We start from the raw sequence: 56,844 nt of genomic DNA on the forward strand, positions 1-56,844 counted from the left end.
CAGCGCCTCTTCCACCGCGATCTCGTCGAACGGGTTCATCGACATCTTGACGTTCGCCAACTCGACGCCAGACCCGTCCGTCTTCACCCGGATCTTCACGTTGTAGTCAACAACCCGCTTCACGGGCACCAGGATTTTCATAGGTTTCGACCTCCATAAGCCTGTTCCCGAAAAGCAGCGGGACTGCGTGGACCGAGATAAGCGTTAAGACCTCCAACAAAGACAAATCAGCACAAGCTTTCGCCCATCTAACGAGGGAGAAGCTCGTCGCATCCTTGCTTGTCATCTCAATCGTCCGGCGAATTTGCCTAAGGCTTTGAAGCCTCTTTCCGGACGACAGGCAAATTGAAAAACATCTGGTAGTCGTGGCGTTGCAGCGAGTCAACGGCGTCGCCGCGCGCGCGGCAATCCGCCCCGGCGCGACGGTTCGCCGAGAGGGCCGACGCGCGTCAACGGTTCTGGCCTGGCTTCCAGAGAACGTCGCCGGCGCCGTCATGATTGGCGACGCGCGCGGCGACGAAGAGGAAATCGGAAAGACGGTTGATGAATTGCCGCGCGGGGGCGCTGACCTCCTCGCCGGAGTCGGCAAGGGCGACCATGCGGCGCTCGGCCCGACGGGAAATGGCGCGAGCGAGATGGAGCGCGGCGGCGGCGGGAGAGCCGCCCGGCAGGACGAAGGAGCGCAGGGGAGTCAGCCTCGCGTTGAGGACGTCGATCTCCTGTTCGAGCCGGGTCACCTGCGCCATGACGATGCGCAAAGGCTCATAGCCAAGCGGCTGATCGGAAGGCGGCGTGGCGAGATCGGCGCCGAGATCGAACATGTCATTCTGGATACGCTCCAGCATGGCGTCGAGTTCTGGCATGGCCGCAGTGGATAGGCGCGCGAGGCCGATGGCCGAATTGGTCTCGTCGACGTCGCCATAGGCTTCCACGCGCGCGTCGTGCTTGGCGCGCCTTTCACCGCTGGCAAGGCCGGTCGAGCCGTCGTCGCCCGTCCTGGTGTAGATCTTGTTGAGTTTGACCATGGTTATAAATTCACTCGAACGGGTTTATCGGCGCAGGAACAAGACGGTCATGATCACGACGATCGCGACGAATTGCAGCCCGACGCGCCAGCGCATGAGTTTTTGCGACAGATTCGGGCTGCCGCCGCGCAGCATGTTGGCCAATCCCAATAAAAGTACAAGCGCCAGGGCGGCCAGCGCTGCGCCGGTCAGGATATTGGAAAAATTGCCCATGATTCGAAATTCCTGCCTTTACGTCGCTGGCGATCAGTCGGGCTTGATCAGGCGCTCGAGATAATCGAGCTCCTCGCGGGCGCGGCTCGGGTCGGAGAGCCTGCGCCGCAATTCCTCGAGCACCTTGCGGGCCTTTTGCGCGGCGGTCGCGTCAATATTGTTCTGCTTGTTCGCGCGGCCGAAACGCCCCTCGCCATTCTGGCCCTTGAGTCCCTGGCCGTTTTTCTCGCCCGCCTGTTCCTGGTCGTCCGAGGGCCCGTTTTCGCCGCCCTGCTGCGCGATTTCGGCGGCGCCCTTGCGCAGGCCTTCCAGCGCGCGGCCTTGCGCGTCGAGCGCCGACTCATTGTCGCCCTGCTTGAGCGCCTGCTCCGCCTGTTTCATGCCTTCTTCGGCTTCGGCCAAGCCTTCGGATTTCTTGCCGGCGCCGCCTTCCGCGCGCTTCCTGAGCGAATTCAGCTTCTTTTCGAGCTCGCCCTGCCGCTGGCCCAGTTCGCCTTGCTCCGGCTGGCCGCCCTCTTCGCGGGACGTAGCGCCGCGCTGTCCCTGACGCTTGCCCTTGCCGGCGCCAGGCGACTGGGCCGCGCGATCCTGCGGGCTACCGCCCTGAGCATCCTGCGAGTCTTGCTCGCCGGGCTGCTGGTCGGCGCGCTTTTCATTGCCGCGGTCCTGCGAAAAAGTATCGTCGCGCAATTTCTGCTGTTCGCGCATCAGGTTGTCGATGTCGCGCATCGTCCGGCGATTTTGCGCGGCCTGATTCGAGCGTTCCGACTGCTCGGCGGTTTTGAGGTTTTCCAGCATGTCACGCATGCGGTCGAGCAGCTCCATCGCGGCGTCCTTGTCGCCGTCCTTGGCCGCCTCAGCCAGCTGATCGAGCATGGATTTGAGATCCTTGGGCGTGATCGACTGCCCTTCGCCGGTTTCGCTTTCCGATCCCTTGTCGTTCTTGGCGGCCTTGTCCTTTGCCGCCTTGTCCTGCAGGGCGTTCAGATATTGGTCGAGCGCCTTTTTCATCTGCTCGGTCAGTTTGGCGATTTCCTCGGGCGAGGCGCCGCGCTTGAGGGCTTCGCGCAAGGCCTGTTCCGCCGCGCGAAGGTCGCGCTCGGCCTGCGAGCTATCGCCATCCTCGATGCGCAAGGCCATTTCCCAGAGAAAATCGACGACCGCGACGAGTTCGGCGTCGTTGCGGGCGTGGCGCAGGGAATCGTGGACGAAGCGGAGCCCCAGATAGATGCTCGAGTCCGGGGTAAAGACGTCCGGCGCGATCATCAGCGCGCCGATCGCCGCGAGCACTCTGTCCCGCTGCGCTGCATCGAGGGCGAGGATGCGCCGCTGCTCGGTCAGCGCGAGCGCGAGAGGGTTCTTGAAAACCTTGCCCGGCAGAACGTAATTCCGAAGGATCGCCTGGCCTTCGCCGCCGCCCTCATCATGGACGGAGAGCACAAGATCGACCGGCGCGCCGGCATAGGGGCTGTCGCTCCAGTCGAGCGTCGTCCTGCCTTCGCCAAGGCCGCCCGGACCCGCCGGCAGGTCGAGCGATCCGCTCGGCGGCGGAACCAGGGCGCGGGCGTTGCGCGCCGACTCTCCCGAGGGTTTTGCGGCGACCTGAGCATCCCGCGCGCCATAATCATCCTCGATCCGATAGGAAAGGACGAAGGTGCCGCGCAGATTGGTCTGAGGCGGAGCGAGCGCCGTGATTTGGGGCGGAAGATCGGGGATGGCGCGAAGCGTGAATTTGCCGATCTCGCTTGCGCCTCGGCCAATCGTCAGGCTCCCGTCGCCGCGCAGGGCGAAGCGCCGCTCCTTCGCTGCGGAGCCGGCGCCATTGGCGGCCGGCGCGGCTTCGATCGCGACTTCGATCGCGCCTTGGGTCGTAACCCGAAGATCGGTCGCGTTGGCGGCGCGAACGACGATTGTCGAGCCAATCGGCGCGGAAATGGGGCCGGGCGCCTCTCCCGCATTTTGCAGCGAAAGGACAATCGGCGGCTTGCCCGTATAGCCGGGCGGGTCAATCCAGGCGTCGACGCGCGACGGCGCGCCGTCGGCGGCCCGCCAGCGCCAATCGAAGGCGGCGGCGACGCGGGCGTATTTTTCCGGTCCGGCAAGCAGGCCTGTGGCGCAGAGAGCCAGCACGGCCAGCGCGCCGAGCGCTTTGCGGTCGATTGTCCAGAGCTTTGGCGAGGGGACGATGGGCTGGAGCCGGGCGGCCAGCTGTTCCGCGCGCCGCTGATGCAGGCGCCAGAGGCCTTGCGTCCTCGGATCGCCGCTATTGGCGAGCGCATCCGCCAAGGCTGCGGCCGGGGCGTCGCTGTCGCCAGCGTCCAGCGCGTCGCGGGCCTGACCGGCGCTGGGCCAGGAAAAATCGCGCAAACGCGTAAGCGCGGTCACCAGCGCGCCGATGAAGGCGGCGACGCCGAGAATGCGAAGAAAAGTCGGCGCGCCGAGCCAGACCCCAGTCCAGCTCAAGGCGACGAAAAAGCCGACGACGATCCCCGCCGGAGCAAGAGCGCGCGCAAGCCGCTCCACAACGAGCGCGCCTTGCGCCAGGAAGGTTAGCCGGCGCGGTCGCGTCTTTCGCCATTCCGATAGGCGGAAGCGGACAGAATTTCGCCAACCCGTTGGATCTTGCGTCACCCTGTCGCGCCTCGCTTTCGAACGGATTATTTCGCGCCGATCAGAGGCTTCATGTCAACCACGGCGGAATTTTGTCGAGGCCAATCAAGGAGTCGTAATCGCCGCGCGGCCGGATGACCGCGTACTTGTCTCCGTCGACCAGCACTTCAGGGATCAGCAGCCGGGAATTATAGGTTCCGGCCTGCACCGCGCCATAGGCGCCGGCGGACATCACGGCCAACAGGTCGCCCGGCTGCGGCTCGGGCAAGTCGCGATTGCGGGCAAGGAAATCCCCGGTCTCGCAAACGGGGCCGACGAGATCGGCCTTGATCGTAGCGGCGCCTTCGCGCGGCGCGACGACTGGAAAGATATCGTGATGGGCTTCGTAGAGCGTCGGACGGACGAGATCGTTCATCGCCGCGTCCACGATGATGAAATTCTTCGCCGCGCCATGTTTGACATAGATGACGCTAGTCACCAGCACCCCGGCGTTGCCGACGATCAGGCGCCCCGGCTCGAACACCAACTTGGCCCCAAGCGGCTTGATGTGGCGGCGAACGATCTCGGCATAGAGCTCGGGCCGGTAGCTTTCGGGATTTTCGCGTTCGGAATAGGGAATCCCCAGCCCCCCGCCGAGATCGACATGGGCGATATCATGCCCGTCGGCGCGCAGCGCGCGCACGAAATCCGCGAGCAGCGCGAAGGCGTTGTCGAAAGGCGCGAGATCGGTGATTTGCGAGCCGATATGCATGTCAACGCCAGCGATCCTTGTCCCCGGCAGGCGCCTCGCGCGGGCGTAAACCTCGCGGGCGACCGAAATCGGAACGCCAAACTTGTTCTCGGACTTGCCGGTAGAAATCTTGGCGTGTGTCTTGGCGTCGACGTCCGGATTGACGCGGATCGAGATCGTGGCGATCTGGCCCCGCGCCGAGGCGATCTGCGAGATGCGCTCCAGTTCGGGCTCGGATTCGACGTTGAAACAGAAAATGCCATAGTCGAGCGCCAGCGCGATTTCGCGGTCAGTCTTCCCGACGCCGGAAAAGGTGACGCGCTCGCCAGGGACTCCCGCCGCCTGGGCGCGCCGCAGTTCGCCTTCCGAAACGACGTCCATGCCCGCGCCGAGCTTCGCCAGCAGGGTCAGCACGGCCTGGTTGGAGTTGGCCTTCATCGCATAGCAGACGAGCGCGTCGAGATCGCTCAGCGCCTGTGAAAAAACCTCGAAATGGCGGCGGATCGTGGCGGCGCTGTAACAATAAAAAGGGGTTTCGACGTTTTTCGCCAATTCCGGCAAAGCGACGCCCTCGGCATGCAGCACGCCGTCCTTATAGTCGAAAAAATGCATGCCGGACCTTAAAGCAGGAAGTCGAAGGGCGTCGGCGTCTTGCGCGCGCCGGCCTTGAGCGAGTTGTCGTCCATCCCTTTTGGCAATTTTTGGTGCGAATTGGCCGTCGGGCTCTGGTCGGCCGGCGAAGGCGGGGCCTCCTCCGCCTTCTTTTCCACGGCGGGGTCAAGCGGAATCGGCGGGCCGCGCCGCCCGCAGCCGTCGAGCAGCAGAGCGCCGGAAAGAGCCGCCGCGCACAGCGCCGCCTTGATAAGAACGTGACGAGTCAAAAGCCGGACTCCCGAATGATCCCGCGAACGGCGCGGACTATAGAAGAAAAGCCAGAAATGCGCGTCAACAAAGGCGCAGCCTCAGGCTGATTTTTCGTCAGCGAGGCGGCGGGTCCACGCCTGCGCCTGTTTGCGCACATTGTCCGGCGCCGTTCCGCCGAGGCTCAGGCGGCTGCGCACCGAGTTCTCGACGCCGAGAACCTCGAAAACGGCGCCTGTGATCGCCGGTTCGACCGATTGCAGCTGTTTGAGCGTCAGCTGCTCCAGTTCGATTCCGGCTTCGGCGGCGATCCCGACGATCCGTCCCGTGACGTGATGGGCCTGGCGGAAGGGCATGCCGAGCGTGCGCACCAGCCAGTCCGCCAGATCGGTCGCGGTGGCGTAGCCGGAGCCCGCCGCCGCCTTCATGCGATCGACGCGCGGCGTCAGGTCGCGGACCATGCCGGCCATGGCGGCAATGCAGAGCGACAGGGATTGCAGCGAATCGAAGCAACCTTCCTTGTCTTCCTGCATGTCCTTGGAATAGGCCAGCGGCAGGCCCTTCATGACAATCAGGAGGCCGGCGAGATCGCCGATGATCCGGCCGGACTTGCCGCGCACCAGCTCGGCGGCGTCGGGATTGCGCTTCTGCGGCATGATCGACGAGCCGGTGGTGAATTTGTCCGAAAGCGCGATGAAGCCGAATTGCGGCGTCGTCCACAGCACGATTTCTTCCGCGAATCGCGACAGATGGGTCGCGCCGATGGCGGCGGCGGACAGGGTTTCGAGCACGAAATCGCGGTCGGAGACGCTGTCGAGCGAATTGGCGGTGGGGCGGTCGAAGCCCAGCGCGCGGGCCGTGGCCTCGCGGTCGATTGGGAAAGACGTGCCGGCGAGGGCCGCCGCGCCGAGCGGACATTCGTTCAGCCGCGCGCGGGCGTCGCGGAAGCGGCCGCGGTCGCGGGAAATCATCTCGACATAGGCGAGGCAATGATGGCCGAAGGTGACGGGCTGCGCGGATTGCAGATGGGTGAAGCCCGGCATGACCGCATCGGCGTAGTTTCCGGCCTTTTCAACCAGCGCGAGCTGGAGGTCGCGCAGCTGGCCGTCGAGATCGTCGATGGTGTCGCGGACCCAGAGCTTGAAGTCCAGCGCCACCTGGTCGTTACGCGAGCGCGCGGTATGGAGACGTCCGGCCACGGGGCCGATCAGCTCGGCGAGGCGCGACTCGACATTCATGTGAATGTCTTCCAGCGCGCGGGAGAAGGTGAACTTGCCGCTCTCGATTTCGGCGGCGACCTCGTCTAAACCCTTGGCGATGGCGTCGGAATCGGCTTGCGAGACGATTCCGCTCTTCGCCAGCATGGCGACATGCGCCTTGGAGCCGGCGATGTCCTGCCGGGCCAGGCGATAATCGAAGCCGATGGAGGCGTTGATCTCCTCCATGATCTCATCGGGGCCGCTGGTAAAACGGCCGCCCCACATCTGATTGCTCATGACCGCTCCGCAGCGAGGTCCCTGATGAATGACGAGCAAGAGGCGCCGCCGCCGGTCGACCCCGCGCAGATGCGCGCCATCGCCCGCAGGCTCATCCTGCCGCATGTGTTCCTTGTCGCCGCGATGCTGGCGGCGGCTGTCCTATACGTGAAGAACATGGGCGGGGGCAAGGAAGCCCCGACGGGCGCGGGCGAATGCGCGGCCTCGGCGGCGCTGGCGACGAAACTCGCGCCCCTCGCCAAGGGCGATATCGCGGCGCTGGCGATCCGCGCCCAGCCGCGTCCCATGCAGAATTTCAGTTTTCTGCAGGACGGCGCGCCGACAGAGGTCGCCTCTTTCAAGGGCCGGACCATCCTCCTGAACCTATGGGCGACATGGTGTGTGCCCTGCCGGGAGGAAATGCCGGCGCTCGATCGGCTGCAGGGCGAGGCGGGGAATGATCGCTTCAGCGTCGTCGCGGTGAATATCGACACCGCGCGACTGGAGCGGCCCAAGGCCTTCCTGCAGGAAACCGGCGTGAAGAATCTGACCTTCTATGCCGATTCGAGCGGCAAGGCGTTTCAGGGCCTGCAACAGAGCGGCAAGCTTGTCGGGCTTCCGACGACATTCCTCATCGGTCCCGACGGCTGCGAGATTGGCGCGCTGGCCGGTCCAGCCAAATGGGATGGCGCCGACGCCCTGGCTTTGATCAAGGCGGCGGCGCAGCAATGAAGGCGTTCAGGCCTTGCGCGGGTCCTTGACCGGGACGCCGGCGGATTTGAACTGGTCGATCAGTTCGCCGGACTCGAACATTTCGCGGATGATGTCGCAGCCGCCGACGAATTCGCCCTTGACGTAAAGCTGGGGAATCGTCGGCCAATTGGCGTATTGCTTGACGCCTTCGCGGATTTCGCCGTCTTCCAGCACGTTCACGCCCTTGTAGGGCACTTCCAGAAAGCCGAGGATCTTCGCGACCTGGCCCGAAAAGCCGCATTGCGGAAAGTTCGGCGTGCCCTTCATGAAGAGCACGACGTCATTTTCGGCCACTTCCTGCTTGATGCGGTCGATGGCGGTGGAAATTATTGCGTCCGACATGGCGTGTTCCTTTCAAACGGAGGTCAAGGCTCCGCGATGGAACATAATTAAGCCTCGCGCGCGCTGGCTTCAAGCCGTTTCGGGCGCCATCGTCTCCAGCGCGAGGGCGTGAAGCACGCCGCCGACCTGGCCGCCGAGCGCCGAATAGACCAGCTGATGCTGGCGCACGCGGCTCAAGCCGCGAAAAGCTTCCGAAATCACCTGAGCGCGGTAATGATCGCCGTCGCCGGCGAGATCTGTGATGATCACCTCGGCGTCGGGCATGGCGACCTTGATCAGGCGTTCGATTTCATTGGCTTCCATTGGCATGGCAAATCCTCAAAGGTTCAGGCGGGTTTCCCGCCGGCCATATAGGCCGGCATCCAGTTCTCGTGCGCCTCAAGCAATTCCCGCACCAGCACAGGCGAAGCTCCGCCGAGCGCCAGGACGTCGCCGCCGGTCTCGCCGATGACCGCGACGGGGACGCCCGCCTTCGCGGCCAGGGCCAGGATTTCATCCGCGCGGCCGTCCGGCGCCGTCAGCAGGTAGCGGCCCTGATCCTCGCCGAACCAAACGGCCGCAATATCCGCGCCCGGCGCGGCGACTTTAGCGCCAAGGCCGCGCGCCATGGCCATCTCGGCGAGTGCGACGGCGAGGCCGCCGTCGGAAAGGTCATGCGCCGCGCTGACGAGGCCGCCGACGATCAGCTCGCGGACGAAATCGCCATGGGCTTTTTCCTTCGCAAGATCGACCGGCGGCGGGGCGCCTTCCTCACGGCCGAGAATCTCGCGCAAATAAATCGACTGCCCCAGCCAGCCTTCGGTTTCGCCGACGAGGAGGATTTTCTCGCCCGGCGCGCGAAAGGCGAGGCCGACGCTCTTGGTCACGTCCGCGACAAGGCCAACACCGCCAATCGACGGGGTCGGCAGGATGCCCTTGCCCTGCGTCTCATTATAAAGCGAAACATTGCCCGAAACGATCGGGAAATCGAGCGCGCGGCAGGCCTCGCCAATGCCCTGGAGGCAGGCGACGAACTGGCCCATGATCTCCGGCTTTTCCGGATTGCCGAAATTGAGATTGTCAGTCAGCGCCAGCGGTTTGCCGCCCACGGCGGTGATATTGCGCCAGGCTTCCGCGACGGCCTGCTTCCCGCCTTCGACAGGATCGGCGAAGCAATAGCGCGGCGTGACGTCGGCGGTGAGCGCGAGACCCCTGGGTCCATTCTCGACCCGCACCACGGCGGCGTCGCCGCCGGGGCCCTGGACGCTGTTGCCCAGAATGAGATGATCATATTGCTCCCAGATCCAGCGCTTGGAGGCGAGATCGGGGGCGGCGACGAGCTTTTTCAGCGCGGCGTCGATGGAGAACGGCGCGGGGAGCGTCGCAGAATCGAGCTTTTGCGGCTTTGGGGTCGGGACTGAGGGACGGTCATAAAGCGGCGCCTCATCGCCGAGCTGCTTGATCGGCAGGTCGGCCTTGATCTCGCCGCCGTGCTTGACGACGAAGCGCAAAGTGTCGGTGGTCTTGCCGATGACGGCGAAATCCAGCCCCCATTTGCGGAAAATCGCCTCGGCTTCCTCTTCCCTGGCCGGATCGAGCACCATGAGCATGCGCTCCTGGCTTTCCGAGAGCATCATTTCATAGGCGCTCATGCCCGGCTCGCGGCAGGGCACCTTGTCGAGATCGAGTTCGATGCCGAGATTGCCCTTGGCCCCCATTTCGACGGCGGACGAGGTCAGTCCGGCGGCGCCCATGTCCTGAATGGCGACGACGCAGCCCTTGGCCATGATTTCGAGACAGGCTTCGAGCAAAAGTTTTTCCGAGAAGGGATCGCCGACCTGCACTGTGGGGCGTTTCTCCTCGGATTTCTCGTCGAATTCCGCCGAGGCCATGGTGGCGCCATGGATGCCGTCGCGGCCGGTCTTCGAGCCGAGATAGACGATAGGGCGCCCGACGCCCGTCGCCGCCGCGTAAAAAATCTCGTCGGTGCGCACGAGGCCGACCGCCATGGCGTTGACGAGGATGTTGCCGTCATAGCTGGAATGGAAAGCGGTGGAGCCGCCGACCGTCGGCACGCCGAAACTATTGCCATAACCACCGATGCCGGCGACCACGCCCGACACCAGATGTCGGGTCAGCGGATGTTCGACAGAACCAAACCGCAGCAGATTGAGGCAGGCGATGGGTCTTGCCCCCATGGTGAAAACGTCGCGAAGAATGCCGCCGACCCCGGTGGTCGCGCCTTGATAGGGCTCGATATAAGAGGGGTGGTTGTGGCTCTCCATCTTGAAGGCGCAGGCGAGGCCGTCGCCGATATCGATGACGCCCGCGTTCTCGCCCGGCCCCTGGATGACCCAGGGGGCCGAGGTCGGAAGCTTCTTCAGGTGCAGCCGCGACGATTTATAGGAGCAATGCTCATTCCACATCGCCGAGAAAATGCCCAGTTCGGTGAAAGTCGGCTCGCGTCCGATCAGCTTCAGAATACGTTGATATTCATCCGGCTTGAGGCCGTGCTGGGCGACCAGGTCGGGCGTGATCGCCGGTTCATGGGATTTCGTCTGAGCGGTCAAGGAATCCGGCCTTGTCAAAAAAGGCGCCGATTGGTCGCGGAGGAGCCGCGAAATGCGCAGGGCGTTGGTAAATCCTCGCGCGGGTCTTGGCAAGAACGCCGGCAAGGCGCGGGTTTGTATCAATTATGTCACAGCTTACCGCAGATGCTCTATTGCGCTGCAATATCTTGATCCAGATCAAGCGCAAATCCGCATGTTGGGCACAGTTTCAGCCAGCGCCCGGTACGCCGCGAAGGGGTTCTGTGGCCTAAGTTTTCTTAAACACTGGAATGCCTCCCATGAAAAACAATTTTCGCATCGCCTTCGCGGCCGCTCTGCTGAGCACCGTGGCCGCCCCGGTCTTCGCCGCCGATCTGCCCTCGACCAAGTCCGCTCCGGTCTATGCGCCGATCGCCGACTCGTTCGACCCCTTCCTGATCCGCGTCCGCGCCCTCGGCGTCCTGCCCAACGCCAGCGGCACGACCCTGGCGGGCGCTCCGCTCTATAACGCCTCGCTGTCGAACAATGTCGTTCCGGAAGTCGACCTGACCTATTTCTTCACCAAGAACATCGCAGTCGAAGTGATCGCCGGCATGGCGCACACCACGCTGACCGGGTCGCTGACGCCGCTAGGCGTGAAGTACAACGCCGCCAACACAACGTTGCTGCCGCCTACCGCGACCTTGCAATATCACTTCGCTCTCGGCCAGTTCGACCCCTATCTCGGCGTCGGCGCCAATTATACCTGGTTCCTGCAGACCAATTCGCCGCTGACCCGCAGCCTGGGCGCCGGCGACGCCATCAACATCAAGCCCTCCGCCGGCCTCGCGCTTCAGGCGGGTTTCGACTACTACCTGACCAAGCATTGGGCGCTCAACGCCGACGCCAAATATCTGTTCCTGGAAACCACGGGCAACACCCCGTTTGGCCCGAACACGCTGCATCTGTCCGCCAACACCTGGCTGATCGGCGTCGGTCTCGGCTATCGCTTTGGCGCCGCCGACCTGTTCGGCGCCCCGGTTGTCGCCAAATACTGATTTATTCGCACACTCGCGAAAATGCGAAAGCCCGGTCGTCAGACCGGGCTTTTTGCTGTGTCGATCAAATTCGCTAGATCGAAATGAATTCCGGGCTTGGAATTTGGACAGGGAAACTTGGAATTTGGACAGGGAAATCTGGATCTGGAAATGGGCGCCGACGTCGGTCGCCGCCTTTCCGTTCAAGCCGCGCGCAAAAGGCTCTCGAACAGGCCGCGCCCATCGATGCCTCCGACCAGCGGGTCGATCAGATTTTCCGGATGCGGCATCATGCCGAGCACGTTGAACTTTTCCGAATAGATTCCGGCAATGTCATTGGTCGAGCCATTGGGATTGGCCGCGCCGCCAACCTTGCCCGAGGCGTCGCAATAGCGGAAAGCGACGCGGCCTTCGCCTTCGAGCCGGGCGATCGTTTCCTCATGGGCCTCGTAATTGCCCTCGCCATGGGCGATGGCGACGTCGATCGCCTGATGCAGGGCATAGGCGCGCGTGAAGGCGGTGTCGTTGCGCTCTACCCGCAGATGCTGGCGCTTGCAGATGAAGCGCAGGTCGCGGTTCCGCATCAAGACGCCCGGCAGCAGGCCACTTTCGCAGAGAATCTGGAAGCCATTGCAGATGCCGAGCACGAGCCCGCCGCGCGCCGCATGGCTCCGAACGGCGTCCATGATGTGGGCGCGGCCCGCTATGGCGCCGCAGCGCAGATAATCGCCATAGCTGAAGCCGCCGGGCAGGACGACGAGATCGGTCCCGGCGGGGAGATCGTGATCGGCGTGCCAGACGATGCTGGTTTCGGCCCCGGCCTGACGCAGGGCGCGCGCGGCGTCGCCCTCGCGATTGGACCCCGGGAACAGCACGATCGCCGCTTTCATGGCGTTCTCGCTTTCATGATATTGGGAGGTTCAAGCCGCGACGGCTCAGAGCAATTCGAGGCGGTAGTTTTCGACGACCGTATTCGCGAGCAATTTCTCGCTGGCGGCGGCCAGCGCCGCCTTGGCCGCTTCGGGATCGGCCGCATCGATCTCGATGTCGAACACCTTGCCCTGGCGGACCGAGGCGATGCCCTCGACGCCCAGCGAATGCAGGGCGCCCTCGATGGCCTTGCCCTGCGGATCGAGCACGCCGGTTTTCAAGGTCACGGTGACGCGCGCTTTCATGGGAGGGACTTTCCTTTTCGCCATTGCTCTTTTTGCGGGGCGGCCCTGCCGCCCCGGCGATTTACTGCACCAGTTTCGGGCCGCCGGAATGCGGCTTTTCGTTTTCCTGCATGATGCCGAGCCGGCGAGCGACTTCGGAATAGGCTTCGACCAGACCGCCGAGATCGCGGCGGAAACGGTCCTTGTCCAGCTTGTCATTGGACTTGATGTCCCACAACCTGCACGAGTCCGGCGAAATCTCGTCGGCGACGACGATGCGCATCATGTCGCCTTCCCACAGTCGCCCGCATTCCATCTTGAAATCGACCAGACGGATGCCGACGCCCAGGAACAGGCCGGTAAGGAAATCATTGACGCGAATGGCCAAAGCCATGATGTCGTCGATTTCCTGCGGCGTGGCCCAGCCAAAGGCGGTGATATGCTCTTCCGACACCATCGGATCGTTGAGCGCATCGTTCTTGTAATAGAACTCGATGATCGAGCGCGGCAGCTGCGAGCCTTCGTCGATCCCGAGGCGGGTCGAGAGCGAGCCGGCGGCGACATTGCGCACAACCACTTCCAGCGGAATGATCTCGACCTCGCGGATCAACTGCTCGCGCATGTTGAGCCGGCGAATGAAATGGGTCGGTACGCCGATATCGTTCAGATTCTGGAAGATATATTCAGAAATCCGGTTGTTGAGGACGCCCTTGCCGTCGATCACTTCATGCTTCTTGGCATTGAAGGCGGTGGCGTCGTCCTTGAAATGTTGAATCAAAGTGCCAGGCTCCGGGCCCTCATAGAGCACCTTGGCCTTGCCTTCGTAAATGCGACGGCGGCGGTTCATGGGAAACAACCGATCTTTAAGATGATCCATGGATGCCGCGGCTCCTCCGGGCCTCCTGCGACGGCGGCCAGGTCTCGCAACGGCGACCTTCGCCTGATGGCTCGAGTCGCCCGGATACGAAACCTTTGGCCGCGTTTCTCAGGGTTCCTAGCCCGTTCCGCGCCGGGACACAACCAGTTTCCACGAATCCGGCTTCAGCCGGCTCATTATCACCCGAAAGGCCCATTCCCGCGCGCCCTTCTTGAGGCAACGCAATGCTAGGCAGCGACCTAACGAATCTATATATATGCGCGCACGTAAAAACTGAAACGGGAAGGGAATGCAAATGTCCGGATTCGACAAGCGCGAAGAGGCTTTTGAGAGCAAATTCGCGCATGACGAGGAAATCCTGTTCCGGATCCTCGCCCGCGCCAAATTGACGACCGGGCTTTGGGCCGCCGAGAAGCTTGGCAAGACCGGCGCGGCGGCCGAGGAATATGCGAAGGCGCTCCTCACCCAGGATGTAGCCGGCAACCTCAAATTTGGCGTTCTGGCGCAGATCCAGAAGGATTTCGACGCCGCGGGCGTTGTCCAGTCGGAACACCAGATCGCGCGTCACTTCGAGGAATTCAAGGCTCAGGCCACGAAGGCTGTCAAAGGCTGACCGCAAGCCGGGCGCGGCAAAGGATTATTGACCTTCGCGGGTTAGGCTATCCGCATGGACAAGACCTCTCGACGCAAGGCTCCCGCCGCGCCTGAAACCGCTTTTGCGGGCTCCGAAAAAGATCTGGTCGAGGCCGCGCGCTCCTGGCTGCGCCGCCTCGCCGGCGAAAGGCGCGTATCGCCGCTGACCCTCGACGCCTATGGGCGGGATCTGCGGCAATTCCTCCAATTTCTGGGCGAGCGTTTCGAAGCGCCGCCCAATCTCGCTTTGCTGACGGCCTTGAAGCCGGCGGATCTGCGCGCCTTCATGGCCCGGCGCCGCGACGAAGGCGTGGCGTCGCGCTCGTTGCTGCGGCAACTGGCGGCGCTGCGCTCTTTCGCGCGGCATCTCGGCCGCGAAGATCTCGCCAAGGTCGGCGTGTTCGACAAGGTTCGGTCGCCCAAGGTCGCCCGGTCGCTTCCCAAGGCGCTGCCGGCCGCCAAGGCGCGGGAAATGGCTTTCGGCGAAGGCGACGGCGATGATGTCCGCGCGCCGTGGATTCTGGCGCGCGACGCAGCGGTCCTGGCCCTGCTTTACGGAGCGGGCCTCCGTATTTCCGAGGCCCTGGCGATCAGGCGCGGCGAGGCCCCGACGGGCGCGGTCGATTCCCTGACCATTGTTGGCAAGGGCGGCAAGACCCGCGCCGTGCCCGCGATCCTGCCCGTGCGGAAGGCCGTCGAGGCTTATCTCGAAATCTGCCCTTACAGCCTAGACCCGAATGGGCCTCTCTTCGTGGGCGCGCGCGGCGGACAGTTGTCGCCAAGGATCATTCAGCTCACGGTGGAGCGGCTGCGCGGCGCTCTCGGTCTGCCCGACTCGGCTACGCCTCACGCGCTGCGTCATTCCTTCGCCACCCATCTGCTGAGCCGGGGCGGCGATTTGCGGTCGATTCAAGAACTTCTCGGTCACGCCAGCCTGTCCACGACGCAGATTTACACCTCGATCGACAAGACCCGGCTGTTCGAGGCCTATCGCGCGGCGCATCCCCGGGCCCAAACCTGAGTGTGGGCAATAGCTCGGGGCATCTAAATGCCCCGAGCTATCCGCGCCGACTGGCGCGGCGGCGGCTGATGCCGCCGGGCGCCTCGACTTTTGACGAGTCAAAGGTCGGACAAATAATGTCAGATGCCGAAGGCGCTGCGGACGGCGGCGTCAGCCAGTTCGGCGTAGCGCCGCGCAAGATAGGGCTCTGTCAGTACGCCGAGGGGCGTCCTTGTGGCCGGATCGAGCACGGCGAGCTGGTCCGTTTCGGCCTGGTCGAACAAAGCCATGGCGGTCTTGGCGTTCGTCTGCGGCGACAGCCAGGCGTCCTTTTGCCGCGCGAGAGTCCTGACCCAGCCATCGGCCTCATGCGCGTGGATATGGGCTTCCGGCAGATTGACCATGCCTGCATAGCGGCCCGCCTCGTCGGTCAGAATGACGAATTGCGACGAGCCGAGCGGGTGGCGTTCGCAGAAGGCGTCGATATCCAGCCAGGCCGGCGCGATGGGCGGATCGGGACGCATGAGCCGGCCGACTTGAAGCTCGGCGATCCAGCCGACGTCATTGGCGCTGCGGACATTCTCGCCGCGCAGATGCAGCCGCCAGGTCGAGAAGGAATAGCCGAAGGTGGCGCGCACCATCAGGCTCGCCGCGATGGAAGCCGCGATTACCCCCGCCGTAACCGAAAAATCGGCGGTGTTTTCCAGCACAAGGAAAGACATGGTCAGAGGGCCGCCGACGATCACGACGCCGAAGGTCGCCATGCCGACCAGGACGCAGATGGTCGGGTCCGGAGCGAGCGAGGGCGCCAGTGCGGCCAAAGCGAGCGCGTAAATCTTGCCAAGCGTTGCGCCCATGAAGAGCGAGGCGAAGAACAGGCCGCCGCGAAAGCCGCTCGCCAGCGAAATGAGGCAGGCGACCAGTTTCAAAGCGAGAAACGCGACCAGCACGGCGAGCGGAAAATTGGTCGAAATGTTCAGCGCGAGCGCGCCATGGCCCGCGCCCAGCACCTGCGGCGTGATCGTCGCCAGCGCCGCGACGGCGAGGCCGCCGATCACGGGCCGCGCCCAGACCGGCGCAGGCGTCGCCTGCAGCGCGCGTTCCGAGGCGCCGGCGGCGCGCATGGCGACCACCCCGAGCAGCACCGCGCAGGCCGCAAGTCCGAGCAACGCGGGATAGCCGGCAAATGTCAGCGGCTCCACAGGCGGCGTGCTGATCTGATAAGGCGCGCCGGCCAGGAAACGGGTGATGAGCACGCCGACGATGGACGCGGTAAAGATCGGACCGGCGGCGGCGATGGAATATGTGCCGAGGATGACTTCGAAGGCGTAAAAGGCGCCGGTGAGCGGCGCGCCGAACGAGCCGCCGATCGCGGCCGCTGCGCCGGCCCCGACCAAAAGGCGCAGATCGCCACGGCGCAGGCGCAATTTCTGGCCGATAAAGGAGCCGAGGCTGGAGCCGACTTGTGTGTAGCCGGCCTCCAGACCGACCGAGGCGCCGACGGAATTGGAAATCAGCGTCTGCATTCCCACGACGAAACTGTCGCGCAGGGACATCCGACCCCCGCGCAGGGCGTTGGCTTCGACGGGGTCGACTGGGCCGGGAATGTTCTTCCGAATCCGAAAGGCCTCCATCAGTCCAAGACTCAGTCCCCCGAGCGTGAGCGCGGCGAAAGCGGCGAGCGGCGCGACGCGATCCGACGCGCTCAGCCGCACATCGAAGGGTAGGTTGAAGATCAGGACATGCATGAACATCGCGGCTTCGGTCATCGCGGTGACGCTGACGGCGGCGACCACGCCGACCAGAGCCGAGGCGAAGACCAGCGCCAGTTCATTCGACCGCAACAGGGCGCGAAATTTACGCGCGATCCGCGTCGCCCGGGGCGGCGGCGGGATGGGAGCGGCGAAATCCTGCGGCGGCATGAAATTTTCCGAGGATCGGGTTTTTGATTCGCGGTCGCGAGGCGCGGCGATCTTAGGACGAAGGGCCGCGCAAGCAAATCGGGTCCAGAAAATGTGAAAGCCCGGAACGCCCGGGCTTTCACGTGATTGCGGGTCTCGCGGTCGTCGCTTCACATATGGATGGCGCGCTTCTCGACGGCCATGGCCGCCTCCTTGACGGCTTCCGACATGGTCGGATGCGCGTGGCAGGTGCGCGCGAGGTCTTCGGACGAGCCGCCGAATTCCATCAGCACGGCGGCTTCATGGATCATTTCGCCGGCGCCGAAGCCCAAGATATGCACGCCAAGGACGCGGTCGGTGGCGGCGTCGGCCAGCACCTTCACGAAGCCGTCGGTGTGGCGCATGGCGCGGGCGCGGCCATTGGCGGTGAAGGGGAATTTGCCGCTTTTGTAAGCGGTTCCGTTGGCCTTGAGCTCTTCCTCGGTCAGGCCGACCGAAGCGATTTCCGGATAGGTATAGACGACGCCCGGAATGACCTCGTAATTCACATGGCCATGCTGGCCGGCGAGGATTTCCGCGACAGCCACGCCTTCGTCCTCGGCCTTGTGGGCCAGCATTGGGCCGCGCACGACGTCGCCGATGGCGTAAACGCCGGGGACATTGGTCGCGAAATGGTTGTCGATGATGATCTGGCCGCGCTCCGTCGCCACGCCGAGCGCTTCGAGCCCGAGGCCTTCCGTGAAGGGGCGGCGTCCGATCGCGACCAGCACGATATCGGCGTCAAGAGTCTTGGCTTCGCCGCCGGCCGCGGGCTCAACCGTCACCTTGGCTGCACCCTTGGCCGTCTCGACCTTGGTCACTTTCGAGCCGAGCACGAATTTCACGCCTTGCTTTTCCAGAAGGCGCTGGAACTGCTTGACGGTCTCGACATCCATGCCGGGCAGGATGCGGTCGAGATATTCGACGACGGTGACTTCCGCGCCGAGGCGGCGCCAGACCGAGCCGAGTTCGAGGCCGATCACGCCGGCGCCGACCACGATCAGCTTGCCGGGAACCTTGCCGAGTTCCAGAGCGCCGGTCGAGGAGACGACGATCTTCTCGTCAATGGTCACGCCGGGCAGCGGCGTGACGTCCGAACCGGTGGCGATGACGATGTTCTTGGTCTCGAGAATCTGTTTCGAGCCGTCCTCGGCGGTCACTTCGACCTTGCCGGCGGCGGGGATCGAGCCGGCGCCGAAGAACGCGTCGACCTTGTTCTTCTTCAGGAGGAAGGCCACGCCCTGCACATTGGCGCCGACGGTGTCGTCCTTGTGCTTCATCAAGGCGGCGAAATCGAGCTTGGGCTTGCCGACGACGACGCCGAGCGCACCGATGTCATGGGCGACTTCTTCGAAGACTTCGGAGGCGTGCAGCAGCGCCTTGGAGGGGATGCAGCCGATATTGAGGCAGGTGCCGCCATGGGTCTTGCGCTTTTCGACGACGGCGGTCTTGAGGCCGAGCTGTGCGGCGCGAATGGCGCAGACATAACCGCCGGGGCCGGTGCCGATGACAACGAGATCGTAGGACATAAAATTCTCCGCGAAAAAACATTCCTGCCCGGCGGGGCCGGGCAGGAAGCGGGGTCAAATCAGAGATCGAGGACGAGACGCGCCGGATCTTCCAGCGCTTCCTTGACGCGGACGAGGAAGGTCACAGCCTCCTTGCCGTCGACGACGCGGTGATCATAGGAGAGCGCCAGATACATCATCGGGCGGATCTCGATCTTGCCGCCGATCACGACCGGGCGCTCCTGGATCTTGTGCATTCCAAGAATGCCGGACTGCGGGGCGTTCAAGATCGGCGTGGACATCAACGAGCCATAGACGCCGCCATTGGAGATGGTGAAGGTGCCGCCCTGCATCTCTTCGATCTTGAGCTGGCCGTCGCGGGCGCGCTTGCCAAAACCGGCGATGGTTTTTTCAATGCCGGCGATGGAGAGCGTTTCGGCATCGCGCACCACCGGCACGACGAGACCCTTGTCGGTGCCGACGGCGACGCCGATATGGCAGAAGTTCTTGTAGATGAGGTCGGAGCCGTCGATCTCGGAATTGACGGCCGGGATTTCCTTCAGCGCATGGGTGCAGGCCTTCACGAAGAAGCCCATGAAGCCGAGCTTCACGCCGTGCTTCTTCTCGAACAGGTCCTTGTACTGGCTGCGCAGGCTCATCAACGGCTGCATGTCCACTTCATTGAAAGTGGTCAGCATGGCGGCGGTGTTCTGCGCTTCCTTGAGGCGGCGCGCGATCGTCTGGCGCAGCTTGGTCATCTTCACGCGCTCTTCGCGCGCCGCGTCATTGGCGGCCGACGGAGCGCGGGCGACGACCGGAGCCGGCGCGGCGGCGGCCGGCGGGTTCGCGGCGAAGCCGAGCACATCGCCCTTGAGGACCTGACCGCGCTTGCCCGACCCGGCGACGTCATTGACGTCGATGCCGCGGTCGGCGGCGTTCTTGGCTGCGGCCGGCGAGGGCGGCGCGCCAGCGCCAGCAGGCGCGGGAGCCGGAGCTGCGGCGACCGGGGCCGGCGCGGCGGCGGGAGCGGCGACTGGGGCGGGCGCGGCGGCGGCGGCGCCTTCGCCTATATAGCCGAGCAGGGCGCCGGGCTCGACGGTGTCGCCGTCCTTGGCGATGATTTCGGACAGGGAGCCGGCCGCCGGCGCGTTGACTTCGAGCGTGACCTTGTCGGTCTCAAGCTCGAGCAAGGGCTCGTCGGCCTTCACGGCGTCGCCGGGCTTCTTGAACCAGCGGCCGATGGTCGCTTCGGAAACGGATTCGCCGAGGGTAGGAACGCGGATTTCAGTGGCCATGGGGATCACATCCGCCGCTTGCGCGGCTCAATCAGGAGGGAAAGGCAGGGGCTCCGGCGGTTTAAATGCCTCCGGAGCCCCTGGGGAGGGCAATTTCAGCTTGCGAAGGCGTCGTCGAGGAAGGCTTTGAGCTGGGCGAGATGGAGGGCCATCGTGCCCGCCGCCGTCGCCGCCGAGGCGGGCCGGCCGATATAGCGGGCGCGCTTGCTCTTGCCGGCGGCCTGGGCGAGGACCCATTCGAGATAAGGCTCGACAAAGGTCCAGGTGCCCATGTTCTTCGGCTCTTCCTGGCACCACGCCACTTCGGCCTTCTTGAAGCGCGACAGGCGGGTGACGAGGGCCTTCAGAGGCAGCGGATAGAGCTGTTCGACGCGCAGCAGATAGACATCGTCGATTCCGCGCTTTTCACGCTCCTCATAGAGGTCGTAATAGACCTTGCCGGTGCAGAGGATGACGCGACGGATCTTGTCGTCCTTGACCAGCTTGATCGCCTCATTGGCGTCGGTCTCGGCATGGTCCGACAGCAGGCGGCGGAAATGGCCTTCGCCCGTGAATTCCTCCATCTTCGAAACCACGCGCTTGTGGCGCAGCAGGGATTTCGGCGTCATCAGGATCAAGGGCTTGCGGATGTCGCGCTTGAGCTGGCGGCGCAGGATGTGGAAATAGTTGGCGGGGCTGGAGCAGTTCGCCACCTGCATGTTGTCCTCGGCGCACATTTGCAGGAAGCGCTCGAGACGGGCCGAGGAATGTTCCGGACCCTGGCCTTCATAGCCATGCGGCAGCAGGCAGACGAGGCCCGACATGCGCAGCCACTTGCGCTCGCCGGACGAGATGAACTGGTCGAACAGCACCTGCGCGCCATTGGCGAAGTCGCCGAACTGGCCTTCCCACATGGTCAGCGCGTTCGGCTCGGCGAGCGAATAGCCATATTCGAAGCCGAGCACGGCCTCTTCCGAGAGCATCGAATTGATGACCTCGTAATGGCCCTGGCCCTCGCGGATATGGTTCAGCGGCACGTAGCGCGCTTCGTTTTCCTGGTCGATCAGGACCGAATGGCGCTGCGAGAAGGTGCCGCGTTCGCAATCCTGGCCGGACAGGCGGACGCGATAGCCGTCATCGACCAGCGAGGCGAAGGCCAGGGACTCCGCGGTCGCCCAGTCGATGCCCTCGCCCGTGGCGATCGCCTTGCGGCGATTGTCCAGGAAGCGCTGGATCGTCTTGTGAAGGTGGAAGCCCTCCGGAACCTTGCAGAGCTTCTCGCCATATTCCTGCACCTTGGCGACCTCGATCGCGGTGCGGCCGCGACGCGGGTCTTCCTGGTCGGCGCTGGGGACGGATTTCAGGCCCGCCCAGCGGCCGTCGAGCCAGTCGGCCTTGTTGGGCTTGTAGGCGGCGCCGGCCTCATATTCGGCGTCGAGGCGGGTGCGCCAGTCGGCCTTCATCTTGTCGACTTCGCCCTGGGTGATCAGGCCCTCGGCGATCAGCTTCTCGGAATAGAGCTCGAGCGTCGACTTGTGCGCCCGGATCTTCTTGTACATCAGCGGCTGGGTGAAGGACGGCTCGTCGCCTTCATTATGGCCGAAGCGGCGGTAGCACCACATGTCGATGACCACCGGCTTCTGGAACTTCTGCCGGAATTCGGTCGCCACCTTGGCGCAGAAGGTCACGGCTTCGGGATCGTCGCCGTTGCAGTGCAGGATCGGGGCTTCGACCGTCTTCGCCACATCCGACGGATAGGGCGAGGAGCGCGAATAGCGCGGATAGGTGGTGAAGCCGATCTGGTTGTTGATAATGAAATGGATCGAGCCGCCCGTGCGGTGGCCCTTCAGGCCCGACAGCCCGAAACATTCCGCCACCACGCCCTGGCCCGCGAAGGCGGCGTCGCCGTGGATCAGCAGCGGCATGACGCTGCGGCGGTCTTCCGGGGCGCGGTCCTTGTCCTGATCCTGCTTGGCGCGGACCTTGCCGAGCACGACGGGATCGGCGATTTCGAGATGCGACGGATTCGCGGTGAGCGACAGATGCACCTTGTTGTTGTCGAACTCGCGGTCGGACGAGGCGCCGAGGTGATATTTCACGTCGCCGGAGCCTTCGACTTCCTCAGGCAGGAAGGAGCCGCCCTTGAATTCATTGAACAAGGCGCGGTGCGGCTTGCCCATCACCTGGCAGAGCACGTTGAGGCGGCCGCGATGGGCCATGCCCAGCACGACTTCCTTGACGCCGAGGGCGCCGCCGCGCTTGAGGATCTGCTCGAGCGCCGGGATCATCGACTCGCCGCCGTCAAGGCCGAAGCGCTTGGTGCCGGTATAGCGCACGTCGAGGAATTTCTCGAAGCCTTCGGCCTCGACCAGCTTCTGCAGGATGGCGCGCTTGCCCTCCTTGGTGAAGGAGACTTCCTTGTGAAGCCCTTCGATGCGCTCCTGGATCCAGGACTTCTCGGCCGGATCGGAAATATGCATGAATTCCCAGCCGATGGTCGCGCAATAGGTGCGGCGCAGAATTCCCAGCATCTCGCGGATGGTGGCGTTTTCCATGCCGAGCACATGATCGATGAAGATCTTGCGGTCGTAATCGGCTTCGGTGAAGCCATAGCTCGACGGATGCAGCTCCTCGTGATCCTTCTGCGGATCGAGGCCGAGCGGGTCGAGATTGGCGTGAAGATGGCCGCGCATGCGGTAGGCGCGGATCATCATGATCGCGCGCACGGAATCCTGCGTCGCGCGGTGCAGTTCGGCGGCGGAAATCTCGCCCTTGCCCTCACTGGCGGCCTTGCCCTTGATCTTGTCGGCGAGGGCCTTTTCATTGACTGGCCACTGGCCGTCCAAGGCCGAGACCAGATCGCCCTGCGCGGCGATCGGCCAGTTCGGCCGCTTCCACGACGCGCCCCTGGCGTTTGCGGCGACGGCCTCGCCATCGTCATTCAGGGCGCCGAAGAATTCGCGCCATTCGGGATCGACGCCCGCCGGATTGGCCTGGTAGGCGGCGTAGAGCTGCTCGATATAGGCGGCGTTGCCGCCGAACAGGAAAGACGAATCCGCAAAAGCGATGTTCTGGGGCGAACGACCGGCGCCGCCGCCATTGCTTCCATTGCTGTCTTGACGCGCCATCTTGATATCCTCTCGCTCCGCGCGGCCGTATCGGACGGCGTTTCGCGGGCTCGGGCGGCTTTCCACCCACATTGACGCCGTCTCGGCGCCGTTGTCGCCCGCTTTGCTTGCGGCGGGCTCTTCGTTGTCATCCGATCCGGCGCGGACGCCGGGTCGGATCATTTTTGGCGCGGGCGGCCTGGAGCCGCCGCGCGATCGATCAATTGCCCTTCAGGACTTCGATCAGGGTCGAGCCGAGACGCGCCGGCGACGGCGAAACGCGGATGCCCGCCGCCTCCATCGCCGCAATCTTGTCCTCGGCGCCGCCCTTGCCGCCCGAGATGATCGCGCCGGCATGGCCCATGCGGCGGCCGGGAGGGGCGGTGCGGCCCGCGATGAAGCCGACCATCGGCTTCTTGCGGCCGCGCTTGGCCTCGTCGGCGATGAACTGCGCGGCGTCTTCTTCCGCCGAGCCGCCGATTTCGCCGATCATGATGATCGAGTGGGTCTTGTCGTCGGCCAGGAACAATTCGAGCATGTCGATGAATTCCGTGCCCTTGACGGGGTCGCCGCCAATGCCGACCGCCGTGGTCTGGCCGAGGCCGACCTGCGAGGTCTGGAAGACGGCTTCATAGGTCAGCGTGCCGGAGCGCGAGACGATGCCGACATTGCCCTGGCGGAAGATGTTGCCCGGCATGATGCCGATCTTGCATTCGCCGGCGGTCATCACGCCCGGGCAGTTCGGGCCGATCAGGCGCGACTTGGAGCCGGAGAGCGAACGCTTCACCTTGATCATGTCCTCGACCGGAATGCCTTCCGTGATGGCGACGATCAAGGGGATTTCGGCGTCGATGGCTTCGCAGATCGCATCGGCCGCGCCCGGCGGCGGAACGTAGATCACCGAGGCGTTGGCGCCGGTGGCGTCGCGGGCTTCGGCGACGGTGTCGAACACCGGCAGGCCGATATGCGTGGAGCCGCCCTTGCCGGGCGAGGTGCCGCCGACGACCTTGGTACCGAAATAGGCCAGGGCCTGTTCAGAGTGGAACGTGCCGTTCTTGCCCGTGAAACCCTGGGTGATGATCTTGGTGTTGCTGTCGATCAGGATGGACATTATTTGGCCTCCTTGACGGCCTTGACGATTTTCTGCGCGGCATCGTCGAGATCGTCCGCCGGAATCACGTTGAGACCAGATTCGCTGATGATTTTCTTGCCCAGTTCGACGTTCGTGCCTTCGAGGCGCACGACCAGCGGAACCTGGAGGCCGACGTCCTTGACCGCGGCGATCACGCCTTCGGCGATGACGTCGCAGCGCATGATGCCGCCGAAGATATTGACCAGAATGCCTTTGACGTTCGGGTCGGCGGTAATGATCTTGAACGCCGCCGTCACCTTCTCCTTGGTGGCGCCGCCGCCGACGTCGAGGAAGTTGGCGGGCTCCATGCCATAGAGCTTGATGATGTCCATCGTCGCCATGGCGAGGCCGGCGCCGTTGACCATGCAGCCGATCGCGCCGTCGAGCGTGATGTAGGACAGGTCATATTTGGACGCTTCGATTTCCTTGGCGTCTTCTTCCGTCTCGTCGCGCAGGGCGAGCATGTCGGGATGCCGGTAGAGCGAGTTGGAGTCGAAGGACACCTTTGCGTCCAGGCACTTCAGTTCGCCCTGCTTGGAGACGATCAGGGGATTGATCTCCAGCATGGCCATGTCCTTCTCGACGAAGGCCTTGTAAAGCTTGGCGACCAGCACGCCCGCCTGCTTGGCAAGATCGCCGGACAGGTTCAGCGCCTTGGCGACCGTGCGGCCGTGGTGCGGCATGATGCCGGTGGCCGGATCGACCGAGAAGGTGTGGATCTTTTCGGGGGTCGAATGGGCGACTTCCTCAATGTCCATGCCGCCTTCCGTCGAGACGACGAAGGAGACGCGCGAGGTGACGCGATCGACCAGCGCCGAGAGGTAGAATTCCTTCTCGATGTCGGAGCCGTCCTCGATATAGAGGCGGTTGACCTGCTTGCCGGCCGGGCCCGTCTGGATCGTGACCAGAGTATTGCCGAGCATTTCCTTGACGAAGGTCTTGACCTCGTCGATCGACTTGGCGAGACGCACGCCGCCCTTTTCGCCGGCGGCGGCTTCCTTGAACTTGCCCTTGCCGCGGCCGCCCGCGTGAATCTGGGACTTGACGACCCAGAGCGGACCGCCGAGCTCCTTGGCGGCGGCTTCGGCCTCTTCAACCTTCAGGACCGGAACGCCGCGCGAAACCGGAACTCCGAATTCCTTGAGAACGGCTTTCGCCTGATACTCATGAATATTCATTTGCAGTCCTCATGAATGGGATGGGGCTTGCGCGTCTCCGCCGCGTCAAATTTCGGCGGAAAGGCGCAAGCTTTGGTTTGCTTCAAATCAGGCGAGAGCCGGATTGATCTTCTTGCAGGCCTCGATCAGGCCCTGGACGGAGGCGTTCGACTTGTCGAACTGGGCCTTTTCAGTCGCGTCGAACTCAACTTCGATAATCTTCTCGACGCCATTGGCGCCGATCAGGGCCGGAACGCCGACATAGGTGTCCTTCACGCCATATTCGCCATTGAGATAGGCGGCGACGGGCAGAACGCGCTTCTGGTCCTTGAGATAGGATTCAGCCATGGCGATGGCGGAAGCGGCCGGGGCGTAGAATGCCGAGCCGGTCTTGAGCAGAGCGACGATCTCGCCGCCGCCCTTGCGGGTGCGGTCGACGATCGAGTCGAGCTTTTCCTGGGTCAGCCAGCCGGACTTGACGAGCTCGGGCAGCGGCACGCCGCCGACGGTCGAATAACGGACCAGCGGGACCATGTCGTCGCCGTGGCCGCCGAGCGTCATGGCGTGGATGTCCTTGACCGACACGCCGGTGGCTTCGGCCAGGAAGTAACGGAAACGGGCGGAGTCGAGCACGCCCGCCATGCCGACGACCTTGTTGTGCGGCAGGCCGGAGGCCTTCTGCAGCGCCCAGACCATGGCGTCGAGCGGGTTGGTGATGCAGATGACGAAGGCGTTGGGGGCATATTGCTTGATGCCGGCGCCGACCGAGTCCATCACCTTGAGATTGATGCCGAGGAGGTCGTCGCGGCTCATGCCGGGCTTGCGCGGCACGCCGGCGGTCACGATGATGACGTCGGCGCCGGCGATCTGCTCGTAGCTATTGGCGCCGGAGAGATTTGCGTCGAAGCCGTCGACCGGGGAGGATTCGGCGAGATCGAGGGCCTTGCCCTGGGGGGTGCCTTCCGCGATGTCGAAGAGAACGATGTCGCCCAGCTCCTTGAGCCCGGCGAGATGGGCCAGCGTGCCGCCGATCTGGCCGGCTCCGATCAGTGCAATCTTGTTACGCGCCATGGGTGTACGTCCTCGTTTCGAACTGTCTTTTGTCCATCGCCGCATTGGGCGCGACGGCGGGGTTTCCGCGGACGGCGGATATGGGAGGGGGTTTTGCCCCGAAGTTCCCGGGCTTTCAAGTCGTGAGAAAGACTAAGGCTCTGACGATATTGTGAAGGCGTTGGACTGGGCGAAACGGCGCTACGGCTGAAAACAGAGATAAAACAAGGCGATATAGAAAAACGGCGTCGGCGGCGAGATGCGGGGGCGGTCAATGTTTCACGGGGTGACAAATAACAAAAAATGTCACATGTCGAAATCGGGATCGCCGTAGGTCAGGCTCCGCTGGATGACTCCGATGACCCGACCCGCGCGAAACTCCATTTCTCCCGCGGAAACGGCCTTGTCCAGCGCTATGGACACCGGCTGAATGAAGCGGTGGGCGAGGTCGAAGATCAGGGACATGGCCCGGCGGCGGTCCTGCATGCGAAAAGCGCCGGAGCCAATTCCTTCCTCGACGATTGCCTGAATGGCGGTCTGAACCTTGTTGCGATGCTTGCGAGCGATGCCCCCGCCTTGTTCGATGGCGTCGCACAGGAGGCGGAACAGGATCGGATCATTGTCGCGCTTGTCGCGATAGGCGTGCTGTAGCGCGGTCAGGGCGCGCTCGAGCTTGTCATAGGCCGGATCCTGGCCCTGGACGATGACCTGCAGCTCCTCTTCGAGCGGCTTGAGCCAGAGCGAGGTCACCGTCTCGAAGAGCGCTTCCTTGGAGGGGAAATAGCGATAGACATTGGCATGGGACATGCGGGCGGCCTCGGCAATGCCGACAATGGTCGTTCGCCGGGGGCCGAACCGGCGCAAATGGTCGCAGGCGAGCTCCAGAATCTTTTGGTCGGCGGAGATCTTTTGATCCGCAGCCAATTCGCCCGGGCGCGCCGGGGCGATCATGTCTCGACCAGGCCCGTGATCTCGCCGCTCACAACATCGCCGAGGCCATGGGGCAGGGCCATATATTCCGCCGAGCGCATTTCGGTCAGGCGCGAGACCGTCCGCGCGAATTCGAAGGCCTCGCGGCCCTGTTCGGCGCGATAAAGCTGGTCCGGCTCGACATCGGCGGAAGCGATCAGCTTGACCTTCTGATCATAGAGGGCGTCGATCAGGTTGATGAATCGTTTCGCCTCGTTGCGCTCCTCCGGCTTGATCGTCGGGATATTGTCCACCACGACAACGTGAAAATTTTCCGCGATGGCCAGGAAGTCCGCCGCGCCCAGCGGCCGCTTGCAGAGATCGGCGTAATCGAAGCGCGCGACATGACTGGAGGCCTGAGGAATCGCGATTTCTCGCCCGAGCAGGGGCAGGCAGACCGGCTCGCCGCGCGCCACGCCGGCCAGAGCGTGAAAGGCCTTGTCGAGCGCCGCGCGAGCGCCGTCATCGGCCGGGCAATGATAAACGGCCGCGCCGCCGAGCTTTTCCAGCCGGAAATCGGTTCGCGAATCCAGCTTGATCACTTCCATCCTGCTCTTGATCATGGCGATGAAGGGCAGGAACAAAGCCCGGTTCAGGCCATCCTTATAGAGATCGGCCGGATCGACATTGGAGGTCGCGACGACGACGATCTTGCGCGCCCACAGCGCCTCGAACAGCCGGCCGAGGATCATGGCGTCGGCAATGTCCGTCACCGCGAATTCATCGAAGCAGAGCAGCGTCGCTTCTTTGATCAGATCGTCGGCGATGGGAGCGATCGGATCGTCGCCCTTGACCTCATTGGCCTTCTTTTTTTGCCGCCAGACGAAAATGCGCTTGTGAACGTCGGCCATGAAGGCGTGGAAATGAACCCGGCGCTTTAATTCGATCTCGACCGAATCAAAGAACAGATCCATCAGCATGGTCTTGCCGCGCCCAACGGATCCCCAGATGTAGAGACCGCGCGGCGTCGCCGTCTCGACCTTGCGCGCGCCAAACAGCCAGCCTAGCGCGCTCGATTTCCGGGCCAGCCGGCTTTCGGTCAGTGTAACGCTCAGCGCGTCGAGCTTTTCCACCACGGCGACCTGCCGGGCATCGCGTTCGATGCGTCCTTTGGCGACCAGATTGTCATATTGGTCGATAATCGAGCGGCGGGAATGTTCCATCGGGTCTTCCGGATTTCAATATGCGTGTAGCGGCGCGCTGGCGCGGCTGGCAAGATAATCTTTCGCCGCAGGGAAATGCGAACGAGTCGGCTGACGGCTTTGCGTTTGGGCGATCCGATGGTAAATATCAGACGCCTGTCAGTGGTCTATCTAGCTTGCGCGAGGATAAACATGGCGAAGATCCGTCCATCCGAAGAATCGTCCACGACGGAACCGCAAAAGCGCCGGGCGCGTTCGCTCGACCTGCCGGGCGAAAATGGCGACATCGCCGCGCTCCTGCGCCAGGCGGCAAGCGCGCAACGGCTCGCCGAGGAGCGGCTGATCGCCGATCTGGGTGTAACGCCGCCGCAGCTTTCCGCCCTGTCGCTGATCGGCGCAACGCCGGGCCTGCTCGCCGCAGATCTCGCCCGCAAGGCCAAGCTGACGCCGCAGACCGTGTCGCTGATTGTGGCCAATCTGCGCCGCGCCGGGCTGGCGCGCGAGGAAGAGGGCGGGGGGTCGTCGGCGTCGCGGGCGCGGCCGCTGGCCCTCACGCCGGAAGGCGAGAAGATCCTGCGTCTTGGCCGGGAGCGGACCGACGCCGCGAGCGCGCGGCTGATCGAGGGCGTCCGCCCCAAGCGGGAGAAGCTCCTGCGGCGCTGGCTGGCCGCGATCGCCTTGGGACTGCCCCAGCCGGGCGCGGCGCTCGAAGCCGACGACCTATAGTCCGCCGAGCGCGCTGATCGCCCGCCAGTTCTCCGCCGAAACCGGCTGGACTGAAAGACGCGACATCTTGACCAGCGCCATTTCGGCGAAGCGCGGATCGGCCTTGATCTCTTCGAGCGTCACCGGCCGCTTCAGCGGCTTCACCGCGCGCACGTCGACCATGCCGAATTTGCCGCTGGCGTCGGTCGGGTCGGGATGGAAGGTCTTGATGATCTCGACAATGCCGACAATCTCCTTGCCTACATTGGAATGATAGAAAAAGGCGAGATCGCCGAGCTTCATGGCCATCATCTGCTGCTTGGCGAGATGGTTGCGCACGCCGGTCCAGCCCGTGCCTTCGGCGCCGCTGGCGACCATCTGGTCCCAGGACCAGGCGTCGGGCTCGCTCTTGACCAGCCAGTAGGATTTCCCGGCGCCCATTACAAAGCGGCTCCGAGTACGGGCTTGTAAGCGCGCAGTTCCACGGAGGCGAACAAATCGGCCCCGGCATAGGGGTCTTTGGCCAGGAAGGCGCGCGCGGCGGCCTCGTCGGGGCAATCGAGGATCAGCATCGAACCGCAGGGCTGGCCCGCCGAATCGAGAAAAGGACCGGCAAGCTTCACGATTTCTGGCTTTTCTCCGAGAAAAGCGAGATGAGCGGCGCGGTTTTCGAGCCGTTTGGGCAGGGAATTCGGCTTGTCCAAGCAGATGGCGACAAAATGCATGTTGGCGTTCCGGAATTTTTTTTGGGCGAGAGCGCTTTCGCGCCAAATGGTTGCATGAGACACGGCGTCAGTTCAACCGCGAGCGGCGGCGGGTTATGTTGTAAACGTCGCAACATGCGCTTAGCGTGACCCCGTTTCCGGTCCTCATCCAAGGGGCCGCAAACCGACAGACCCATTTTGGGGAGGACTCCCATGAGCTTTTTTGGCGCCATTCTCGGAAAAATTTTCGGCACGACTCCGGCTGAAGCCGCCCCCGCTTCCGGCGCGGCCGCCGCTCCAGCTCCCGGCGCGCCGGCGGCTGGCGCTCCGGCGAGCGTTCCGGCCGATGTCGCCGCCAAGGTGGACATCGCCGCGGTTCTCGACGACCTGAACGAGAAGAACCCGGAGACGCTGGACTGGCGCGTTTCCATCGTCGACCTGCTGAAGGTCCTCGGCCTCGATTCCAGCCTCGACGCCCGCAAGGCGCTCGCCGCCGAGCTGAAATATACAGGCGACACGCATGATTCCGCCAAGATGAACATGTGGCTGCACGACAAGGTCATCGCCCTCGTCGCGGCGAATGGCGGCAAGGTCCCGGCCGACCTGCTCAAGAAGTAAGAAAAGCGGCGCGAGGATTTGTTGATTTCGTCGATCGCGGCATGTCGTGATCGACGCCCCTCGCGTCAGCTCGGCGTCGCATTCGCTCCTATCCGGTTCTCGCCAGCGAGAGCCGGATTTCAGCCCTCCGCCTTAAACGGCCGACTCATCAGGATTTCGATCGCTGCGCCGACCTCGATCCGGTTTTCGAGGATCGCAGCCACCGCTTCCGCGATCGGCATTTCCACGCCCAGTTTGCGCGCCTTTTCTGTCAGGATGCGCGCAGACAAGGCTCCTTCCGTCAATTTGCCATGGCCGGCGGTTTGCGGCTTTTCGCCGCGCCCGAGAGCGAATCCCAGGGCGTAATTGCGCGATTGCGGCGAGGAGCAGGTCAAAGCGAGGTCGCCCAGCCCCGAAAGCCCCATGATGGTCTCGGGTCGCGCGCCCTGCGCGGTGGCGAAGCGCATCAGTTCGGCGAAGCCGCGCGCGAGCAAGGCGGCGTGCGCGCTGGCGCCGAGTCCGCGTCCCAAGGTGACGCCGCAGGCGATGGCCAGCACGTTCTTCGCCGCGCCGCCGATTTCGACACCTATCAGATCGCTCGACCGATACAGCCGGAAATGCGGCGCCGCGAGCCGCGCGCATAGCTCTTCCGCCAGTTCGATGCGCTCGGCGGCCAAAGTCACGGCGGTCGGCAACCCGCGCCCGAGATCGACCGCGAAGCTTGGGCCGGACAAAGCGGCGGCGGGTTGGCCGGGCAGGACTTCAGCCAGCACCTCCCGCATGTAAAGCCCGCTGTGCTGCTCGATGCCCTTGGCGCAATTCACCACCGCCGATCCGGGGCGCAAATGCCCGCGCATGGCCTCGGCGGTCGCGCGATAGCTCTGCGCCGGGACCACGGCCAGCACATGGTCGGCTGCGCCGACGCAGGCAATGTCGGCGGTCGGCTCGACTTCCGGCGCGAGCGTGACGCCGGGCAGCCGGCGCTCGTTGAGCCGCGTCTCCCGCATCGCCTCGACATGGGCGGGATCATGCGCCCAGAGCAAGACTCGGGCGTTGGAGATCGCCGCAATATTGGCCAGCGCCGTGCCCCAGGCGCCAGCGCCCAGCACGGCGAGCGTCGCGGACTTCGATTTTTTGGTTTGGCTCATGGCGCCGCGTTCCGGTTGTCGCGCCGCGCCCAGAGCTTTTCGAATGCGCGGCCGAATTGCTCGGCGGCCTGGGGGCTGTCGATGATAATGATGTCATTGTCCTGGCGCGTTTCGCCGGACCAGGAGAAATTGGTCGAGCCGGTGCGAAGCCAGCGCCCGTCTATCGCATAGGCTTTCAGATGCATCAGGTCGTTCTGCTCGGCCTTGATCCTTGCCTTGACATTGGGCTGATTCGTCAGGGCGAGAACATTGTCGTTCATGCCGCCGATTCGCCGGAACTGGTCCGCGTCGAAATAGAGCCGGATCTGTACGCCGCGACTCGCCGCCGCCGACAAGGCCTCGATCACTCTCTGATCGCTCAGCACATAGGCGGCCATGTCGATGTTTTTCCGCGCCTGGCCGATCAACTCCGGGTCGAGCGTGTCGAAGCCCGGCGCCGGGCCGAAGGCGATGCGCACCGGCGCGGAGACCGGCGTCTGCGGCTGGAGGAAGGGCTTCGGCGCCTCGATGGCCAGAAGGAAGGCCCCGGCGAGAAGGAAATATTTGAGCGCGCGCAAATAAACCTCACGCCTTCCCGTGCCAGCGGGCGTCCTGGCGTTCGTCGAGCGGCCAGCGCGGCCGCGCGGCGAATTCCATGCCGTCGACCATGCCAAGCCGGAAACGCTCCAGCCCGGCCCAGGCGATCATGGCGCCATTGTCCGAACACAGCCCCGGCGGCGGCAGGGCGAGCTTCAGGCCCGCCTCGGCGCAGAGCCGGCCCAGCGCGCGGCGGATCGCGCCATTGGCGGCGACGCCGCCCGCCGCGACCAAGGCGGTCGGCGGCTTGGGGGCGTCGGCGAGCAGGCGCAGGGCGGCGCGGCAGCGGTCCACCAGCACGTCCACGGCGGCAGCCTGGAAGGACGCGCACAGGTCGGCCACGTCGGTGTTGGTCAAGGGCGCGATGCGCTCGGCCTCCTGCCGCACGGCGGTCTTGAGGCCGGAGAAGGAGAAGTCGGGGTTGCGCCGTCCGGCCATCGGGCGCGGAAAGGCGAAACGCGCCGGATCGCCGCCGAGCGCGGCCTGTTCGACGCGGGGGCCGCCTGGATAGGGCAGGCCGAGCATTTTCGCCGCCTTGTCGAAGGCTTCGCCGACGGCGTCGTCCACGGTCGAGCCCAGCCGCTGGTAAACGCCGACGCCATTCACCGCGACGAGCTGGCTGTGGCCGCCGGAGACCAGCAGCAGCAAATAGGGAAAGTCGATATTGTCGGTCAGGCGCGGGGTCAACGCATGGCCTTCGAGATGGTTGACGGCGACGAAGGGCTTGCCGGCCGCGAGCGCGATGGCCTTGCCTGTGGTCAGGCCGACCATGACGCCGCCGATCAGGCCCGGCCCGCCGGCGGCGGCGATGGCGTCAAGATCGTCGATCGCGCAATCGGCGTCCGCGAGCGCGCGGCGAATCAGCCGGTCGAGCGCGTCGACATGGGCGCGGGCGGCGATTTCCGGAACCACCCCGCCATAGGCGGCGTGTTCCGCGATTTGGCTCAGCACGGCGTTGGAGAGAATCTTGCCGCGTCCCAGCGAATCGGCCTCGACCACGGCGGCGGCGGTTTCGTCGCAGGTGCTCTCGATTCCCAGAACGCGCAGGCTCGCCCACATTGGCTTTCTCCCCGAGCTTTTTTGCGGTCCGCGATCCGCGCGGGCGAAAAATCCGCCCCGCGCTTTCTTCACGCCGCGCTTTTTCCTATAGTCCGCTGCCCGGACAAATCAAAACGGCTTGGAGCTTAAATTTTGGCGCCCTGGATGAAAATTGGCACGCGCGGCAGCCCTTTGGCGCTGGCGCAGGCCTATGAGACCCGCCGCCGCCTCGCCCTGGCCCATGGCGCGCCGGAAGAACATTTTGAAATCACCGTCATCAAGACCAGCGGCGACATGATTCAGGACCGGCCCCTGAGCGAGGTCGGCGGCAAGGGCCTTTTCACCAAGGAACTCGACCAAGCCCTGCTCGAAGGCGGCATCGACATCGCGGTTCATTCGGCCAAGGATTTGCCGACCGTGCTGCCGGAAGGCCTCGTCGTGGCCGGCTATCTGCCGCGCGAGGACGTGCGCGACGCTTTCATCGGCGGCGCGGCCAAAACCTTGGCGGAACTTCCGCAGGGCGCGCGAGTCGGCTCGGCCTCGTTGCGCCGTCAGGCGATGATTCGCCGCCTGCGCCCGGACCTTCAGGTCGAGTTGCTGCGCGGCAATGTCCAGACCCGCCTGCGCAAGGTCGAAAGCGGCGAATTCGCCGCCACCTTGCTGGCCTTGGCGGGCCTGAAGCGCCTCGGCCTCGCGGATCAGGCGACCTCCATCCTGCCGCTCGATCTCTTCCCGCCCGCCTGCGGCCAGGGCGCGATCGCGATCACGGCGCGGGCGGAGGACGCCCGGATTCAAGAGGATCTAGCGCTTATCTGCGACGCCGAAACCGGCCATGCGCTCGCCGCCGAACGAGCTTTCCTTCATGTGCTCGACGGCTCCTGCCGCACGCCGATCGCCGGACACGCGGTCGTCGCGGGGGACCGCCTGAGTTTTTACGGCCTCGTGCTGCGCAAGGATGGCTCCGAGGCTTTTGACGCCCATGCGGAAGGCTCGGTTAGGGAGGCTGCGGCTCTGGGCGAGGCTGCGGCGCGAAAAATTCTCAGCGTCGCGCCTGCCGATCTGCTGAGCTTCTGAAAACCCATGCGCGTGCTGGTGACCCGGCCCATGGATCAGGCGGCGTCCACGGCGATGAGGCTTTCCGCGCTGGGACACAGCGTCGTCTGCGCGCCGGCGCTGGTGGTCTTCCCCATCGCCGCCGCGCTCCCTGAGGGGCCGTTCGACTTGATTCTCGCCACCAGCGCGCAGGCTTTCGCGGGTCTGAACCCGTCGCCGGTCTTGCGTTCTGCGCCGCTGGCCTGCGTGGGCGACAAGACTGCCGCAGCTGCGGCGGCGGCGGGCTTCACGGCGCGAATCGTCGCGCCGCGCGCCGAGGCGCTGAGCGCGCGGCTGATCGCCGAATGGACCGCCGGGTCGGCGCTCTATCTCGCGGGGCGCGAGCGCAAACCCGTGCTCGAAGACAGCCTGCGCGCCGCAGGCTGGCGCCTTTCGGTTGTGGAAACCTATGACGCGCGGCCGGTTGAATCCTGGCCGGCGGAGATCGGCGTGGCGCTGCAAAAAGGTGAAATCGACGCTGTGTTGCACTATTCGCCGCGCAGCGCGGCGGCGGCTCTGGCCCTGATCGGCGCGGCAGGCGCGGCAAGGCTTTCGCATTATTGCCTGTCCGAAGATATCGCCGCGACCTGCCGGACTTTCGCCCGCGCGGAAAAAATTTTCGTGGCTTCTCAACCGGATGAAGAGGCGTTAATGACTCTCGTCGGACCGTCCAGCCGACTTGCCCAGCCGCCTTGCAAGGAGTGACCGCGCATGAAGAAAGCCGCCCTTTTCTCCCTTCTTCTGCTTTCGGGTCTTCATGCGTCGCCGGTTCTGGCCGCGCCTGCGTTTCCGGCCGGACTGTGGCGGGTGGCGGATGGATCGGCGATCATCCGCATCGCGCCCTGTGGCAAGAATGTCTGCGGCGTCATCGCCGCCGCCCCGCCGCCGGCGGCTGGCGAAAAGTCCTCGGTCGGCCAGAAGATCCTGATCAATCTCCGGCGCGAGGGCGATGTGTGGAAGGGGCCGATCTTCAATCTCGACGACGGCAAGATGTATGACGGCGAAATCTCCGCCGGTCCCGACACGGACCATCTGAAGATTCGTGGTTGCGTGCAGGGAGGCGGCCTTTGCGGCGGCGAGACCTGGAAACGGGCGCGCTGATTCGCGTTCAGATTGCCTGAAAATCGCGCTCGCGTTGACAAGGCGGCGCCGCGCTTCTATCTCTCGCGCGCCGGAATCCCGGCTTTTTGTGCTTTCGCGCCGCTCTGGGCAATTGTTTGCCGTGGTGGTTGAGAACAGGGCGCGGCGCCTTGTTTCTTGCGCCCTGGCTTCCGACATTGTGGCGGCGCGGCCGCCGCTCCCGGGGGCGGCGCGTTTCGCCGGCCCGGGCCTTTCCGGTCGCCGGCCTCCATCGGATTGCGGCGCGAGGGCGCCGCTCTGAAAGGTCGTTGGAATGTTGGGAAACCTTGCGAAGAAGATTTTTGGCTCGGCCAATGATCGCAGGTTGAAGTCCTATCGGCCCAAGGTCGCCGAAATCAACGCGCTGGAGCCCGAGGTCGCCGCGCTCTCGGACGAGGCGTTGCGCGGCCGCACCGACGAATTCCGCGCCCAGCTCGCCGCCGGCAAGGCGCTCGACGACCTCCTCGTTCCCGCCTTCGCCACGGTGCGCGAGGCGGCCAAGCGCGCCATCGGCCAGCGCCATTTCGACGTCCAGCTCGTTGGCGGCATGGTGCTGCACGAGGGCGCAATCGCCGAAATGAAGACCGGCGAAGGCAAGACCCTGGTCGCCACCCTGGCCTGCTATCTCAACGCGCTCGCCGGCAATGGCGTCCATGTCGTGACCGTGAATGACTATCTCGCCCGCCGCGACTCCGAGAATATGGGCCAGATCTATAATTTCCTGGGCCTGACCGTGGGGGTCATCGTGCATGGCCTCGACGATTCCGAGCGAGCTCAGGCCTATGCCGCCGACATCACCTATGGCACCAACAACGAATTCGGCTTCGACTACCTGCGCGACAACATGAAATATGAGCTGAACCAGATGGTTCAGCGCGGCCATTCCTACGCCATCGTCGACGAGGTGGACTCGATCCTGATCGACGAGGCGCGCACGCCGCTCATCATTTCCGGCCCTTCCGACGACCGCTCCGATCTCTACAATTCGATCGACAAGCTGATCCCGCGCCTGGATAAGGGCGATTTCGATCTCGACGAAAAGCAGCGCAGCGCCAGCCTCACCGAGGATGGCAACGAGAAGGTCGAGCAGCTTCTGCGCGAGGCCGGCCTGCTCACCGAGGGCTCGCTTTACGAATCCGCCAATGTCACCCTGGTCCACCACGTCAACCAGGCCCTGCGCGCCCATAAATTGTTCCAGCGCGACAAGGATTACATCGTCCGCAATGGCGAAGTGGTCATCATCGACGAATTCACCGGCCGCATGATGCCGGGCCGCCGCTATTCCGAGGGCCAGCATCAGGCGCTTGAAGCCAAGGAAGGCGTCAACGTCCAGCCCGAGAACGTGACGCTCGCCTCCATCACCTTCCAGAACTATTTCCGCCTCTACAAGAAGCTGGCGGGCATGACCGGCACGGCTTCGACCGAGTCGGAGGAATTTGCCGAGATCTACAAGCTCGACGTGGTGGAAATCCCGACCAACAAGCCGGTCCGGCGCCTCGATTCCGACGATGAGGTCTATCGCACCTCGGGCGAGAAGCTCGCCGCCATAGTTACGGAAATAGAGTCGGCCAACGCCAAGGCCCAGCCCTTGCTCGTCGGCACGACTTCGATCGAGAAGTCCGAGCAGCTCGCCGAATTCCTGAAGACCAAGGGCTACAAGATCATCGACTTCGGCGCGCCCGGCGCGCTCGACAAGCTCTATGCCGCCGCGCGTTCGGGCAAGCCGTCGAAGCAGTTCGCGGTGCTCAACGCCCGCTTCCACGAACAGGAAGCCTATATCGTCGCCGAGGCCGGCGTTCCGGGCGCCATCACCATCGCGACCAATATGGCCGGACGCGGCACCGACATTCAGCTCGGCGGCAATCTCGACATGCGCCTCAAGCAGGAATGCGCGGAGCTTGAAGGCGAGGCGCGCGAGGCGCGGGAAAAGGCGATCCGCGCGGAAGTTGCGGAATTCAAGGAAAAGGCGCTGGCCGGCGGCGGCCTCTATATCATCGGCACGGAACGCCATGAGAGCCGCCGTATCGATAACCAGCTGCGCGGCCGCTCGGGCCGCCAGGGCGACCCCGGCCAGTCGAAATTCTTCCTGTCGCTTCAGGACGATCTGATGCGCATCTTCGGCTCCGACCGCATGGACGCCATGCTGGTCAAGCTCGGCCTGCAGGAAGGCGAGGCCATCATCCATCCCTGGATCAACAAGGCGTTGGAGAAGGCCCAGCAGAAGGTCGAGGCGCGCAATTTCGACATGCGCAAGAACGTGTTGAAGTTCGACAATGTCATGAACGACCAGCGCAAGGTGGTGTTCGAGCAGCGCCGTGAAATGATGGCGCAGGAATCGCTCGAGGACGTCATCGGCGAAATGCGTCACGGCGTGGTGGACGATCTTGTCGCGGCCCATGTGCCGCATGACGCCTATCCCGAGGCCTGGGACATCGCCGGCCTCTCGGAGGCGGTCAAGACCCAGCTCAATATCGAACCGCCGATGGCCGACTGGGCCAAGGAAGAAGGCATCGCCGACGAGGAATTGCGCGATCGGCTGGAGAAGGCCGCCGATGAGGCCTATGCGGCGCGCGAGCAGATGAATTCGCTCGATCTCACCCGCTATATCGAAAAGCAGGTGGTGCTGCAGACGCTCGATCATCTGTGGCGCGAGCATCTCGTCGTGCTGGACCATCTCCGTCAGGTCATCGGCTGGCGCGGCCTCGCCCAGCGTGATCCGCTCAACGAATATAAATCCGAGGCGTTCGAACTGTTCGACGCCCTCATCACCCGCCTGCGCGAAATGGTCACGGCGCAGCTGATGCGGATCGAGGTCGCCCACCAGCGTCCCGCAGAGCCGCAATTGCCGCCGATGCAGGCGATGCATCTCGATCCCGCGACCGGCGAGGACGAGCTAGCGCTGGCCCAGATCAACGCCCGCATCGAGGCCGGTGATTTTTCGCCGCGCGCCCTGAGCGCCGCGGAGCCCGCGCCGGAGCGGGATCCGAACAATCCCGAGACCTGGGGCCGCATTGGCCGCAACGAGGCCTGTCCTTGCGGATCGGGCAAGAAATACAAGCACTGCCACGGCGTGCTGGCGTGACGCCGAGGCCTCCGTCGCGCCGGAATCGGGCGCGGGCGGGGGCGTATCGTGGCGGGTCGCCGCACGGGTCAAGGGCATGATCGAAAGCCGCGAGAAAATCCGGGACGACGTCGCCGACGTGCTGGTCCCGGTCGCGGTGGACCATCCCTATTCCTATCGTATCCCGGACGGGATGAGTTTGGCGGAAGGCGATTTCGTCAAAGTCTCGCTAGGCGCGCGCGAAGCCTTTGGCGTCGTCTGGGCCTTGCGCCGCGACGCGCGCGAAAATCTCAAGCCTGTCTTGGCCCGGCTCGACCTGCCGCCGCTGCCGCAAAAACTGCGCGCCTTCCTCGATTGGGTCGCGGCCTGGACGCTCGCCCCGCGCGGCATGGTGCTGCGCATGGCGACTCGCGCGGCGGAAGACGCCGAGGACGAGCCGATGCGCATTGGCGTCCGCGCAACCGGCGCCGCGCCGAAGCGGCCGACGCCCGCGCGTCAGCGCGTGCTTGCCGCCCTGATCGGCGATCTCACGGCGACCAAGACGGAGCTGGCGCGGCTCGCGGGCGTCTCGTCGGGCGTCGTCGACGCGCTGGTTGACGACGGCGCGCTGGAGGCGGTCGCGCTTCCGCCCGAAACGCCGGGCGCGCGGCCCGATCCCGATTTTTGCGCCCCGGACCTTTCCCCCGCGCAGGACGAGGCCGCGCAGGCCCTGCGGGCGGCGGTCGCGTCGGGCCTTTTCAAGCCGATCCTGCTCGAAGGCGTCACCGGCTCCGGCAAGACGGAAGTCTATTTCGAGGCCGTGGCCGAGGCGCTGCGCGCCGGCGGACAGGCTTTGATCCTGATGCCGGAAATCGCCCTGACGGGGCAGTTTCTCGAACGTTTCGCGAAAAGGTTCGGCGAGCGGCCGGCGGAATGGCATTCCGGCGTTTCGCCACGGCGCCGGGCGCGGGTGTGGCGCGGCGTCGCGCAGGGCGAGGTCCGGGTGGTGGCGGGCGCCCGCTCGGCGCTTTTCCTGCCCTTCGCCGGGCTGCGGACGATCGTGGTCGATGAGGAGCACGAGGCCGCCTACAAGCAGGAGGACGGCGTCGCCTATCACGCCCGCGACATGGCCGTGGTGCGGGCGCGGCAGGACTCATCGGCCATCGTGCTGGCTTCCGCGACGCCTTCCATCGAGACGCGCGAGAACGCCCGCCAGGGCCGCTATGGCTGGCTGCGGCTGGATAGCCGATTCGCCGGTCGCCAACTGCCCGAGATGGAGGCCATCGACCTGCGGCGGGAAGCCCCGCCGCGCGGCAAATGGATCGCGCCCCGCCTCGTGGAGGCGATGCGGGACTGTTTTACCCGTAAGGAACAGGCGTTGTTGTTCCTCAACCGCCGCGGCTATGCCCCGCTCACCTTGTGCCGGACCTGCGGCCACAAGTTCCAATGTCCCAATTGCTCGGCCTGGCTGGTCGAACATCGTTACCGCCGCGCGCTGGCCTGCCATCATTGCGGCCATGTCGAGCGCCGGCCCGACATCTGCCCGGAATGCCAAACGCCCGATTCGCTCACCGCCTGCGGCCCGGGCGTCGAGCGCGTCGCCGAGGAGGCCGCCGAGCTTTTCCCGGACGCGCGGCGGCTCGTGCTGTCGTCCGACATGCCCGGCGGAATCGAGCGCCTGCGCAGCGAATTGCAGGCGGTGGAGAATCGCGAATTCGATCTCGTGATCGGCACCCAGCTTGTCGCCAAGGGCCATAATTTCCCGCATCTGACGCTCGTTGGCGTGGTGGACGCCGATATCGGCCTCGCCAATGGCGATCCGCGCGCCGCCGAGCGGACCTTCCAGTTGCTGAGCCAGGTCGCGGGCCGCGCCGGACGCGGCGAACAGCCTGGGCGCGCCTTTCTGCAAACATGGCAAAAGGAGCATCCGGTCCTGCGCGCTCTCATCTCTGGCGATTTCGAGCGCTTCTATCGCGAGGAGACAGAGGCCCGCCGTGAGGCCGGGCTGCCGCCGTTCGGCCGGCTCGCGGCGCTCGTCGTCTCAGGCCCGGAACGCGCGGCGACGGAGGCGCATGCGCGCGAACTGGCGCGCGCGGCCGCCCTTGCGCGCAAGGAAAACACATCGCCGGATTCGGATATCGTCGTGCTCGGGCCGGCCGAGGCGCCGCTCGCGGTGCTGCGCGGAAGGAGCCGATTCCGGCTGCTCGTCAAAGCGTCGCGTCGCGCGGATTTGCAGGGTTTTTTGCGCCGCATGCTCGCGGCGGGGCCCAAGCCGAAAGGCGGGTTGCGCGTCGCCGTGGACATCGATCCGCAGAGTTTTCTCTAAGAGAGTTTTCAGCGAATCCATTTGTAAATTATCCCAAAGCCTTACTTTCGCCGCGCCTGTCAGGGTTGCGCCGCTTGGCGCCCTATGTTACGTCAGCCGCGCCTTTCGGGGAGACAGGCTTTCGCCCCTCTCCGTTTCCAGCCAGTTCAGCTCTTGAAGATGATGCGGCGCGTCGCGCCGGACCGTTCGAGGGCGGATGGTCGTCCGATCCAAAGGGAGCTTTTCCGCGTGGCTGAAGTCGACGACTCCAATAAACCGACGTCCGGCGTCGCGGAACGCTATGCCCTGGCCCTGTTCACTCTCGCGCAGGAACAAAATGTCGCCGACGCCGTCGCCGACGCCCTGCGCAATTTCGGCGACATGATCGCCCAGAGCGCGGACCTGAAGCGCCTGGTCGTCAGCCCGGTCTTTTCCGCCGAAGAGCAGCTCAAGGCCGTCACCGCCATCCTGAACCAATATGGGTTCGGCGGCGTCACCGCCAATTTCATCAAGCTGGTGGCCTCCAAGCGCCGCCTCTTCGTCCTCCCCGACATGATTCGCGCCTTTCTCGCCCTGAACGACAAGGCGAAGGGCGTCACCCGCGCCGACATCACGGTCGCCGCGCCGCTTTCGTCCGATCATTTCGCCGCGCTTGAAGAAGCGCTGCGCCAGGTCTCGGGCGGCAAGACCGTCAAGGTCAACGTCAATGTCGATCCCTCGATCATTGGCGGCATCGTCGTCAAGCTTGGCTCGCGCATGGTCGACGCCTCGCTCAAAACCAAGCTCAACTCGCTCCGCACACGTATGAAAGAGGTCGGCTGATGGATATCCGCGCCGCAGAAATTTCCGCGATTCTGAAAAACGAAATCGCGAATTTCGGTAATGAAGCCCAAATCACGGAAGTCGGCCAGGTCCTGTCCGTCGGCGACGGCATCGCCCGCGTCTACGGTCTCGACAACGTCCAGGCCGGCGAGCTGGTGTCGTTCGAAAACGGCATTCAGGGCATGGCGCTGAACCTCGAAGCCGATAATGTCGGCGTCGTGATCTTCGGTTCCGACCGCGACATCAAGGAAGGCCAGACGGTCAAGCGCACCGGCTCGATCGTCGACGTTCCCGTCGGCTACGGCCTGCTCGGCCGCGTCGTAGACGCTCTCGGCAATCCGATCGACGGCAAGGGTCCGATCGACGCCGTCAAGCGCTCGCGCGTCGACGTCAAGGCCCCCGGCATCATTCCGCGCAAGTCGGTCCATGAGCCGATGGCGACCGGCCTCAAGGCCATTGACGCCCTGATCCCGATCGGCCGCGGCCAGCGCGAACTGATCATCGGCGACCGCCAGACCGGCAAGACCGCCGTCGCGCTCGACGCCATCCTGAACCAGAAGTCGATTAACCAGGGCTCCAATGAGAGCGCCAAGCTGTATTGCGTCTATGTCGCGGTCGGCCAGAAGCGCTCCACCGTCGCCCAGTTCGTGAAGGTTCTCGAAGAGCAGGGCGCGCTGGAATATTCCATCGTCGTCGCCGCCACCGCCTCCGATCCGGCCCCGATGCAGTTCCTCGCGCCCTTCGCGGGCGCCGCCATGGGCGAGTTCTTCCGCGACAATGGCATGCACGCCCTGATCGTCTATGACGATCTTACCAAGCAGGCCGTCGCCTATCGCCAGATGTCGCTGCTGCTGCGCCGCCCGCCGGGCCGCGAAGCCTATCCCGGCGACGTGTTCTATCTCCACAGCCGCCTGCTCGAGCGCGCCGCCAAGCTCAACGACGCCAATGGCGCCGGCTCGATGACCGCCCTGCCGGTGATCGAAACCCAGGCCAATGACGTGTCGGCCTATATTCCGACCAATGTGATCTCGATCACCGACGGCCAGATCTTCCTCGAAACCGACCTGTTCTATCAGGGCGTCCGCCCGGCCGTGAACGTCGGCCTCTCGGTGTCGCGCGTCGGCTCCTCGGCGCAGACCAAGGCGATGAAGAAGGTCGCGGGCAAGATCAAGGGCGAACTGGCCCAGTATCGCGAAATGGCGGCCTTCGCCCAGTTCGGCTCCGATCTCGACGCCACCACCCAGCGCCTGCTCAACCGTGGTTCGCGCCTGACCGAGCTGCTGAAGCAGGCGCAGTTCTCGCCGCTGAAGATGGAAGAGCAGGTCTCGGTGATCTACGCCGGCGTCAACGGCTATCTCGACGCATTGCCGGTGAACCGCATCAAGGCCTATGAAGACGGTCTTCTCGCCCTGCTGCGCACCAGCCACGGCGATCTGCTGGAGGCGATCCGCTCCTCGAAGGATCTCTCCGACGATTCGGCCGCGAAGCTGAAGTCGATCATCGAAAGCTACACCAAGTCTTTCGCCTGATTTCGCATCGAGCCCGCCGTCCCTGACTGCGGGCTCGCCTCCTGGAACGTTCCTGACGCCGAAAATGGCGAAAAGAGCGGAAGTCGAGCGGACAAAACATGCCCTCGTTGAAGGATCTTCGCAATCGCATCGCCTCCGTGAAGGCGACGCAGAAAATCACCAAGGCCATGCAGATGGTCGCTGCGGCGAAGCTGCGTCGCGCCCAGCAGGCGGCCGAGGCCGCGCGCCCCTATGCCGAGCGCATGGACACGGTTCTGGCCAATCTCGCCTCCGGCGTTTCCGGCGACGGCCCCGCCCTGCTGACCGGCAATGGCAAGAGCGAGGTTCATCTCCTCGTCGTCGCCACGGCCGAGCGCGGGTTGTGCGGCGGTTTCAATTCCTCGATCGTGCGTCTGGCGCGTGAACGGATCCTCGCCCTCCAGTCCGAAGGCAAGACGGTCAAGATCCTCTGCATCGGCAAGAAGGGTTACGATCAGTTGCGCCGGCAGTTCGAGAAGCAGATCGTCGATCTGATCGACCTGCGCGCGCTGCGCCAGATCGGCTTTGAAAACGCCGATCCGATCGGCAAGAAGATCATCGCCATGTTCGATCGGGGCGAATTCGACGTCGCGACGCTGTTCTATTCGAAGTTCCGCTCCGTCATTCTGCAGATTCCGACCGCTCAGCAGTTGATCCCGGCCGAAGTTCCGGCTGGCGGCGAAGCCTCGACGGCCGCTTATGAATATGAGCCCGGCCAGGACGAAATTCTGGCGACCCTGTTGCCGCGCAATATTTCCGTGCAGATTTTCCGGGGCTTGCTGGAAAACGCCGCTTCGGAACAGGGCGCGCGCATGAGCGCCATGGATAACGCCACGCGCAACGCCGGCGAAATGATCAAGAAGCAGACGACGATCTATAACCGTTCGCGTCAGGCTATGATCACCAAGGAACTGATCGAAATCATCTCGGGCGCCGAAGCGCTCTGACCGTCATTAAGTAATGTGAGGACGAAAAATGGCTGAAGCCTCTTTGCCTACGGGCCACGTCACGCAGGTCATCGGCGCGGTTGTCGACGTCAAGTTCGACGGTCACCTGCCCGAAATCCTGAACGCGCTGGAAACCTCGAACAACGGCAGCCGCCTCGTTCTCGAAGTGGCCCAGCATCTCGGTGAAAATTCCGTGCGCTGCATCGCCATGGACGTTTCGGAAGGCCTCGTTCGCGGCCAGCCGGTCCGCGACACCGGCGCGCCGATCATGGTTCCCGTTGGCTTGGGCACGCTCGGCCGCATCATCAACGTCATCGGCGAACCGGTGGACGAAGCCGGCCCGGTGCCGAACGACGGCATGCGCGCCATCCACCAGCCGGCGCCCTCCTACGCCGATCAGGCGACAGAAGCTCAAATCCTCGAAACCGGCATCAAGGTCGTCGACCTGCTGGCTCCTTACGCCAAGGGCGGCAAGATCGGCCTGTTCGGCGGCGCGGGCGTCGGCAAAACCGTGCTGATCATGGAGCTGATCAACAATATCGCGAAGGCCCATGGCGGCTATTCGGTGTTTGCCGGCGTCGGCGAGCGCACCCGCGAAGGCAACGACCTTTATCACGAAATGATTGAAGGCGGCGTCAACAAGGACCCGAAGGAAAACGACGGGTCGACCGTTGGCTCGAAATGCGCGCTGGTCTATGGCCAGATGAACGAGCCCCCGGGCGCACGCGCCCGCGTCGCCCTGACCGGCCTGACTGTCGCCGAGCATTTCCGCGACGGGGGCCAGGACGTGCTGTTCTTCGTCGACAACATCTTCCGCTTCACGCAGGCGGGTTCGGAAGTGTCGGCGCTGCTCGGCCGCATTCCCTCGGCGGTGGGCTATCAGCCGACCCTCGCGACCGACATGGGCATGCTGCAGGAACGCATCACCACCACCAACAAGGGTTCGATCACTTCGGTGCAGGCGATTTACGTCCCGGCCGACGACTTGACCGACCCGGCGCCGGCCACCTCCTTCGCGCATCTGGACGCCACGACCGTGTTGTCGCGCTCCATCGCGGAAAAGGGCATCTATCCGGCGGTCGATCCGCTCGACTCCACCTCGCGCATGCTGTCACCGCTCGTCGTCGGCGAAGAGCATTACGACATCGCCCGCAAGGTGCAGTCCACGCTGCAGCGCTATAAGTCGTTGCAGGACATTATCGCCATTCTCGGCATGGACGAACTGTCGGAAGAAGACAAGCTGACGGTCGCCCGCGCCCGCAAGATCGAGCGCTTCCTGTCGCAGCCGTTCCACGTCGCGGAAGTCTTCACGGGCTCCCCCGGCAAGCTGGTCTCGCTGGCCGACACCATCAAGGGCTTCAAGGGTCTGGTCGAAGGTCAATATGACCACCTTCCGGAAGCGGCTTTCTACATGGTCGGCTCCATCGATGAAGCCATCGAGAAGGCTCAGAAGCTCGCCGCCCAGGCGGCCTGATATTCGGAATCGTCCGGCGGCGTCAGCGCCGCCGGCGCCCTGACGGCCCGTCGTCCGTGCGGGCGGCGCAAGCCCAGGTTTGGAGAGTTTTATGGCGACATTTCACTTCGAGCTCGTCTCGCCGGAAAAACTGCTGTTTTCGGGCGAAGTCGAAGCTGTGGTCGTGCCCGGCGTCGAAGGCCAGTTCACCGTCATGAAGGATCATGCGCCGGTCATGACCGTCCTCAAGGCGGGCATTGTCGAGATTGACGAAGCGCCCAACAAGAAGAGCCGGCTCTTCGTGCGCGGCGGTTTCGCCGATGTCGCGGCGGGCGGACTGACCCTGCTTGCCGAACAGGCGACCCCGCTCGAGCAGTTCGATTCGGCGCGGCTGGCTCAGGAAATCAAGAACGCCGAGGAAGATCTGGCTGATGCGACCTCCGACGAAGCCCAGAAGCTCGCGGCGGACAAGCTCGACCAGCTCAATGAGCTGAAAGCTGCCGTCGCGGCCTGACGCCTCGAGCGCGTTTCTGTTCAAGCGGCCCCATCAGGGCCGCTTTTCTTTTTTGGCGGCCTCAAGCGTCGCGCGCCATTGCGATCATGTAGTTCACGTCGAGGTCGCCGGAGAGCCGCCATTCGTCCGCGAGCGGGTGATAGACCATTCCGGCGCGGTCGATTTCGGCCAGTCCCGCCGATTTGAGCGGCGCCAGCATCTCTGCGGGGCGCAGAAATTTGGTCCAGTCATGGGTGCCAGGCTCGACCCAGCGCAGGACATATTCGGCGCCGACGATCGCCAGCGCATAGCTTTTCAGGGTGCGATTCAAGGTCGCGCCGACGAAGAGCCCGCCCGGGCGAACCAAGGCTGCGGCTGCGGCCAGAAATCCTTTCACATCGGCGACATGTTCGAGAACTTCCATCGCCAGAACGATGTCGAATGTCTCGCCGGAGTCCGCCAGCGCCTCGACGGTCGTCGCGCGGTAGTCGACCTCCGTTCCGGCGATCGCGGCGTGGCGCCGCGCGGCGGCGATATTTTCCTCGGCGGGATCGACGCCCGTCACCTTCGCGCCCAGGGCCGCCAGGGGTTCCGACAACAGTCCGCCGCCGCAGCCGAGATCGACGATTCGGAGACCTTCCAACGGATATTCGGCCTTGCGGTCGCGCGGGCTCTGGCCCTTTGGAAAATGGCTGCAAAAAAGATTGCGCAGATAGGAAATGCGCAGCGGGTTGAGTTTATGCAGCGCGCGTTGCGGCCCTTCGAGGTCCCACCAGGCGTCGCCGAGCTTGGCGAAACGCGCCAATTCGTCTGCATCGACGCTGCCCGCGTCGGCGCCGCGAAATTCGGTCATGCCGCGCTCCAAACTCTCTCGTGACACGTTGACACAATCCGTTCGTCCCGTCATGTATAGCCGCCTCGCGCGCGGGGCGCGGCTCCTGGTCTTTCTCACGAGCGGAAGCGAAAGAAAAGCCCCCGAGACGTTGGCGCCCTGGGCCCCTCTCCGAAGTCCGGCGCCAAGGAAGCCGTATGATCAATTCATTGAGCGACTTTAGGACATTATGGCGCGTCTGGTCATGAAATTCGGCGGCACGTCGGTCGCCAATATAGAACGCATTCGAAATGTGGCGCGTCACGTCAAGCGCGAAGTCGAGGCGGGATTTGAAGTCGCGGTGGTCGTTTCGGCCATGTCAGGCAAGACCAATGAGCTGGTTGGCTGGGTCAATGACGCCGATAAGCATTATGATCCGTGCGAATATGACGCCGTCGTCGCCTCGGGCGAACAGGTGACGTCCGGTCTGCTAGCCGTCGTGCTGCAGGAAATGGGCATTCCGGCGCGGTCCTGGCAGGGCTGGCAGATTCCAATCGAGACGGACGGCGCCCATGGCGCCGCGCGAATCGCCCGCATTGACGGCGCGAAACTGGGCGAAGGATTTTCGCGCAAGGAAGTCGCTGTGATCGCGGGCTTTCAGGGCGTCGATCCGGCGACAGGACGGCTCACCACGCTGGGGCGCGGCGGCTCCGACACCAGCGCGGTGGCCATCGCGGCGGCGATCAAGGCGGATCGCTGCGACATCTACACCGATGTGGACGGCGTCTATACGACCGATCCGCGCGTTGTGACCAAGGCGCGCCGGCTTGACAGAATCGCCTTTGAGGAAATGCTGGAAATGGCCTCGCTCGGGGCCAAGGTGCTGCAAGTGCGCTCGGTCGAAATGGCCATGATTCATCGGGTCAAGACCTTCGTGCGGTCTTCGTTCGACGATCCCGCCAATCCGCAGCCTGGCACGTTGATTTGCGACGAGGAGGATATTGTGGAACAGCAGGTCGTGACCGGAATCGCCTTTTCCAAGGACGAGGCGCAGCTGACCTTGCGCAAGGTGGCCGACAAGCCCGGCGTCGCGGCGGCGATCTTCCAGCCCCTCGCCGAAGCCAATGTCAATGTCGACATGATCATCCAGGTGGTCTCCGACGACGCGAAAACAACCGACATCACCTTCACGGTTCCCGCCGCCGAATTCGAGCGCGCCCGGGCGATCCTGGAAGGCGCCAAAGCCGAGATCGGCTTCTCGACGCTGCAGGCCTCGACCGACGTGGTGAAAGTTTCGGCAATTGGCGTGGGAATGCGCAGCCATTCCGGCGTCGCCGCGGCCGCCTTCCGGGCGCTGGCGGAAAAGGGCGTCAATATTCGCGCGATCACCACGTCGGAGATCAAATTTTCCGTTCTGATCGATGCAGCTTATACCGAACTCGCCGTGCGCACCTTGCATTCGCTGTACGGGCTGGATAAGGCCTAAGGCAGGAAACTTTCGCTGCGCTTGACGGAAATTTATTCGCGACGACACAATGTCGCGACGGAGTTCCGTCATAGGCGGAATATGGCCGCGCCTGCGGTCCAGCCCTTGCATCCCGGGAAGGATGTAAGAAACTTGCGGCGGGCGAATCGCCAGTTCAATCGTGGATGGCGCGGCTAGGCGCCCTCCCATACAGGAAAAAAATATGCGCGGCGCACTGGGCGGACCCCGTCTGCTTCTGCGCCGGCTTCGCGAGGTCATGGCGGAGCCGGTGAACGCGCAGGCGCGTCTCGACCGGATCGTCATTCACATCGCCGCCAATATGGTGGCCGAAGTCTGTTCGGTCTATGTGGCCCGCTCGGATGGCAAGCTCGAGCTATACGCCACCGAGGGTTTGAACCGTGAAGCGGTCCATCTCACCACAATGACCACGGGCGAGGGTCTGGTCGGCCTGATCGCGGAAAAGGCCGAGTCTCTCGCGCTCGCCGACGCCCAGGCCCATCCGGCCTTCTCCTACCGCCCCGAGACGGGCGAGGAAATCTATCAATCCTTCCTCGGCGTGCCGATCCTGCGCGGCGGCAATACGCTTGGCGTTCTCGTCGTCCAGAACCGCGCCCGCCGCACCTATTCCGAGGAAGAGGTCGAGGCGTTGCAGACGACGGCCATGCTGCTGGCCGAGATGATCGCCTCGGGCGAATTGCAATCCCTTGCCCAGCCCGGCCAAAGCTTCAGCCTGCAGAAGCCGATGGCCCTGAAGGGCGCGCCGCTCAGCGAGGGTGTCGGCCTGGGCCATGCCGTGCTGCATGAGCCCCGCATCGTCGTCAAGCAACTGGTCGCGGAGGATCCCCAGGCGGAAATGCGCCGACTCGACGCGGCGATCCAGGCCATGCGCGAGCAGATCGATCAGCTCGTCGCGCGCGGCGACCGTTACGGCATGGGCGAACATCGCGACGTGCTCGAGACCGTGCGCATGTTCGCCAATGACCGGGGCTGGCTGCGCCGCCTGCGGGAAGCGCTGGAATCGGGCCTCACCGCCGAGGCGGCGGTCGAGCGCGTGCAAAACGACGCCCGCGCCAAGCTGCAGCGCCAGACCGATCCCTATCTGCGCGAGCGCCTGCACGATCTCGACGATCTCGCCAATCGCCTGCTGCGACAGCTGACGGGCGCGGGTCCGGCCCATGGCGGCGTCCTGCCGCCCAATGCGATTCTGGTCGCGCGCAACATGGGCCCGGCGGCCCTGCTCGAATATGATCGCGCCAATCTGCGTGGCCTCGTTCTCGAAGACGGCAGCCCGACCAGCCATGTCGCCATCATCGCCCGCGCCCTCGGGGTGCCGGCGATCGGCGAAGTCCCCAATGTGACCGATCTGGTCGAAACCGGCGACGCCATCATTGTGGACGGCGGCTCGGGCGAGGTGCAGCTGCGTCCGACTTCGGACGTCGAGGCGGCCTATGGCGAGAAGGCGCGGCTGCGCGCCCGGCGCCAGGAGCAATATCACAAGCTGCGCGACGTTCCGGCGATCACCCGCGACGGCGTCGAAATCGGCCTTCACATGAACGCCGGCCTGCTGATCGATTGCCAGCACGCGACCGAGGTCGGCGCGAAATCGATTGGCCTATTCCGCACCGAACTGCAATTCATGGTGGCGCCGAGTTTCCCGCGCCTTTCCGAGCAATATAACCTCTATCGCAAGGTCATCGAAGCTGCGGACGGGCGTCCCGTCACCTTCCGCACGCTTGATATCGGGTCGGACAAGGTCCTGCCCTATATGGCCAAGATGGAGGAGGAAAATCCGGCGCTGGGCTGGCGAGCGATCCGTATCGGGCTCGACCGACCGGGTCTGCTTCGGATTCAGTTGCGCGCCATTTTGCGCGCCGGCGCAGGCCGGGAAATGCGCATCATGTTTCCCATGGTGGCGACGACCGCCGAATTGTCGCGAGCCAAGGCCATCGCCTGGCGGGAATTCGAGTTCCTGCGCCGCCACGGCTATGAGCTCCCGACGGAGTTGAAGCTCGGCGTGATGGTGGAAGTGCCGTCGCTGCTCTGGCAGCTCGATGAAATTTGCGCTTTGGCCGATTTCCTTTCCGTCGGCTCCAACGATCTCACCCAGTATCTTTTCGCCGCCGACCGCGACAACAAGCGGGTTTCGGTGCGTTACGACACCTTGTCGCCGGCCAATCTCCGGGCCTTGAAATCGATTGTAGATGCGGGCGACCGTCACGGCCGGCCAGTCAATCTCTGCGGCGAAATGGGAGGCAGGCCATTGGAGGCCATCGCGCTGGCCGCCATCGGCTATCGCGGCCTGTCCATGACGCCCTCGGCGATCGGTCCTGTGAAGGCGGCGCTGCGGGCGATCGATCTGCGCGTCACGCGCGAATTCCTGATGCCTATGGTCGACAAGCCTGACGACTCCGTCTGCGTGCGGCAGGAGCTGCAGGCTTTCGTCGAAAAGCAGGGCGCGCCGCTCTAGCGGGCTAGCCAATCTTTCCCTTTCCCGGACTTGCGTGACGCCCTGCGCGTCGCCGGAACACCGCCATGTTGCCCGCCGAAAAACTTGATCTCATCCTGCGCCGCCACGAAGAAATCGGCCATCGCCTGTCGGAAGGGGTCGATTCCTCATCTTTCTCCGCGCTTTCGCGCGAACTGGCCGAACTGGAGCCGGTCGCGCAAGCGATCGTCGCCTTTCGGGCTCTGGAGCGCGAAGCCGCCGATCTGGAGAAAATGGCGGCCGACCCCGGGACCGACGCCGAAATGCGGGCCTTGGCGCAGGACGAGCTGCCGGAGCTGAAAAACCGCCTGACGGAAGCCGAACACCAGCTGCGCCTCGCCTTGCTGCCGCGCGATTCCGCCGACGAAAAAGGCGCGATTCTCGAAATCCGCGCAGGCACGGGCGGCGACGAGGCCGCCTTGTTCGCGGGCGACCTGTTCCGCATGTACCAGCGTTACGCCGAGCGGCGCGGCTGGGCCATGGAATTGATCTCAGCCAGCGAGGGAACGGCGGGCGGCTTCAAGGAAATCATCGCGCAGGTGCGTGGCAAAGGCGTCTTCGCCCGCCTCAAGTTCGAAAGCGGGACCCATCGCGTGCAGCGCGTGCCGGCGACGGAAACGCAGGGCCGCATTCATACCTCCGCCGCGACCGTAGCCGTGTTGCCGGAAGCCGAGGAAGTCGATCTCGCCATCAATGACGCCGATTTGCGCATCGACACCATGCGCGCGGGTGGCGCTGGCGGCCAGCACGTCAACAAGACCGAATCGGCGATTCGCGTCACGCATATTCCCTCCGGCATTGTGGTGATGATGCAGGAGGAGCGCTCGCAGCATCGCAACAAGGCCAAGGCCATGGACATTCTGCGCTCGCGCCTGTTCGACATGGAGCGCCAGAAGCTGGACGACGCCCGCGCCGCCGACCGCAAGCAGCAAGTCGGCTCCGGGGACCGGTCAGAACGCATCCGCACCTATAATTTCCCGCAGGGGCGGGTCAGCGACCACCGCATCAATCTCACGCTCTACAAGATCGACAAGGTGATCGAGGGCGAGGCGCTCGATGAAATTCTCGATCCGCTCATCGCCGACCATCAGGCGCGGCTGTTGGCGGAAAGCGAGGGCGAATGAAAGGGGATCTGGCGTCTTTTACCGGCGGCTGGGCCTTCTGGGCGCTGCTTTCGGCGGCTTTTGCCGCCCTGACGGCGGTTTTCGCCAAAATCGGCGTCGAAGGCGTGGATTCCGACCTTGCGACGCTGGCCCGGACCATCGTGGTCGTTTGCCTTCTCACTCTTCTTCTCGCGGCGACGGGACGGCTCCAATCGCCGAGTCGTCCCCCTAAGACGCTGCTTTTCCTGGCTCTTTCCGGCGCGGCGACCGGAGCGTCATGGCTGTGTTATTTTCGCGCCCTAAAGCTTGGCGACGCAGCCCGGGTGGCGCCCATCGACAAGCTCAGCGTCGTGCTGGTCGCGCTGTTCGGCGCGGTTTTCCTGGGCGAGAGGCTGTCGGCGGTCAATTGGCTCGGGGTTGCGCTGATCGCGGGCGGGGCCGTCCTGGTTGCCTTTCGTTAGTTAAATATTGGTGTGGCCGGTTCCGTCCTTGCGCCGCCTTGGCTAATGTTCGGTTCAGCTCTCGCCAATCGGCGAAACGACAGCACAGTTTTTTCGGGGTTCGCATGAAGAAAATCATTCCGGTCATCATGTGCGGCGGCGCGGGCACGCGTGTCTGGCCCGCCTCGCGCGAAACAATGCCGAAGCAATTCATCGCCCTGCTGGGCGAAACATCCACGTTCCAGCAGACATTGTTGCGGCTGGACCCGGAAATTTTCGACGAACCTGTCGTCGTCACCAATCATGATTATCGTTTCCTCGTTCAGGAGCAGATGAAGGAGATCGGCGTCTCGGGCGATATCGTGCTCGAGCCGGAGCGGCGCGATTCGGCCGCCGCGGTCGCAGTCGCCTGCGAATTCGCCAGCCAGCGCGCGGGCGACGCCGTCGTCGCGATCTTCGCCGCCGACCACGCCGTGCGCGACGTCGAGGCCTTTCGCGCTCTGTGCGGCAAGGCGGGCGAAGCGGCGGCCAAGGGCTTCATCGTGACGCTCGGCATCAAGCCGACCCATCCGGCGACGGGCTATGGCTATATTCGGCCCGGCGCCCTGGTCCTGCCTGAGGCGGGCGTGGCCAAGGTCGAGGCCTTCGTCGAAAAGCCGGATCTCGCAACCGCTGAACGCTATATCGCCGACGGCTATCTGTGGAATTCGGGCAATTTCTTCTTCCGCGCCGACGTCATGCGCGGCGAGTTGCAGGCCTTCGAGCCGGAAATCGCCGCCGCCGCCACCGAGGCCTTCGCCAAGGCCGGCCGCGACCTCGGCTTCCTCGCGCTCGACAAGGAAGCCTTCGGGCGCGCGCCGAAAACCTCGATCGATTACGCCGTCATGGAGCGCACCACCCACGCCGCCGTCATTCCCGCGGACATCGGCTGGTCGGACGTCGGCAATTGGCAGGCGGTGTGGGAATTGTCGGATCGCGACAAGCAAGGCAATGCCGTGCGCGGCAATGGCGTCGTGATGGACGCCAGCAATGTCTATATTCGCTCGGATGATTGCCTGACCACCGTGCTCGGCGTCTCCGACGTCATCGTCGTGACCACCGACGACGCCGTCCTGGTGCTCGGCGCGCAATATGGCGACAAGGTCAAGCAACTGGTCGACGAGCTGAAGCGCCGCAAGCTCAAGCAGGCGCAGGAACATAGCCGGGTCTATCGGCCCTGGGGCTATTACCAGTCGATCGACGGCGGCGATCGCCATCAGGTCAAGCGCATCGTCGTCAAGCCCGGCCACAAGCTGTCGCTCCAGAAACATTATCATCGCGCCGAGCATTGGATCGTCGTGCGCGGGGCAGCGGAAGTGACGCGCGACGATCAAGTCACGATGATTCACGAGAACGAATCGATCTATCTGCCGATGGGTTCGGTCCATCGGCTGGTCAATCCCGGCAAGATCGATCTTGAACTGATCGAAGTTCAAACCGGCTCTTATCTCGGCGAGGACGACATCGTCCGGCTGCAGGACGTCTATCACCGCGCCTGATTTTTCCCGCCTTTTCCGCCGCCCTCGTTCCGCGAGGGCGGCTCTTGTTGCGAGGTGTCCATGTTCCCCAAGCCCGTTTCCGTTCTCACGCCGAACACATTCGAATATGAGCGCCTGCCGCTGGTGAAGCCCACCGGCTTCCGCGAATATGACGCGCGCTGGCTGTTCGGCTCCGAACTCAACCTGATGGGCGTCCAGGCCCTCGGGCTCGGCCTCGCCACCTTGCTGCACGAGATGGGCGTCAAGCCGCGTCTGGCGACCGGCCACGACTTCCGCTCCTATTCCGCCTCGATCAAGCATTCCCTGATCTGCGGCCTGATGGCGGGCGGCGTTGAGGTGGTGGATATCGGCCTGGCGCTGTCGCCCATGGCCTATTTCGCTCAATTCGCGCTGGATTGCCCGGCGGTCGCCATGGTCACCGCCTCGCATAACGACAATGGCTGGACCGGCGTGAAAATGGGCGCCCAGCGCCCGGTCACCTTCGGTCCTGACGAGATGGGCCGGCTGCGCGACATCGTGCTGAACGGCCGCTACCAGTCGCGCTCCGGCGGCTCTTATGAATATGTGCAGGATTTCGGCAAGACCTATCTCGACGATCTCGCCAGCCATACGAAACTCAAGCGCAAGATGAAGGTCGTCGCTGCTTGCGGCAACGGCACCGCCGGCGCCTTCGCGCCCGCCCTGTTGGAACGCCTCGGCTGCGAAGTCATCCCGCTCGACATCACGCCGGATTATAATTTCCCGCGCTACAATCCCAATCCCGAAGATCTCGAGATGCTGCACGCCATGGCGGACAAGGTGCGCGAGACGGGCGCCGACGTCGGTCTGGGCTTCGATGGCGACGGCGACCGCTGCGGCGTGGTGGACAATCTTGGCGAGGAAATCTTCGCCGACAAGATCGGCGTCATGCTGGCGCGCGATCTCTCCAAGCTTTACCCGGACGCGACTTTCGTGGTCGATGTGAAGTCAACCGGCCTGTTCGCCAGCGATCCGGTGCTGAAAGCTCAGGGCGTGAAGGCCGATTACTGGAAAACCGGCCATTCCTATATCAAGCGGCGCGTCAATGATCTCAATGCCCTGGCCGGTTTCGAGAAGTCCGGCCATTTCTTCTTCAACGCCCCGGTCGGGCGCGGCTATGACGACGGCTTGCTGACCGCGGTTCATGTGCTGGAAATGCTCGACCGCAACCCGGGCAAGAGCATGTCCGAGCTTTACGCCGACCTGCCCAAGACCTGGGGGTCGCCGACCATGTCGCCCCATTGCGGCGACGAAGTGAAATATGGCGTGGTCGACAAGGTCGTCACGCGTTTCCGGGCCATGCAGGCGGCGGGCGAGAAGATCATCGGCCAGGCCATCACGAGTCTCGTGACGGTCAATGGCGTGCGCGTCACGGTCGAGGACGGCACCTGGGGACTCGTGCGCGCGTCCTCCAACAAGCCGGAACTGGTCGTGGTGGTGGAAAGCCCGGCGTCGAAGGAGAATCTCCACGCCATGTTCCAGGCGGTGGACGCCATTCTGCGCGAAAATTCCGAAGTTGGCGCCTATAACCAGACCATCTAAGGCCCCGCGATGCGCCATCGCTTGCCGGGCGCGACTCCCGGCAGGCGGCAGCGGCGAATTCATTCTATAATCCCGCATTCTTGTCTGGATTCGCCGGCCCCATGTTCGTCCTGAAAATCTACGGCCGCGTTCTCGCGCAACTCATGCCTGAGCGCCGCCTCGCGCTTCTGCTGGTCTTCGCCAATCTGGCGCTGGCCTGCGCGCAATTCGTCGAGCCGGTGCTGTTCGGGCGCATCATCGACAAGCTGACCGGGGCGCAGGCGCAACAGCGCGATCCGACCTGGCCCGAATTGACGCCATTGATGGGCGCCTGGGTCGGCTTCGGCCTGTTCTCGATCCTCGCTGCGGTGGTCGTGGCGCTTTACGCCGACCGCCTGTCGCATCGCCGCCGCCTCGCGGTCATGGCCAATTTCTTCGACCATCTGCTCGAACTGCCGCTGAGCTTCCACGGCGCGACCCATTCGGGCCGGCTGCTGAAAATCATGCTGGAAGGCGCCAGCGGCATGGCGGGCATCTGGCTGTCCTTCTTCCGCGAAAACTGCGCCTCGATGGTCGCGCTCTTCGTGCTGCTGCCCGCGACGCTGTTCGTGAACTGGCGGTTGGCCTCGGTGCTGGTCGTGCTGGTGATCTTGTTTGGCCTGCTCACCGTTTTCGTCCTGCGCCGGACGGAGGGCTTGCAGGCGCAGGTGGAAGTCCGTAACGCGCAATTGGCGGAGCGGGCGTCCGACGTGCTCGGCAATGTCCCGGTGATCCAGTCCTTCACCCGCGTGGAAAGCGAATCGCGCGGCATCCGCCAGATCATCGATCAGGTTCTGGCGGCGCAGCTTCCCGTGCTGTCCTGGTGGGCGCTGGCGGCGGTTGCGACCCGCGCCTCCGCAACCTTGACGCTGCTTTCCATTTTCGTCATCGGCGTCTGGCTGCATTTCAAGCAGCTGGCGACGATCGGCGAGATCGTCACCTTCATGAATTTCGCCACCATGCTGATCGCGCGGCTGGAGCAGGTTGTCGGCTTCGTGAACTATCTTTTCATGCAGGCGCCGAAAATGGCCGATTTCATCGAGGTCATGGACAAGTCGCCGAGCGTCGCTGACAAGCCCGACGCCGTCGATCCTGGCCACCTGGCCGGCGAAGTGGCCTTCGACCATGTCACCTTCGCCTATGACGAGCGTCGCAAGGCGGTCGATGACGTCAGCTTCACGGTGCGTCCGGGCGAGACCGTCGCTCTGGTCGGCGCGACCGGCTCCGGCAAATCGACCACGCTCAGCCTGCTGCATCGCGTGTTCGACCCGCAAGGCGGCGCGATCCGCATCGACGGGATCGATATCCGCGACATGAAGCT

Annotated in this window: 50 protein-coding genes and 1 pseudogene (1 of these 51 only partly in view); 23 read left to right on the forward strand and 28 right to left on the reverse strand. The window is 64.3% G+C overall.

The window, feature by feature from the left end; genetic code table 11:
• From QZ409_RS01085 to argH, 7 genes and pseudogenes are all read right to left on the reverse strand, one after another.
• Positions 1–141, reverse strand: a pseudogene (locus QZ409_RS01085) (electron transfer flavoprotein subunit beta/FixA family protein); the annotation flags it as partial.
• Positions 142–449: 308 nt separating this feature from the next.
• Positions 450–1,025, reverse strand: a complete 576-nt coding sequence (locus QZ409_RS01090) for a cob(I)yrinic acid a,c-diamide adenosyltransferase (protein WP_296706203.1) — start codon at positions 1,023–1,025, stop codon at positions 450–452.
• A 24-nt stretch (positions 1,026–1,049) separates the two neighbouring features.
• On the reverse strand, positions 1,050–1,238 hold the full coding sequence (locus tag QZ409_RS01095; RefSeq protein WP_296706204.1) for a twin transmembrane helix small protein: 189 nt from the start codon (positions 1,236–1,238) through the stop codon (positions 1,050–1,052).
• A gap of 33 nt (positions 1,239–1,271) precedes the next feature.
• Positions 1,272–3,869, reverse strand: a complete 2,598-nt coding sequence (locus QZ409_RS01100) for a TIGR02302 family protein (RefSeq protein ID WP_296706205.1) — start codon at positions 3,867–3,869, stop codon at positions 1,272–1,274.
• Between the two features lie 49 nt (positions 3,870–3,918).
• On the reverse strand, positions 3,919–5,190 hold the full coding sequence (gene lysA / locus QZ409_RS01105; protein WP_296706206.1) for a diaminopimelate decarboxylase: 1,272 nt from the start codon (positions 5,188–5,190) through the stop codon (positions 3,919–3,921).
• An 8-nt stretch (positions 5,191–5,198) separates the two neighbouring features.
• Positions 5,199–5,459: a hypothetical protein gene (locus QZ409_RS01110; RefSeq protein WP_296706207.1), complete on the reverse strand. Its 261-nt coding sequence runs from the start codon at positions 5,457–5,459 to the stop codon at positions 5,199–5,201.
• An 81-nt stretch (positions 5,460–5,540) separates the two neighbouring features.
• Complete coding sequence (argH, locus tag QZ409_RS01115) at positions 5,541–6,935, reverse strand: argininosuccinate lyase (RefSeq protein ID WP_296706208.1); 1,395 nt, start codon at positions 6,933–6,935, stop codon at positions 5,541–5,543.
• A gap of 24 nt (positions 6,936–6,959) precedes the next feature.
• Between argH and QZ409_RS01120 the strand changes: the two genes are divergently transcribed.
• The gene (locus QZ409_RS01120; protein ID WP_296706209.1) at positions 6,960–7,646 is read left to right on the forward strand and encodes a TlpA disulfide reductase family protein; all 687 of its coding nucleotides are present in this window, start codon (positions 6,960–6,962) and stop codon (positions 7,644–7,646) included.
• Between the two features lie 6 nt (positions 7,647–7,652).
• Here the strand turns inward: QZ409_RS01120 and grxD are convergent, their stop codons facing one another.
• The 3 genes from grxD to purL form a co-directional block, all read right to left on the reverse strand.
• Entirely contained in the window at positions 7,653–8,009 is a 357-nt protein-coding gene (gene grxD, locus QZ409_RS01125) for a Grx4 family monothiol glutaredoxin (protein ID WP_296706210.1), read from the reverse strand.
• 69 nt (positions 8,010–8,078) lie between these two features.
• A complete protein-coding gene (locus tag QZ409_RS01130) occupies positions 8,079–8,318 on the reverse strand; it encodes a BolA family transcriptional regulator (RefSeq protein WP_296706211.1) in 240 nt (79 codons plus the stop codon).
• A gap of 17 nt (positions 8,319–8,335) precedes the next feature.
• A complete protein-coding gene (purL, locus tag QZ409_RS01135; protein WP_296706212.1) occupies positions 8,336–10,558 on the reverse strand; it encodes a phosphoribosylformylglycinamidine synthase subunit PurL in 2,223 nt (740 codons plus the stop codon).
• 278 nt (positions 10,559–10,836) lie between these two features.
• On the opposite strand from purL, the gene QZ409_RS01140 reads away from it, so the two are divergent.
• Complete coding sequence (locus tag QZ409_RS01140; RefSeq protein ID WP_296706213.1) at positions 10,837–11,574, forward strand: OmpW family outer membrane protein; 738 nt, start codon at positions 10,837–10,839, stop codon at positions 11,572–11,574.
• Between the two features lie 182 nt (positions 11,575–11,756).
• On the opposite strand, the gene purQ is transcribed toward QZ409_RS01140, so the two are convergent.
• The 3 genes from purQ to purC all read right to left on the reverse strand — a co-directional run bounded on the left by purQ (position 11,757) and on the right by purC (position 13,584).
• Positions 11,757–12,443, reverse strand: coding sequence for a phosphoribosylformylglycinamidine synthase subunit PurQ (gene purQ, locus QZ409_RS01145; protein ID WP_296706214.1), 687 nt, complete (start codon positions 12,441–12,443; stop codon positions 11,757–11,759).
• Positions 12,444–12,488: 45 nt separating this feature from the next.
• Positions 12,489–12,728: a phosphoribosylformylglycinamidine synthase subunit PurS gene (gene purS / locus QZ409_RS01150; RefSeq protein ID WP_296706215.1), complete on the reverse strand. Its 240-nt coding sequence runs from the start codon at positions 12,726–12,728 to the stop codon at positions 12,489–12,491.
• A 61-nt stretch (positions 12,729–12,789) separates the two neighbouring features.
• Positions 12,790–13,584, reverse strand: coding sequence for a phosphoribosylaminoimidazolesuccinocarboxamide synthase (purC, locus tag QZ409_RS01155; protein ID WP_296706216.1), 795 nt, complete (start codon positions 13,582–13,584; stop codon positions 12,790–12,792).
• Positions 13,585–13,879: 295 nt separating this feature from the next.
• Here purC and QZ409_RS01160 point away from each other — a divergent pair, with 295 nt between their 5' ends.
• Both QZ409_RS01160 and QZ409_RS01165 read left to right on the forward strand, forming a co-directional pair.
• Positions 13,880–14,197, forward strand: coding sequence for a DUF1476 domain-containing protein (locus QZ409_RS01160; protein ID WP_296706217.1), 318 nt, complete (start codon positions 13,880–13,882; stop codon positions 14,195–14,197).
• Positions 14,198–14,251: 54 nt separating this feature from the next.
• On the forward strand, positions 14,252–15,238 hold the full coding sequence (locus QZ409_RS01165) for a tyrosine recombinase XerC (protein ID WP_296706218.1): 987 nt from the start codon (positions 14,252–14,254) through the stop codon (positions 15,236–15,238).
• A gap of 119 nt (positions 15,239–15,357) precedes the next feature.
• Here the strand turns inward: QZ409_RS01165 and QZ409_RS01170 are convergent, their stop codons facing one another.
• The 9 genes from QZ409_RS01170 to zapE form a co-directional block, all read right to left on the reverse strand.
• The gene (locus QZ409_RS01170) at positions 15,358–17,139 is read right to left on the reverse strand and encodes a chloride channel protein (protein ID WP_296706219.1); all 1,782 of its coding nucleotides are present in this window, start codon (positions 17,137–17,139) and stop codon (positions 15,358–15,360) included.
• Between the two features lie 149 nt (positions 17,140–17,288).
• Positions 17,289–18,686, reverse strand: a complete 1,398-nt coding sequence (lpdA, locus tag QZ409_RS01175) for a dihydrolipoyl dehydrogenase (RefSeq protein WP_296706220.1) — start codon at positions 18,684–18,686, stop codon at positions 17,289–17,291.
• 59 nt (positions 18,687–18,745) lie between these two features.
• Positions 18,746–19,960: a 2-oxoglutarate dehydrogenase complex dihydrolipoyllysine-residue succinyltransferase gene (gene odhB / locus QZ409_RS01180; RefSeq protein ID WP_296706221.1), complete on the reverse strand. Its 1,215-nt coding sequence runs from the start codon at positions 19,958–19,960 to the stop codon at positions 18,746–18,748.
• Positions 19,961–20,055: 95 nt separating this feature from the next.
• Positions 20,056–23,067 (reverse strand): 2-oxoglutarate dehydrogenase E1 component, encoded by a 3,012-nt coding sequence (locus QZ409_RS01185; RefSeq protein WP_296706222.1) that lies wholly within the window; start codon positions 23,065–23,067, stop codon positions 20,056–20,058.
• 199 nt (positions 23,068–23,266) lie between these two features.
• Entirely contained in the window at positions 23,267–24,157 is an 891-nt protein-coding gene (gene sucD, locus QZ409_RS01190) for a succinate--CoA ligase subunit alpha (RefSeq protein ID WP_283365683.1), read from the reverse strand.
• Positions 24,157–25,356 (reverse strand): ADP-forming succinate--CoA ligase subunit beta, encoded by a 1,200-nt coding sequence (sucC, locus tag QZ409_RS01195; protein WP_296706224.1) that lies wholly within the window; start codon positions 25,354–25,356, stop codon positions 24,157–24,159. The genes sucD and sucC overlap by 1 nt, the downstream gene beginning before the upstream one ends.
• Positions 25,357–25,443: 87 nt before the next feature.
• A complete protein-coding gene (gene mdh / locus QZ409_RS01200) occupies positions 25,444–26,406 on the reverse strand; it encodes a malate dehydrogenase (protein ID WP_296706225.1) in 963 nt (320 codons plus the stop codon).
• Between the two features lie 285 nt (positions 26,407–26,691).
• On the reverse strand, positions 26,692–27,336 hold the full coding sequence (locus QZ409_RS01205; protein WP_296706227.1) for a TetR/AcrR family transcriptional regulator: 645 nt from the start codon (positions 27,334–27,336) through the stop codon (positions 26,692–26,694).
• Complete coding sequence (zapE, locus tag QZ409_RS01210; protein ID WP_296706229.1) at positions 27,333–28,517, reverse strand: cell division protein ZapE; 1,185 nt, start codon at positions 28,515–28,517, stop codon at positions 27,333–27,335. The genes QZ409_RS01205 and zapE overlap by 4 nt, the downstream gene beginning before the upstream one ends.
• 171 nt (positions 28,518–28,688) lie before the next feature.
• Here zapE and QZ409_RS01215 point away from each other — a divergent pair, with 171 nt between their 5' ends.
• Entirely contained in the window at positions 28,689–29,222 is a 534-nt protein-coding gene (locus tag QZ409_RS01215) for a MarR family transcriptional regulator (RefSeq protein WP_296706230.1), read from the forward strand.
• Here QZ409_RS01215 and QZ409_RS01220 read toward each other — a convergent pair.
• Together QZ409_RS01220 and QZ409_RS01225 are read right to left on the reverse strand one after the other, a co-directional pair.
• A complete protein-coding gene (locus QZ409_RS01220; protein ID WP_296706232.1) occupies positions 29,217–29,642 on the reverse strand; it encodes an EVE domain-containing protein in 426 nt (141 codons plus the stop codon). The genes QZ409_RS01215 and QZ409_RS01220 overlap by 6 nt on opposite strands.
• Entirely contained in the window at positions 29,642–29,926 is a 285-nt protein-coding gene (locus QZ409_RS01225) for a YciI family protein (RefSeq protein ID WP_296706234.1), read from the reverse strand. The genes QZ409_RS01220 and QZ409_RS01225 overlap by 1 nt, the downstream gene beginning before the upstream one ends.
• A 192-nt stretch (positions 29,927–30,118) precedes the next feature.
• Here QZ409_RS01225 and QZ409_RS01230 point away from each other — a divergent pair, with 192 nt between their 5' ends.
• Positions 30,119–30,523 carry a DUF3597 domain-containing protein gene (locus QZ409_RS01230; protein ID WP_296706236.1) on the forward strand — a complete coding sequence of 135 codons (405 nt, stop codon included), beginning with the start codon at positions 30,119–30,121 and terminating at the stop codon, positions 30,521–30,523.
• A gap of 119 nt (positions 30,524–30,642) precedes the next feature.
• On the opposite strand, the gene QZ409_RS01235 is transcribed toward QZ409_RS01230, so the two are convergent.
• The 3 genes from QZ409_RS01235 to tsaD are packed head-to-tail and all read right to left on the reverse strand — an operon-like array spanning position 30,643 to position 33,273.
• Positions 30,643–31,650, reverse strand: a complete 1,008-nt coding sequence (locus QZ409_RS01235; RefSeq protein WP_296706238.1) for an NAD(P)H-dependent glycerol-3-phosphate dehydrogenase — start codon at positions 31,648–31,650, stop codon at positions 30,643–30,645.
• Positions 31,647–32,207: a phospholipase D-like domain-containing protein gene (locus QZ409_RS01240; protein ID WP_296706241.1), complete on the reverse strand. Its 561-nt coding sequence runs from the start codon at positions 32,205–32,207 to the stop codon at positions 31,647–31,649. The genes QZ409_RS01235 and QZ409_RS01240 overlap by 4 nt, the downstream gene beginning before the upstream one ends.
• Before the next feature lie 7 nt (positions 32,208–32,214).
• Complete coding sequence (tsaD, locus tag QZ409_RS01245) at positions 32,215–33,273, reverse strand: tRNA (adenosine(37)-N6)-threonylcarbamoyltransferase complex transferase subunit TsaD (protein WP_296706323.1); 1,059 nt, start codon at positions 33,271–33,273, stop codon at positions 32,215–32,217.
• Positions 33,274–33,429: 156 nt separating this feature from the next.
• On the opposite strand from tsaD, the gene hemC reads away from it, so the two are divergent.
• The 10 genes from hemC (at position 33,430) to QZ409_RS01295 (ending at position 46,103) form a co-directional block, all read left to right on the forward strand.
• Positions 33,430–34,338, forward strand: a complete 909-nt coding sequence (hemC, locus tag QZ409_RS01250) for a hydroxymethylbilane synthase (protein WP_296706243.1) — start codon at positions 33,430–33,432, stop codon at positions 34,336–34,338.
• A gap of 6 nt (positions 34,339–34,344) precedes the next feature.
• A complete protein-coding gene (locus QZ409_RS01255; RefSeq protein ID WP_296706245.1) occupies positions 34,345–35,061 on the forward strand; it encodes a uroporphyrinogen-III synthase in 717 nt (238 codons plus the stop codon).
• 6 nt (positions 35,062–35,067) lie between these two features.
• Complete coding sequence (locus tag QZ409_RS01260; RefSeq protein ID WP_296706248.1) at positions 35,068–35,457, forward strand: DUF2147 domain-containing protein; 390 nt, start codon at positions 35,068–35,070, stop codon at positions 35,455–35,457.
• A 292-nt stretch (positions 35,458–35,749) separates the two neighbouring features.
• The gene (secA, locus tag QZ409_RS01265; protein WP_296706250.1) at positions 35,750–38,557 is read left to right on the forward strand and encodes a preprotein translocase subunit SecA; all 2,808 of its coding nucleotides are present in this window, start codon (positions 35,750–35,752) and stop codon (positions 38,555–38,557) included.
• A gap of 76 nt (positions 38,558–38,633) precedes the next feature.
• Positions 38,634–40,841, forward strand: coding sequence for a primosomal protein N' (locus QZ409_RS01270; protein WP_296706251.1), 2,208 nt, complete (start codon positions 38,634–38,636; stop codon positions 40,839–40,841).
• Positions 40,842–41,069: 228 nt separating this feature from the next.
• Positions 41,070–41,642: a F0F1 ATP synthase subunit delta gene (locus QZ409_RS01275; protein WP_296706253.1), complete on the forward strand. Its 573-nt coding sequence runs from the start codon at positions 41,070–41,072 to the stop codon at positions 41,640–41,642.
• Positions 41,642–43,171 carry a F0F1 ATP synthase subunit alpha gene (gene atpA, locus QZ409_RS01280; protein WP_296706254.1) on the forward strand — a complete coding sequence of 510 codons (1,530 nt, stop codon included), beginning with the start codon at positions 41,642–41,644 and terminating at the stop codon, positions 43,169–43,171. The genes QZ409_RS01275 and atpA overlap by 1 nt, the downstream gene beginning before the upstream one ends.
• Before the next feature lie 98 nt (positions 43,172–43,269).
• Positions 43,270–44,136 (forward strand): F0F1 ATP synthase subunit gamma, encoded by an 867-nt coding sequence (locus tag QZ409_RS01285; protein ID WP_296706256.1) that lies wholly within the window; start codon positions 43,270–43,272, stop codon positions 44,134–44,136.
• A 28-nt stretch (positions 44,137–44,164) separates the two neighbouring features.
• Positions 44,165–45,610 carry a F0F1 ATP synthase subunit beta gene (gene atpD / locus QZ409_RS01290; protein WP_296706258.1) on the forward strand — a complete coding sequence of 482 codons (1,446 nt, stop codon included), beginning with the start codon at positions 44,165–44,167 and terminating at the stop codon, positions 45,608–45,610.
• A gap of 91 nt (positions 45,611–45,701) precedes the next feature.
• Entirely contained in the window at positions 45,702–46,103 is a 402-nt protein-coding gene (locus tag QZ409_RS01295; protein WP_296706259.1) for a F0F1 ATP synthase subunit epsilon, read from the forward strand.
• 61 nt (positions 46,104–46,164) lie between these two features.
• Here the strand turns inward: QZ409_RS01295 and ubiG are convergent, their stop codons facing one another.
• Positions 46,165–46,935: a bifunctional 2-polyprenyl-6-hydroxyphenol methylase/3-demethylubiquinol 3-O-methyltransferase UbiG gene (gene ubiG / locus QZ409_RS01300; protein ID WP_296706261.1), complete on the reverse strand. Its 771-nt coding sequence runs from the start codon at positions 46,933–46,935 to the stop codon at positions 46,165–46,167.
• A 208-nt stretch (positions 46,936–47,143) separates the two neighbouring features.
• Here ubiG and QZ409_RS01305 point away from each other — a divergent pair, with 208 nt between their 5' ends.
• The 7 genes from QZ409_RS01305 to QZ409_RS01335 form a co-directional block, all read left to right on the forward strand.
• Complete coding sequence (locus tag QZ409_RS01305) at positions 47,144–48,379, forward strand: aspartate kinase (RefSeq protein ID WP_296706263.1); 1,236 nt, start codon at positions 47,144–47,146, stop codon at positions 48,377–48,379.
• 202 nt (positions 48,380–48,581) lie between these two features.
• Positions 48,582–50,846: a phosphoenolpyruvate--protein phosphotransferase gene (ptsP, locus tag QZ409_RS01310; protein ID WP_296706265.1), complete on the forward strand. Its 2,265-nt coding sequence runs from the start codon at positions 48,582–48,584 to the stop codon at positions 50,844–50,846.
• Positions 50,847–50,911: 65 nt separating this feature from the next.
• A complete protein-coding gene (prfA, locus tag QZ409_RS01315; RefSeq protein ID WP_296706267.1) occupies positions 50,912–51,988 on the forward strand; it encodes a peptide chain release factor 1 in 1,077 nt (358 codons plus the stop codon).
• Positions 51,985–52,428: an EamA family transporter gene (locus QZ409_RS01320; RefSeq protein ID WP_296706268.1), complete on the forward strand. Its 444-nt coding sequence runs from the start codon at positions 51,985–51,987 to the stop codon at positions 52,426–52,428. Before prfA ends, QZ409_RS01320 begins: the two co-directional genes overlap by 4 nt.
• A 104-nt stretch (positions 52,429–52,532) precedes the next feature.
• On the forward strand, positions 52,533–53,945 hold the full coding sequence (locus QZ409_RS01325) for a mannose-1-phosphate guanylyltransferase/mannose-6-phosphate isomerase (RefSeq protein ID WP_296706270.1): 1,413 nt from the start codon (positions 52,533–52,535) through the stop codon (positions 53,943–53,945).
• 60 nt (positions 53,946–54,005) lie between these two features.
• Complete coding sequence (locus QZ409_RS01330) at positions 54,006–55,505, forward strand: phosphomannomutase/phosphoglucomutase (protein ID WP_296706271.1); 1,500 nt, start codon at positions 54,006–54,008, stop codon at positions 55,503–55,505.
• 101 nt (positions 55,506–55,606) lie between these two features.
• A protein-coding gene (locus QZ409_RS01335) for a glucan ABC transporter ATP-binding protein/ permease (RefSeq protein ID WP_296706273.1) crosses the window boundary here: on the forward strand, positions 55,607–56,844 show its 5' portion. It continues 532 nt past the right edge of the window; 1,238 of the gene's 1,770 nt are visible here — the first part of the coding sequence; it begins with the start codon at positions 55,607–55,609; its stop codon lies off the right edge, out of view.

This window comes from Rhodoblastus sp. (assembly GCF_019449565.1).
GTDB lineage: Bacteria > Pseudomonadota > Alphaproteobacteria > Rhizobiales > Beijerinckiaceae > Rhodoblastus.

Bases quoted from the DNA above. Each gene is read 5' to 3' on its own strand.
- QZ409_RS01090 (WP_296706203.1), bottom strand. From the start codon at position 1,025: ATGGTCAAACTCAACAAGATCTACACCAGGACGGGCGACGACGGCTCG.
- QZ409_RS01095 (WP_296706204.1), bottom strand. From the start codon at position 1,238: ATGGGCAATTTTTCCAATATCCTGACCGGCGCAGCGCTGGCCGCCCTG.
- lysA (WP_296706206.1), bottom strand. From the start codon at position 5,190: ATGCATTTTTTCGACTATAAGGACGGCGTGCTGCATGCCGAGGGCGTC.
- argH (WP_296706208.1), bottom strand. From the start codon at position 6,935: ATGAGCAATCAGATGTGGGGCGGCCGTTTTACCAGCGGCCCCGATGAG.
- QZ409_RS01120 (WP_296706209.1), top strand. From the start codon at position 6,960: ATGAATGACGAGCAAGAGGCGCCGCCGCCGGTCGACCCCGCGCAGATG.
- grxD (WP_296706210.1), bottom strand. From the start codon at position 8,009: ATGTCGGACGCAATAATTTCCACCGCCATCGACCGCATCAAGCAGGAA.
- QZ409_RS01130 (WP_296706211.1), bottom strand. From the start codon at position 8,318: ATGCCAATGGAAGCCAATGAAATCGAACGCCTGATCAAGGTCGCCATG.
- QZ409_RS01140 (WP_296706213.1), top strand. From the start codon at position 10,837: ATGAAAAACAATTTTCGCATCGCCTTCGCGGCCGCTCTGCTGAGCACC.
- purQ (WP_296706214.1), bottom strand. From the start codon at position 12,443: ATGAAAGCGGCGATCGTGCTGTTCCCGGGGTCCAATCGCGAGGGCGAC.
- purS (WP_296706215.1), bottom strand. From the start codon at position 12,728: ATGAAAGCGCGCGTCACCGTGACCTTGAAAACCGGCGTGCTCGATCCG.
- purC (WP_296706216.1), bottom strand. From the start codon at position 13,584: ATGGATCATCTTAAAGATCGGTTGTTTCCCATGAACCGCCGCCGTCGC.
- QZ409_RS01160 (WP_296706217.1), top strand. From the start codon at position 13,880: ATGTCCGGATTCGACAAGCGCGAAGAGGCTTTTGAGAGCAAATTCGCG.
- QZ409_RS01165 (WP_296706218.1), top strand. From the start codon at position 14,252: ATGGACAAGACCTCTCGACGCAAGGCTCCCGCCGCGCCTGAAACCGCT.
- QZ409_RS01170 (WP_296706219.1), bottom strand. From the start codon at position 17,139: ATGCCGCCGCAGGATTTCGCCGCTCCCATCCCGCCGCCGCCCCGGGCG.
- lpdA (WP_296706220.1), bottom strand. From the start codon at position 18,686: ATGTCCTACGATCTCGTTGTCATCGGCACCGGCCCCGGCGGTTATGTC.
- odhB (WP_296706221.1), bottom strand. From the start codon at position 19,960: ATGGCCACTGAAATCCGCGTTCCTACCCTCGGCGAATCCGTTTCCGAA.
- QZ409_RS01185 (WP_296706222.1), bottom strand. From the start codon at position 23,067: ATGGCGCGTCAAGACAGCAATGGAAGCAATGGCGGCGGCGCCGGTCGT.
- sucD (WP_283365683.1), bottom strand. From the start codon at position 24,157: ATGTCCATCCTGATCGACAGCAACACCAAGATCATCACCCAGGGTTTC.
- sucC (WP_296706224.1), bottom strand. From the start codon at position 25,356: ATGAATATTCATGAGTATCAGGCGAAAGCCGTTCTCAAGGAATTCGGA.
- mdh (WP_296706225.1), bottom strand. From the start codon at position 26,406: ATGGCGCGTAACAAGATTGCACTGATCGGAGCCGGCCAGATCGGCGGC.
- QZ409_RS01205 (WP_296706227.1), bottom strand. From the start codon at position 27,336: ATGATCGCCCCGGCGCGCCCGGGCGAATTGGCTGCGGATCAAAAGATC.
- zapE (WP_296706229.1), bottom strand. From the start codon at position 28,517: ATGGAACATTCCCGCCGCTCGATTATCGACCAATATGACAATCTGGTC.
- QZ409_RS01215 (WP_296706230.1), top strand. From the start codon at position 28,689: ATGGCGAAGATCCGTCCATCCGAAGAATCGTCCACGACGGAACCGCAA.
- QZ409_RS01220 (WP_296706232.1), bottom strand. From the start codon at position 29,642: ATGGGCGCCGGGAAATCCTACTGGCTGGTCAAGAGCGAGCCCGACGCC.
- QZ409_RS01225 (WP_296706234.1), bottom strand. From the start codon at position 29,926: ATGCATTTTGTCGCCATCTGCTTGGACAAGCCGAATTCCCTGCCCAAA.
- QZ409_RS01230 (WP_296706236.1), top strand. From the start codon at position 30,119: ATGAGCTTTTTTGGCGCCATTCTCGGAAAAATTTTCGGCACGACTCCG.
- QZ409_RS01235 (WP_296706238.1), bottom strand. From the start codon at position 31,650: ATGAGCCAAACCAAAAAATCGAAGTCCGCGACGCTCGCCGTGCTGGGC.
- hemC (WP_296706243.1), top strand. From the start codon at position 33,430: ATGAAAATTGGCACGCGCGGCAGCCCTTTGGCGCTGGCGCAGGCCTAT.
- QZ409_RS01255 (WP_296706245.1), top strand. From the start codon at position 34,345: ATGCGCGTGCTGGTGACCCGGCCCATGGATCAGGCGGCGTCCACGGCG.
- QZ409_RS01260 (WP_296706248.1), top strand. From the start codon at position 35,068: ATGAAGAAAGCCGCCCTTTTCTCCCTTCTTCTGCTTTCGGGTCTTCAT.
- secA (WP_296706250.1), top strand. From the start codon at position 35,750: ATGTTGGGAAACCTTGCGAAGAAGATTTTTGGCTCGGCCAATGATCGC.
- QZ409_RS01270 (WP_296706251.1), top strand. From the start codon at position 38,634: ATGATCGAAAGCCGCGAGAAAATCCGGGACGACGTCGCCGACGTGCTG.
- atpA (WP_296706254.1), top strand. From the start codon at position 41,642: ATGGATATCCGCGCCGCAGAAATTTCCGCGATTCTGAAAAACGAAATC.
- QZ409_RS01285 (WP_296706256.1), top strand. From the start codon at position 43,270: ATGCCCTCGTTGAAGGATCTTCGCAATCGCATCGCCTCCGTGAAGGCG.
- atpD (WP_296706258.1), top strand. From the start codon at position 44,165: ATGGCTGAAGCCTCTTTGCCTACGGGCCACGTCACGCAGGTCATCGGC.
- QZ409_RS01295 (WP_296706259.1), top strand. From the start codon at position 45,702: ATGGCGACATTTCACTTCGAGCTCGTCTCGCCGGAAAAACTGCTGTTT.
- ubiG (WP_296706261.1), bottom strand. From the start codon at position 46,935: ATGACCGAATTTCGCGGCGCCGACGCGGGCAGCGTCGATGCAGACGAA.
- QZ409_RS01305 (WP_296706263.1), top strand. From the start codon at position 47,144: ATGGCGCGTCTGGTCATGAAATTCGGCGGCACGTCGGTCGCCAATATA.
- ptsP (WP_296706265.1), top strand. From the start codon at position 48,582: ATGCGCGGCGCACTGGGCGGACCCCGTCTGCTTCTGCGCCGGCTTCGC.
- prfA (WP_296706267.1), top strand. From the start codon at position 50,912: ATGTTGCCCGCCGAAAAACTTGATCTCATCCTGCGCCGCCACGAAGAA.
- QZ409_RS01320 (WP_296706268.1), top strand. From the start codon at position 51,985: ATGAAAGGGGATCTGGCGTCTTTTACCGGCGGCTGGGCCTTCTGGGCG.
- QZ409_RS01325 (WP_296706270.1), top strand. From the start codon at position 52,533: ATGAAGAAAATCATTCCGGTCATCATGTGCGGCGGCGCGGGCACGCGT.
- QZ409_RS01330 (WP_296706271.1), top strand. From the start codon at position 54,006: ATGTTCCCCAAGCCCGTTTCCGTTCTCACGCCGAACACATTCGAATAT.